The sequence below is a fragment of the Pseudomonas sp. I2 genome, assembly GCF_040984075.1.
Classification (GTDB): Bacteria; Pseudomonadota; Gammaproteobacteria; order Pseudomonadales; family Pseudomonadaceae; genus Aquipseudomonas; species Aquipseudomonas guariconensis_B.
In genome coordinates, this window is record NZ_JBCGFQ010000029.1 from 1 (window position 1) to 53,436 (window position 53,436).

Sequence of the window (53,436 nt, forward strand, 5' to 3'; positions counted from 1 at the left end):
AGACATGCTGGGCTCGTCAGGATCAAACTGCACTATGAGGCGGCGGTTCATACCGCGCCAGGGGAGCGAATGGACAGCGAGGAGCCTCCGAACGTTCGGGTCGCCTGCTCGGGTGATATCGACGAGGTTGTGCGGCTGATGCACGACGCTGCGGCGTGGATGTCCGCCAAGGGAACGCCCGCCTGGGACGTCGCGCGGATCGACCGGACATTCGCGGAGACCTTCGTCCTGAGATCCGAGCTCCTAGTCGCGAGTTGCAGCGACGGCATCCATGTCTCGACGATGCCAGCGGAGTGCTTAAGCTACTCCTAGCGCATTGGGCGCTGGGACGGGGCGGGGGTGCATAGCCATGCACCGGCGGATAAGCGTGCGCGCGGCTCGCTCCACCGATTTGGCTAGGGGAGCGCGGTGCTGCGCCAGCTTTCTAGAATGTCGCTTACTTCGCGGCTGACAATTAACCGCGCCTCGGCGCGAGCCATACCGGAGATCGCCAAAAGTCGATCGTAGTCGGTAAGTTGGTGGCGGGCGAAGGTTGAGGCCACAATGCCGACGACCTTGCCTAGCGAGGCTTCTGTCCACCGTTTGGCCAGAATCCGTTCGATGAGGATCTCGCGGTATTCCGGCGGGCAGCGAGCTTGATGTTTGCGAAAATGTCGCTCGACCGTCCGCCGGGTGAATAATGTGCCTTGCTGCATGCGATGCCTCCAAGGAGACGCTCGCATCGGCCTACGCCAAAAGGGGTCGCATGAGGTGCTTGGGGGCCGCCAAAAGGGTAGCTCAGCGACATGCCTTCCGATGTTGCCGTCAGCTAATCGCCAACCTTGGGGGGCGGCAGTTCGTTCGGCGTTCCCCACGACAATAGCCAGGCTTTCACAGCCTCGTGGCTGATAGTCCGGCCTGCCTCAATGTCGGCAATGCCCTCGGCGGTCGCTTCCTGGTCGTCGTCAAAGTTGTCGGCTTGGGAGTTCACGCAGTCCAACTACCACAACACCCGACCGCCCGGCCACACCGGTCCGACGCCTACGCCTTTACGGCCACACGGTGTAATGGAGGAGAGAGAGCCAACACATGCGCCAGCGCGAATGGCTTGGCGGCGGTCCGCAGGATTTCAGTCGCCGCCTCGTAGGCTTCAGACGGGACCACTCGGTCCGGAGGCGTTGCGGCGGGACCCCTAGTGTGCGCCCTTCACAGACCCTGAGGAGCGCACCGCTCGCCTTCTTGCTGCCCATCGCGATAGCGGGGACATCACAACTGAGCAAACTCAGGGACGCCCAGTGTTGCGGCGGGACATCCACTTCTGCGTTTTTACAGCTGCGCGCCGGCGGGCATCGCAACAGCCATGCGAACGCCGGTGTCGTACCCGCCATCGCTTTCGCGCAGAACAACCGTGGTGAAGTGCGCTTCGAGTCGGGCCATGGCCAGGTGGCTTGCACCGTGCTGTCCAACGGCAAGCCGGGCTACGGCGTGCCGATGGTGGCCTGCGTGTCTCTGCGCGGCCGCGAGCAGGGCCTTGCAGCGGAGCTGGGCGGCAGCGTAGCGGCCACACTGCGTACCAGCGGCGGCGGCGCGGACAAGCCCCATGTGCTGGCCCCCGACTTCGAGGCGCATTTCCGCTACGACTGGAACGACCCCGGCCCCGGCGACTGGTCGCACTGGCGGGTGCGGCGGCTGATGCCGACGGAGTGCGAGCGGCTGCAAGGCATGCCCGATGACTACACGCTGATCCCCTACCGCGGCAAGCCCGCCGCGGATGCGCCGCGCTACAAAGCAATCGGCAACTCCATGGCCGTCCCGTGCATGGCATGGCTGGGCCAGCGCCTGGTGCAGTGCCTGCACAAGACGGGCTCGACCGCTTCGGATTGATCGGCGACGCAGCCTGCGGGCCGCGCCATTCTCCCTCCTGCATTGCCGACGTATCGGCAGCAGCCCGCAGCCAGGGTGTCAAGGCTGCCGTGGGTTCCCCCCGCGCCACCCGCCAGTTCGCCTCGGCATCTCACCGGCGAACGCTGCCCACCGGGGCATCGATGCCTCTTTTCTCCAACCCACGGGATGGCCGCCACGTCCCGTCAGGGGCATGTCGCCACCCGGTCGATTTCAGGACTTCCCATGGACAACATCACCAAGCAAGACCGCATCACGCTGAAGAACCTCAAGGTGGCAGATTTCGCCAGCGAGGAAACGATGTGCTTCAGCGCCACCGTCGTGTTCGACGGCACTCCCATCGCCGAGGCCCGCAACGACGGCCACGGCGGCTCGACGTTCCTGCGTGCGCTCAGCGGCAAGGTGGCGCTGCTGGCGCAGGCCGAAGCCTTCGCCAAGGGCCTGCCGCCTGCGCCGCTCCACCTCGGCCAGGAGGGCGAAGACCCTCACTACATCGACATGACGCTCGACTTCCTGGTCGATGAACTGGCCGATGCCATGCACGCGGAACGCAAGGTGCGAGCCGCGTTCAACCGCGACATCGCCAACAAGGTGCTTTTCATCAAGGACGGCAAACTGCTGTTCATCAAGGGCATCAAGCTCAAGGCCATCGCCGACCGCAAAGCGTACTTCGCTTCGCTGCGCGCCCGGCAGGCCCAGCCCATCGTCATCCTCGCCGAGCTTGCGCCCGAGCAGGCATTCGACCTGTGGAAGCAGCATGTGCTGGGCGACAAGGCCGACTGACCCAGCACCATCGCACCCTCCTGACAGCCCTGCACTCGTGCGGGGCTTTTTCTTTTCCCCGTGCCTATCAATCGGGGCTGGACCGGATGCCGTTTTCCAACTAACGCGACGCGGCCCGCGCACGAAGCTGCCCGCATGTTCGCTGATTCCGGTCAGCACATGCCAGCAGCCAGGGTTCCAGGCTGCCGCGGGTCTCTCCCGCGTTGCCCGCCAGTCCGCATCGCATCAATTCCGCGGACGCGCGTCCTCGTGACGCTGATGCTTTTTATCAACCGCGTGCGGGAGCTGCCATCCCGTGAGGGACGAGGCCCCGCTTTTCCAAGGAGCCCGTCCATGTCCCAGCAAGCCTCTTTCGGCCAAACCTTCGGGCAATTGGCCTCGACCTACTGCGGCAAGTTCCTGCCGCTCGAAGTCCTGCAAAGCGCCGCCGGCCACTACATCGGCACGCGCGATACCGAAGGTCCCGTTTCGCGGGAATCCCGCGAGTACTTCCGCAGCTACGCCGCGGCCCGGCGTGCCCTCGAAAGAGGCGGCTGGTCCCAGCTCGCCATTCCCTGATCCAACTGGAGGAATCACGTCATGAACCAGCTACTGCCGCGGGAAGTCGTCGATCAGATCATGCGGGAAGAACAGCATTTCGCTGCCGCGCCCCAAGCCTTCTTCGAGGCATGGAAGCGCGGCGTCGAGATCGCTGGCCCCGAGTGGTTCGGCGACGGCACCCGTGAAGGTCTGAACCAGGCCACGAGCAAGTGGGATCTGCGTCCCAACATGCTGCGGCTCAACGATGCCCTCGGCGTCCTGAGCAGCGGCGAACGCATGTTCCTGTCCGCTATGGTCAGCTTCTACAACGCGCGCGAGGGCGGTGCCATGCTCAAGCGCTGCCACTTCCACGGGCTGTCGGACTTCGACGGTCTCGACCTGCAACGCCGCAAGGTCCTCGCCGACCTGCTCGTGAACTACAACGGCTGGTGAGCCGGTCTCCGGCACACCACCACGTCTTCGTTCACTCCCCACGAGGGGCACGCGCCCACGAGGCCGTGCCCCTCATTTATTTCCCGTAGTCCAGCGCAGTGCTGACAACGCCATGGTCGGCACTTCCTGACGCTTTTTCCATTTTTCAACCCACCGGGTCCAATTCCCGGTGGCGGGGATTGGCTCCATTATTCAATCTGGAGAGATCCCATGTCCCAGAATCCTAATCCCTTCCTTCGCGGCTACTGGAATCTGAAAATCGTCCGCACGCTGTGCATCAGCTACGACGATGGAAGCCCGCATGTTTGGCGCAACATCCACGCGAGCCAGCAATTCCTTTCCGACGAAGAACTGGTTTCATCGTCCTGCATCGTCACCAACGATTTCGCCGTGATCAGCAATGGCCCTGAACCCTTGAGCGACGAAGTGCTGGCCGAATGCGATGCTGGTGAAGGCGTCAGCGGCGAAGGCGTGATTGGTGCCGTGGTCTATGCCATCCATGGCGAGGACTTCGACGGCCGCCCAGTCCACGTCGGCGATGCCTATTCGGCCGAGGCAGCGCGGGAAGTGGTGCAGCGCCTGAGTTTCGAGACCGGCTACTACAGCCGGTGCTGGGAGATCAGCCGTGAGCACATCACGGTCGATACCTGGCACTACCTCGCCGACCTGGCGGACATCGCTACGCCGGAGGCCATGCTGTTCATCGCCTTCCGTGTGCCGTACAGCCCGGCGATCGGCGTCAAGCTGATCTCCACGCCCTGGACGGATCAGAACCTGGAGCACGCCGAGGGCATCACCGCCGAGCAGCTTCGGCAGGAGCACCGGAACAAGGGCATGCCGGACGACCTGGCAAACATCCTTGAACTGGCCGGCCAAGCCGATGTGCGCATCCTCATCTTCGATGCCGACGCACCCGCGCTGCTGGGCCTGCCGCTGGCCGAGTCCTAGCAGCCGCGCGACACGCCGGCCTTCCTCATTGTTTCTCCATGCCAGCCCGTCTCCCCCAGGAGCCGGGCTGGTCCATTTCATAGGAGCAACCTCATGTTCCCCGACCTCATCTCGCGCGCACCCGACTTCGAGCACCAGCTCGGAGCCTGCGTCAACGCCATGAGCCAGGACGATGCCATCGGCCAGATCCTGGTATTCGAGCGCACGCACGGCACGCTGCACATGCGCCATATCGCCAGCGCCGACTTGGCAGACACCGACATCGACGACTACGAAATGGTCGTGTTCGACGGTGGTAACACCAGCGGCGACACGTGGAAGCATGTCTTCTTCCCGCGTCAGCGCGAGCACTACTTCGTGTACGAAGCCTGACCCAACCAGCCCCTTTCGAGGGGCTTTTTCTTGCCCGCAGCGCCAGAAACCGGGTGCGGCGCGGTGCCGTTTCATGCGGGCGGGTAGCCCGGTCCAGGGCCATCCTTGCCCCATGTTCGTCGGCGTTGCCGGCACATGCCCAGGCAGCCGAGACCTTCAAGGCTGCACGCGCGGGAAACCGTGCTGGTCGTTTCTTCCTACGGACGCGCCGCGTCCATCCACCCACAAGGGACCTCTCCCTTGCGGGCGGGGAATCCCTTGTTCTTCTTCAAGGAGATTCCCATGGATCGCTCTCTCGTCAAAACTCTGATGCCTTCGCTTGTCGCAGGCCATGTGCCCCGCAACGTGCGCACCTACAGCTACCGCGTGTACGACGGCTTGCCGCAACCCTCGTCACTGGGATTTGCGTTCGATCCCCAGCCCTTCGACGGCAAGGTGGTCGCGGCCAACGACGACGCCATCGTCGTCAAGCTCAAGCCCAGCGAGTTCGCGGTGCTCGATCCCCACCTGGTGACTACCGTTCCCAGCGAAGGCGCCAAGGTACATGTCCAACCGTATGCCCGCCGCCGCTTTGACGGCCTGCGCGCGGACACCCCGGAAGTAATCACCGAGAAGACCGCGGACGGTGTTCCCTACACCATCACCAGGCACATCCTCGGCTCCGCGCCCGCCAAGCTGCCCATTCCCGAGCCGCAGTGCATGGAACTGGGGCAGCTCATCCAGCAGTTGGAAGAAATGCCGGCACCCGACGGGTTCCGTCGCATCACCCACATGCTGGTCGATGCGGGCGCCCGCGACTTCACCTGCGTCGATCCCACGCCGTCCAAGATCATCGAAACGCCTCCGGCGATCAGCTTCACGGTCTCGACCGCGAAGTTCGAGGGCCGGGTGACGATCCTGTACGACCGCGCGGGCGACACCTACGTGGTGGAACTACATCACGACGGCGAACTGGTCGATCGGCACGACGAGGTGTATTTCGACATGCTCGGTGAAGTGTTGGAGCGGCTTATCGACGACGGGCGCTGGCGCCTGATCGACGTGAGCGTGATCGATGCCAAGGCTTCCCGGCGCCGTCAGGCAGTTGCAGCATGACGTCCGAGGCAAATGACTGCTGGGTGGTGTATTCGCCCAACGAGTCGGCCACCAGCGACAGCGCCGGTTTCTGGTCCAACGAGTTCGGCTGGGTCCAGTTCGACCAGGCAACGCACTTCTCGCTCGAAGAGGCCTTGGACGCAGAGCTTCCAGTCTCGGTCGGCCGGGATGCACGCTTCGTCACATGGCAGGACGCCCGGCAGCACTACGGCTGAGTCCGCAGCCTACCGGCGACTTGCCCCGCAGGCCTTCCATCCGTTCAGGTGGAGGGCCTTTTTCTTCAGGAGATCAACCATGTCACTGCGATTCAAAGGCTCCGACCTGCGCCCCGTGCTAGCCGAGGCCGTCGCCAACCAATGCCGCGTCGTCCTCGCCAAGGACCAGGGCGTGTACTTCCTCGCCGAGCAGGGAGAGCGCCGTCCAGATGGCCGCGTGAAGCTGCTGGCCTATGCCGTCGGCTGCAACCCGGATACCGACCCGTTCGATGACTGGTGGGAACTGGCGCGCGCCGAGCTGGGCGGCGACGACTTCGGCGAATTCTTCGACCCGAAGGAAGGCGTCTTCGCACGCATCCTGCACGGCACGGACGATCTGATGCTGTCCGCCACCACGACGCACCTGTCGCTGGAGGTGGTGCCATCGGCGTAGCGCGGCTACTCCCGTCCCCTCATGGCCCCCTTCATGGGGGCTTTCTTTTCTCCGCACCGCGGCCATTGCTGCGTGTGCGCGCTCGTCTCCGGCCGCCTTGGCCCGCCTCGTCGGCATGCCCGCCGACATTCCCACGGAGACGACCGCATGCACGACCCGTTCAAGATCACCCAGCCGACCTGCATCAGCTTCTCGGGCGGGCGCACCAGCGCCTACATGCTCTGGCGCGTGTTGCAGGCCAATGGCGGCCTGCCTGCCGACACCGTGGTCTGCTTCGCCAACACCGACAAGGAAGTGGAAGCGACCCTGCGCTTCGTGCGCGACTGCGCCGAGCACTGGCGGGTGCCGATCCACTGGCTGGAATACCTGTCCATCGAGCCGGGTTTCACGCTGGTGGACTTCGACCGGGCCAGCCGCCAGGGCGAGCCGTTCGAGGCGCTGATCCGCAAGCGCCAGTACCTGCCCAATCCCGTCGCGCGCGGCTGCACGACCAGCCTGAAGATTCGCCCGATGCACCGCTACCTGCGGCATCTGGGCTGGACGGACTGGGACCAGATGATCGGCATCCGCGCCGACGAACAGCGCCGCGTCGCCAAGATTCGCGCGCGCGGACACTCCACCGAATCGACCCACGAGACCATGTGCATGCCGCTGGCGGACGCCGGCGTCACCGTGCGCGACGTGGGCGCCTTCTGGCAGGCGCAGCCGTTCGACCTCGACCTGCTGACGGTCAACGGGCGCACGCTCGAAGGCAACTGCGACCTGTGTTTCCTGAAGCCTCGCGGGCAGCGCCTGGCCCTCATTAAGGCGCGGCCCGAGGCCGCCGTGTGGTGGGTTCGCATGGAGTCACTGAACCTGGCGAGCAAGCCCAGCGGCGCCCGGTTCCGCGCCGATGGCCCGAGCTACGCCGACCTGGCGCGCTTCGCTGCCGATCAGGGCGACTTGTTCGATGCAGCCGAGGAGCCGATCGCCTGCTTCTGCGGCGACTGATGCGCATGGGCAAGCCACCGTCCTCGCCATCGCTGCACCTGCTGCCGGTGTCCTTGCGCTGTGCCAATGCCTTCGGAGCACCACCGCCACCACCGGTCGGTTCAAGGGGCGAAGTTCGCCATCGCGGTCGCGCTGCCCGGCAGCGACGGCATCTGCGGCGTGGCCATCGTCGGCCGCCCGGTCGCCCGTCACCTGGACGACGGCTGGACCCTCGAAGTCACCAGGCTCTGCACCAACGGCGCACCGAACGCCTGCAGCAAGCTCTACGGCGCCGCCTGGAAGGCGGCCAAGGCACTGGGCTACACGCGGCTGATCACCTACTCTTGCCCGAGGAAGGCGGTGCCAGCCTGCGCGCCGCCGGCTGGCGGCTGGTCGGCACGCGCGGCGGCGGCGCCTGGAGCCGCCCCAGCCGTCGCCGCGCTGACACCCCCGAGCACCTGCGCGGCCCCAAGTGCCTGTGGCAGGCGCCAGGCGGCGCGGACAAAGGGAAACGCCCGGATGCCGATTGATTGCTGCCGCGCGCGCGAACCCCGCCCATGCTGCCCCCATGCCTCGCTGACAGCCGTCAGCAGCATCCCAGGTAGCCACGATCTTCAAGGCTACGGCGCGGTTCCACCGCGTTGATCACCCAGCTCGCACCGCATCCGTCCGCGAGCGGCCACCAGTCTTGGTGGCGGATGCTTTCGCCTTATCAACCCACCGCGGGGTTACGCACCTTTCCCCGCATGCGTGGGCCGGTGTGTCTCCGCTTCATCCCAATGGAGATTCACCATGAACACCACGTCCAACGAGAAATCGTATTTCGACATCCATACCTCGGGCATCGGATATATCCAGCGTGCCCGCGAGGTTCCCGTTCGGGGCGGCCGCCGCGCACAGCCTTTCATCGCATGCACGATCGCCGCACTGGTCGGTTCCGCCAAGGACCCGACCTACCGCTACTTCGACGTCAAGGTGTCCGGTGCGGATGCCAAGAAGCTGGTCGAGCGCTACATCGGCGTTGACGATCCCAAGCAGCGCCCGCTGGTGCGCTTCCGCCTCGGAGACCTCTGGGGCGATGCGTACATTCGTGACAAGGGCCAGCACGCCGGCAAGCCGGGCGCCAGTCTCAAGGCGCGTCTGCTCAAGGCCGAGCCGCTTGACCGGGCCGAACTGGCTTCGATCAGGCAGCACGAGCTGATCACGCGCGGCATCGGCTACCTCAGCCGTCCGAAAGACATCACCCCCAAGGATGGCGATCCGTTCCTGTCGTGCTGCGTCGCGGCACTGGCCGGGCCTGTCGGTGAACCGGAATATCGGTACTTCGACACCATCGTCACCACCCCCGAGGCCGAGCACCTGGTACGCCGGTGCGTGCAGGCCATCGAAGGGGATCGCAAGGTGCTGATCGGCTTCAAGTTGAACGACATGAAGATCGATCCGTACATCCGCACCAAGGGCGAGCGCGCCGGGGAACCGGGAGCGAGCCTGGAATCGACGCTGATCCACATCGGTCTCATCAAGATCGACGGCAAGACGGTCTATTCGCCGAGCCAGGCGCAAGCCGAGGCGCCGCAGGCCGAGGACGCACCCGCGCCCGAAGCCGAGGTTGCCGCCGACACCGCTGCCGACCAACCTGTCGATCCCGCCGAGCGCGAGCCCGCAGAAGAAGTCGAGGAGCAGGAGCCGGCGATGGCCGAGTCGTTCTGATCCGGCATGGCCCCTCACGGGGCCTTGCTTTTTCCTATTTCCCAAGGAGAACCATCATGGCAGCCACATCGGCACCTGCGAGATCAGTCCTGCCCATCGTCGTCCCGGGTCAGCTCACATTGCGGACCATCCGCGGCAAGAACGGCCCGTTCACGGTCGGTCGCCTGACCACCCCCATCGGCGAGTTCGCCATCAAGGACGCGGAGCTGGAGCAGTACCCCGAAGGCAAGTACGACGGGGAGTTCGTCATCCGCTACATCTTCGCGAAGTCCTATCCGGTCGCGGGTGGCGCACGGTTTGAAGTCCGCGCCAACCTCGATGGCATGACGCTCAACGGCATCGAAAAACTGAGCCGTGACGAGGCCCGCAGCTTCGCCACCCAGGAAATCGATCCGCTCGATGAAGAGCTGGGAGCGCAGCCAGCGGCAACGCCGGCCAAGCCCGCCAGAACGTCCAAACCCGCCAAGCCCGCACCCGTGCAGGCATCCGCGGACCCGCTGGTCGATACCACGCCCTTCGGTGTGGATGCGCCGACGCCCGCTGCGGCTGCTGCCACCGGCAGCGCCGAAGATGGCGACGCCGCACTGTTCGGCATCCTGTGGCCACTGGGCGAATCCGTCCGACTGGATTCGACCATTGACCGGCGCACCTTGCGCGCGCAGGTCGCCCGCCTGGGCCAACTGGGCTACAAGCACCAGTACCAGACGCAGGAGTGGAGCCGTCAGGCCGCACTGGAACCTGCGTGATCGCAAACGCCGCATCTGCGGTGTTCTTCATCCGCCCGCCGGGGTTCCTTCCCCATGCGGGGGAGGCTCCGGCATTTTTCTGGAGGTCTCCATCATGTCCACCATCGCTTGCGATACCCCCCGTTCTACGCTGGACGAACCCGCGTGGCAGGCTGTCTGCAAGACGGCTGCCGAGCACGCCCAGCGTGGTTGCGGCTTGGCCTGGGAACACTGGGTCACGCTTTTCAGTTCCGAGATCGACGCGCAAGTCAGTCGGTTGCCGGAAAGCCAGCGCGCCCATGCCCTGGAAATCGCTACCGAGGAATGGGACTACGCAACACCTGCCGAACGGCAGGAAACCCAAGAGTGGCTCGCCGAAAACGGCTGCTGCTCGCACGGGATCACGCTGGGTTGTTGCCCAGCCGGTTGCGGTTCCTAGTCCGCACCGAAATCCATCGCCGCACGCGCGGCATTCCATCACCCGCTGGGTGTCTTCCCCACGGGGAGGCCTCCGGCTCCACTTTTCAGGAGGCCTCTCATGGGCTGGTATTTCTCTTCCCAATCGCGATCCGACCTGATCGCGGAACTGGTCGCACCCCAGGAGACCGAGCGCGTCAGCGCGAAGGTCATCGCCCACACCCTGCGCGGCAACGTGCTGTGGTCCGTGATCGAAATGACTGCCAAGGTCGAAGGCGTGCATCGTGATCTCTCGCAGGGCCAGTCCCTGCGCTACATCCGCTGCGACCTGCTCGAATGCAGCGGCGGCCAGTGGGGCTACAAGCCGCTGGACGAATCCATGCACCCGTACTACTACTCGTGCCCGCTGTCCTATCTGGATCTCGCACCGGAGCAGTCCGCCGACTGGCGTGCAGGCGTTCGCGCCTACCACGCACGACGGCGTACCCCGACCGCCGCCCTGGCATCCGCTACGGCGCTGACGGCCTGAATCTCTTCCTTCCACCCGCCAGGGCAGCACTTGCCCACGCGGGCGGTGCTGTTCCAGCTCATCCAAGGACACCACCATGAGCCAGCACTACTTCGAGACCCATCACAAGGGACTTCCCATCACGGTCATGCTCGGCTGGGATCGGCCACTGCGCTATTTCTTCATGACGATCCGCAAGCCTGCCGAGCTGATCGACAGCACCATGAAGGTCGAGGACGAGGATTTCCTGTACAGCAACCTGCACGAGGAAGACCCGTTCGGCCACGGCCTGGACTACTACCGTGCGGTCCTGGGCCATTTCCACATCGACGTGCCGAGCAGCATGTTCACCGAAGTCCAGAAGGACTACGCGGGGAACGTCAGCAATCGCGTCGTCAAGCATGAGGCCGATGGTTCGTTCACCGAACTGAGCGCCTGACGTCACCTGCGACGCAGCCGAGGCATTCGCCCTGGCGCTGCGCGTTTTCATCCCTAACGGGGCATTCACTGCCCCTGCGGGCGGTGCGCCCCTCACATCGAGGAAACCACCATGCCTGCAACTTCATCCGACCAGCCCCTGTACCGCATCGACGAATGCAGCGACCTCATGGCCGATGCCTGCGTTTGCGGGAACCAGGGCGACTTGATCTTTCTCTCGGTCTGGGCGCGCGACACCGCCATCCAGCAGTTCATCGGGCGGCTCACCCTGGGCCGCAGCGAGGACGGCCTGGACCAGTTCCACGTCGTCACCGACCAGGGCGGTTCGCTGCCCGTGTTCGTCGGCTCGGTCGAGCGCCTTGAAAAGCGCCTGACCCGCAGCTATCGCCGCACGCTGTTCGGCTCGATGGTCAATCTCTGGCTGTTCGACCGGCGCTGCATCCGGCCCGACAAGAGTTCGGCCAGCGCCTTGGCGCTGTTGCCGCGCTCCGCGGCCGATCCAACGTCACGCCTGTGGCACCTGGTCAAGGACACATGCCCGCTGCCGCTGCTGGACCACTGGCAAACGCCAGTCCTGGCGCTGCTGCGCGAGCGCGAAATGCTGTGCTCCCTGCGCATGGCCCTCGGGCCGCTGCAAGGGTTCCGGCTCGCCATCGACGTGCCCGCGCTCACCGAAGCGCTGGGCGACCTCATCCGCCAGGGCGTGCTCACCGCCTATCCCTATCCGGCCAGGATTTGGACGCCGGAAGTGGAATCGGTTTGACCCAACGCGGAGGCATGCCTTGGCGTGCTTCCGTCCTTCATCCCAACCAGACAGGAGACTTCCCATGGCACTCATGTTCCCCAGGCTCGCTCGGAATTTCGCCAAGAACGGGTACTACCCGACCGACGAAGCCACCCTTGAAAGAACCCTCGGCGCACTGGCATCCGGTGACGGGTCGATGTGCATTCTTGACCCCTGCGCAGGCGAAGGCGTTGCCATCGCCGAAGCCGCCCAGGCCCTCGGGCCTGAGCTGGCCAGCGCCTATGCCGTCGAGTTCGACCAGGAGCGGGCCACCCACGCCCGGCTGCTGGTCGATCACTGCATCCACGGTGACCTGATGGACACCATGATCTCGCGGCAGGCCTTCGGCCTCCTGTGGCTCAACCCGCCGTATGGCGATCTCGCAAGGGACACCAGCGGCAACCTGGGCTACGAAGGCAAGGGCCGCGCCCGGCTGGAAAAGCTCTTCTACCAGCGCACGCTGCCCCTGTTGCAGTACGGCGGCATCCTGGTCTTCATCCTGCCGTCCTACGTGCTGGATCAGGAGATGGTCGGCTGGCTGACACGCCATTTCACGGACCTGTCCGTGTTCCAGGCGGTGGACAAGCAGTTCAAGCAGGTCGTGGTGTTCGGGCGTCGTGTCCGGCAGCGCGACCAGGCGGGCGATGACGTGAAAGCGTCCCGCGCCCGGCTGCTGCAAATCGGCCTGGGCGAACAGGAGGCGGAAGAATTGCCGCCCGAATGGACGCTGCTGCCGTATGTGGTCCCCACGGCCCAGGCCGAGCCGGAGTATTTCTACCGGATCAGCATGGAACCGGAGCAGTTCGCCGACGAAGTGCGGCGCCTCAAAGGCCTGTGGCCTGCGTTCGAGACCCATCTGGGCGCGACCCAGCAGACCTTGCGTGCTCCGGCACGCGCCTTGTCCCAGTGGCACCTGGCACTGGCCCTCGCGGCCGGCGCGATCTCCGGTGTCGTGCAGTCGCCCACCGGCCGCACCCTGGCCGTCAAGGGCGACACGTTCAAGCAGAAGTCTTCCGCCGTGGAATACCGCGAGCGCGACGACGGCTCCTTGGCCGAGACCCGAATCCTGACGGACAAGTTCGTGCCGGTGATTCGGGCCTGGGACCTCACACCCAGCTCTTCCACGCTGGGACAGGTTCTCACCATCCACTGACCCCGCAGGCGGCTTGCCGCCTGTTGTTCATCACCTGTAAGGAGTATCCCCATGCTGTCCATCTTCCAGGGGCGCAAGCCCAAGGTTCCACCACTCTTCGCACCGGGCACGCTCAAGCTGAGTGAGAAGGTGCATTGGCTGGCAAGCAAGAGCCTCATCGACCCTTTGCCTTATGTGCAGCGCCATGTGCGCGGCGACTGGGGCGAGGCCAGTGAGGCCGAGTGCCAGTTGAACGACGTCGCGCTGGAGCAAAGCGCTCCCATGACGTCGCGCTTCCAGATCACACCGAAGCTGTTCCTGCTCGTCATCACCAGTGACGACCAGCGCACCACGGTCGTGCAACTGCCCGAAGAAGGGGCCGTGAACTGATCGTCCAGCGTCCGCAGCCGCGGCGCGTTTTCTTTCCACCCACCGGGGTTTCTCGCCCCGACGGGGCGAGGTGCCTCTTTTCCTGAAGGAGCCATCTCCATGTCCACCGTTGCCCAACACGCTTTTCCCAGGTTCAACCCCGGCCAGGTCGTCATGACCTCGGGCGTCGCCAGCCTGGTTCAACAAGGCCAGCTCAATCCCCGTCCGTACCTGTTGCGGCATCTGTCTGCCGACTGGGGCGACCTCGACGACAGCGACCGGCGCCAGAACGACGCCGCGCTGAAGTCGGGTGAGGCCCGCCTGTTCTCTGCCTATGAGGTCGGCCCGAGCCTGAAGGTCTGGGTCATCACCGAATGGGATCGCAGCGTCACCACGGTGCTGCTGCCCAGCGAGTACTGATCGTCGTCATCACCGGCCAGATCCCGAATCCGGCCGGTCTTTCCTTCCCACCCCTGGGGCATGTCACCGCCCCTTGGGGAGTGGTGCATGCCCCGTTCTTCTTTCGGAGCATCACCATGAACGCACAAGTCATCGACGCGGCCCCGGCCGCTGACCCCTCGTCCGAGATGGACGACCTGCTCGAACAGGAACCGTCCGAACTGTCCATGAGCCTTCAGGACTTCGTTTCCGAGTTCGGGGACGAGCTGCTGGAATCCCTCAATCGGGCGAACCCGCCCGTCTATAGCGGCACACCGCGCCCGCACCGGCAACTGGTGCTGGCCGGGCTGAAACGCCAGTTGTTCCCCGCCCAGGCCGAGGTCGTGCATGCGGCCTCGGAACTGCTCGTCAACCAGGGCGAGCGGGCCGTTTTCGTCAACGGCGAGATGGGCACCGGCAAGACCACGATCGGCATTGCGCTGGCCGCGGTCCTGCATGCCGAAGGCTATCGCCGCACACTCGTCCTGAGCCCGCCGCACCTCGTTTACAAGTGGCGCCGGGAAATCCTCGAAACCGTCGCGGGCGCAAAGGTCTGGGTGCTCAATGGCCCGGACACGCTGCTCAAACTGATCAAGTTGCGCGAGCAGCTTGGCGTGCCTTCGCCGGCGCAGGAGTTTTTCGTTCTCGGTCGTGTCCGCATGAGGATGGGCTTTCACTGGAAGCCCGCCTTCGCGCGCAAGCACACCCGTCACGGCGACGTAGGGGCGTGCCCGCACTGCGGGGAGGTCGTCACCAACCTCGACGGCGAGCCGATCAATGCTCAGGAGCTGGAGGCGGAAGAGTTCCGCCGCAAGTGCAATGGCTGCGGCGGCGCGCTGTGGACGCTGATGCGTCCGCGGTCACTGTCCGGCAGCGACCAGTCCTCGGCTGTGCTGCGTGCCTTGAAGCGTATTCCCACCATCGGCGAAGCCACCGCGCAGAAGCTGATGAAGACCTTCGGGGACAGCTTCCTGGCCTCGATGCTCGGCGACAACCTGCACAACTTCATCAACCTGATGGACGCGAGCGGGAAGTTGGTCTTCAGCGACCGCCAAGCGCACCGCATGGAGCGGGCCATGGCGAACATGGAGTTCGGCTTCGGTGAAGGCGGCTACCAACCCAGCGAATATGTGAAGCGGTATCTGCCGCGCAGCACGTTCGACTTGCTCATCGCAGACGAGGCCCACGAGTACAAGACGGGCGGTTCGGCGCAAGGCCAGGCCATGGGCGTCATCGCGTCCAAGGTCCGCAAGACGGTCTCGCTCACCGGCACGCTGATGGGCGGCTACGCCGACGATCTTTTCCACCTGCTGTTCCGCGCGCTTCCGGGCCGCATGATCGAGGACGGCTACATCCCCGGCCGCAACGGCAGCATGAACGCCGCCGCCATGGCCTTTATGAGGGATCACGGCGTCCTCAAGGACATCTACTCCGAGTCCGACGGTCCGGCGCACAAGACGGCCAAAGGCAGCAAGGTCACGGTCAGAACGGTCAAGGCCCCCGGCTTCGGCCCCAAGGGCGTGCTGCGGTGCATCCTGCCGTACACCATCTTCCTGAAGCTGCGAGACATCGGCGGTGTTCTGCCACCGTATGACGAGGAGTTCCGGGACGTGGCGATGAGCGCCGAGCAAGGCGAGGCGTATCAGAAGCTGGCTTCCAGCCTGACGCAACAGCTCAAGGAGGCCTTGCGCAAGCGGGACACCACTTTGCTGGGCGTGGTTCTCAACACGCTGCTGGCGTGGCCCGACTGCTGCTTCAGGGCAGAGACGGTCCGCCATCCGCGCACGCGCGAGGTGCTGGCATTCACACCGGCTCAGTTCAACGAGCTGGAGGTGATGCCCAAGGAACGCGAACTGATCAACATCTGCCGCGAGGAGAAGGAAGCGGGTCGCAAGACCCTGGTGTATTCGGTCTATACCGGCACGCGGGACACCACGAGCCGGCTGAAGATGCTGCTGGAGCAGGAAGGCTTCAAGGTGGCGGTGCTGCGCGCAAGCGTGGATGCCAGCCAGCGCGAGGACTGGATTGCCGAGCAGATCGACCGGGGCATCGACGTGCTCATCACGAACCCCGAACTCGTCAAGACCGGGTTGGACTTGCTCGAATTCCCCACGATCGTGTTCCTGCAATCGGGGTGGAACGTGTACACGCTGCAGCAGGCCGCGCGCCGCTCGTGGCGGATCGGCCAGAAGCTCGCCGTGAAGGTGATCTACCTGGGGTACGCCGCCTCTTCGCAGATGGCGTGCCTCGCGCTGATGGCCAAGAAGATCCTCGTGTCCCAAAGCACGTCCGGCGATGTACCCGAATCCGGGCTGGATGTGCTCAACCAGGACGGTGATTCCGTCGAGGTCGCACTGGCCCGGCAACTGGTCGCCGCCTGATCCCCACGCCAACGCCGGCCTCGCGCCGCCGGCTTTCCGTTGTTCCCACCTTGCAGCCACGTCCACGGGAACCGTGGGCGTAGCTGCTCTTTTTTCATCCCAAGGAGATTTCCATGAACGCTACTACCCAAGCCACGCCCGAAACCGTCAATGCGCGCCTGACGCTGGACGTGACCTATCTGCTCAACGGCGAGGCCGCGTCGGAATTGCTGGCACGGCTGGAACGCATGTGCGAACTCGCCATCGGCGAGGGTCTGCTGAGCGGCGATACCGCCGCGGAAGTGGACACCTGGTCGATCGATGTGTCCGAGGTGCCCTCGGCGGCCGACCACGAAACACTGGAAGCCGAGATCGCCGCCTTCATGCAGCAGCGCATCGAGGACGGCAACCTCAGTGCAGAGGACATCCCCGTGCGCCTGGCGCGCTATGGCCTGATGGCCCCCGAGGCATTCGCCGACGAAATGCGCGAGCGCATGGGCATGGACGACGACGCCCCCACGGGCCGAGCCGTCATCCCCTCGACCGAACCTGCCGACGGCAGCGAGATCGAGATGCAAATCGCGGTCGCCTGCGTCGATGCCTCCGGTGGTCCCGACATGCCGATCTTCAAGGTCAGGATCACCCAGGAGGAATACGACCTGGGTATCCACTACGACAAGGCCAGGGACTTGGCCGAGGAAGCCCGCTACGAAGGGCCGTTCGTCTGCTTCGACACTGCCGAATACGGCCCCATCCTGTCGGCCGCCCGCGAACTGGGCCTTGTCCCGCAGGTCGTCGTGATCGATATGACCGACGGCCAGATCCACTCCATCCGCTGCGACAGCGGCGAGATCAAGGTCATCTGCTACGACACCAGCGACACCGAAGAGTATTCGGCGGCGGTGGCGAACCGGCCGCTCGGTGAGAACGGCCAGTTCGTGCGCTGCTGGTCGCACACCCAACTGGCACAGGTCGATCCCGGCCTGAAGCTGGCTCGGGATTGATCGGGCGAAGCCCGATGCGTTTTCACTGGCCCCTTCGGGGGCCTTTTTCTTTGGAGGGAGGCTGTCGGGAAATCGGGCGCTGCCTGATTCGCATTGTTTGCTGCCGCTCTTGGCCCGAGGGACGAAGGTGATGGCTCGATGTTTCAGGACGACGCGCCATGTGCCCCTCTCCACCCTGGTTCCACCATCCCGAACGCCGCCTGCTGGCGGGATTTCTCGGCCTGCTTTGGTCGGTGCTGGCTGGCGGCTGCGCGACGACCGCGCCGGTCGCGCCCGACACCATCGAGGAAGTCTCGGCCGCGCCCGCACCCGAGGCGCCCGAGTACATCCCCGTCGTGCGCTACGGCCGCTACACCCTCGTGGAACTGGCACCCACGGCAGCGCAGCGCGACCTGCTGTTGCAGACCATCGATGTCGCCATGCCCGAGGATGCCCGCGCCACGGTCGGCGACGGGCTGCGGCATGTCCTCAAGCGCAGCGGCTACGGCCTGTGCCAGACGGCGCGCGCGGTGATCGAGCTGTACGCACTGCCGCTGCCGGCGGCGCACCTGCATCTCGGCCCCATGACCTTGCGCGATGCGCTGCTCACCTTGGCTGGCCCGGCCTGGGAACTGCACGCGGATGACCGCGCACGGCAAATCTGCTTCGAGCGGCCTGGCGACAGCATGGCCGCCGACAACGCACCCGCACCGCCCGCCACCGAGGCGGTGCAGACGTTCCCGCTGGCGCCCGCGGTATCGGGAGGCCAGCCATGAACGCCCCGCAACCCGCCCAGCGTTCAACCGCCGCCGTGGTGGTGCAGAGCCTGATGTGGCTCTGGCTGTTCGGCCTCAGTGTCTTCGTGGCCCTCGGCTACCAGGCCATGAACGACCAGGCCGACCAGGAGCGCCTCGATTCCCGCCTGCAACGCCTCGAAGCGCAGGCGACGGGCCTGGCCGAGACCGTCGAGGCCATCCAGCAGCGTCCGGCCGTCGCCACGGCGGCAGACCTCAAAGACACCCGTCAAATCCTGGAAGCACGCGCGGCCCAGGTCGAGAAATCGCTGAGCGCCTATGCCGCTGCCGACGACCTTCAGGCACTGCGCGCCGAAGTCGAGCAAGTCAAGGCGCGGCAGACCGCTGCGCGCGCCGCTGCACCCGCCCAGCCGCGCACCAGCAACAAGCCCGCCGCCAAGCCCGAACCGCCGCCGCTCCCGTTCCGCATCGTCGGTGCCGAACTGCGTGCCGGCGAGCGCAGCGTGTCCGTCGCGCCGAGCAGTGGCGACTTCACGCCCGACCAGCTTCAGGTGCTGCTACCCGGCGATGCGGTCGGCCCGTGGCACTTGCAGGCCGTCGAGGGCAACACCGCGGTGTTCCAGGCCGGCGACCAGACCCGCCGCGTGGCGATTCCCTGACCGGAGCAGATCGCATGAAGCCATCGATCATCCTTTCCGCGCTCCTGCTGGCGTCCACCCAGTGGCCCGCCTGGGCGCAGCAGCCCGCCACGGCTCCCGCCCGCAATGCGCAAAGCCAGGAGCGCCCGCTTGTCGCCCGCATTCTGGACGACCGGGTGGCGAGCGACTGGGGCCTGCAACCGCAGGAGTGGGCGCGCTACCGCGAACTGATGGACGGGCCGCTGGGCATCTACTCGCCCAACCTGGACCCGTTGTCGGCCCTGGGCATCGAGGCGCGCACCGACGAGGAACGGCGCCGTTACGCAGAGCTGCAGGTGCAGGTCGAAGCGCGCCGCGTCGAGAAGCTGCTCGCCTACCAGAAGGCATACGACGAGGCCTGGCAGCGTCTGAACCCCGGCATGCAGCGGGTGAACTTGCCCGACGACAAGCCGGTCGCGGGAGCCACGCGCGGCTCCGGCCGCACGGCGGTGTTCGTCAAGGACGGCTGCGAAGCCTGCGGCCAGCTCGTACAGCGCCTGCAATCCTCGGGAACCGAGTTCGACCTGTACATGGTCGGCAGCCGCCAGGACGATGCGCGCATCCGCGACTGGGCCAAACGCGCGAACGTCGATCCGGCGCGCGTGCGCCGCGGCACCATCACGCTCAACCACGACGGCGGCCGCTGGCTGTCGCTGGGCCTGCCCGGCGACTTGCCCGCGGTCGTGCGCGAGGTGAACGGCCAATGGCAGCGCCAGCCGTAGTCGCATCGCTGCGCGCACTGGTGCTTGCCGCTGGCCTGTACGCCGGCGCGGCCCATGCGCAAGAGGTTCCGCCACCGGCCTACCAGCTCGCCGCACAGCGCGCAGGCATCCCCTCGACGGTGCTCTATGCCGTGGCCTTGCAGGAGAGCGGCATCCGGCGCAACGGGCGCATCGTCCCGTGGCCGTGGTCGCTCAACGTCGCCGGCCAATCGCGCCGCTATGCGACCCGTGCCGACGCCTGCGCGAGCTTGCAGCGGGCGATGCGCTCCACGCCGCACACGCGCATCGACGCGGGCCTGGGCCAGATCAACCTCGGCTACCACCAACACCGCTACGCCAGCGCCTGCGACTTGCTCGACCCGTACCGGAACCTCGCCATCGCCGCCGAGATCCTGCGCGAGCAGCACACCCCGGGCGAAGACTGGTTGCTGGCGATCGGCCGCTACCACCGTCCTGCCGGGGGTGAGCCTGCCGCCCGCTACCGGCGCAGCGTATCCCGCCACCTTGCCCGCGTGCAGGGCGCGCGCCCAACCGCCGCGGTCCTCGCCGCGCGCCAGGAGACATCCCCATGACGACATTCCATCTGGCCTTACGGGGCCTGCTCGTGCTGCTGGCGGGTCTGCCGCTGGCCTCGCTTGCCGGCGAGCCACTGATCGTGGTCGAAGACCGTGGCGGCGCATCGGCACTGCCGTATTACGAGGCCCTGAATCTTCAGCCGCGCGCCAACGCGCCGGCCCGGCCGCCGATCCCGACGCCCCAGGTTCCCGCCACGCCGGCGGACGAGGCCGCGATGCTGCCGGTGCACAGCGCCAAGCTCACGCCCGGCACCGTCGCGCGGCGGGTGATCGAGGCTCCGGGCCTGCGGCCTTTCGTGGTCGTCGGTGACGACGAGGCGTCCCATGCCTGGCTTCGCCGCCAGGCGACCGCGCTGCGCGAGCGTGGCGCGGTCGGTCTGGTGGTCAACGTCGAGACCGTGCAGGGCCTGGCGCGGCTGCGCGCCCTGGTGCCCGGCGTACCCCTCGCGCACGTGTCCGGCGACGACCTAGCCGAGCGTCTGGGCCTGCGGCACTACCCGGCGCTGATCACGGCCACCGGCATCGAGCAATGAAGCCATGTCGGGGAAACAGCCGGTCGAGGTATTGCTACGCCCAGCGGTGGAGCTATACACCGTTGCCGCATGCGCGGGCGCCGCGTTTCTGTCCCTGGTGGCCCCATGGTCGCTCGCGCTGAGCCCGTCCATGGGCGTCGGCAGTGCCCTGGCGTTCGGGGCCTACGGCGCGATCCGCTACCGCGATGCCCGCGTCATCCTGCGCTACCGGCGCAACATCCGCCGCCTACCTCGGTACGTGATGACCAGCAAGGACGTGCCGGTCAGCCAGCAGCGGCTGTTCGTGGGGCGCGGCTTCCTGTGGGAGCAGAAGCACACCCATAGGCTGATGCAGACGTACCGGCCGGAGTTCCGCCGCTACGTCGAGCCGACGCCGGCCTACCGGCTGGCGCGTCGCCTGGAAGAGCGGCTGGAGTTCGCGCCGTTCCCGCTGTCCCGGCTGCCTGCGCTCACCGGCTGGGACGTGCCTTTCAACCCGGTGCGGCCGCTGCCGCCGGTTGGGGGCCTGCCGCGCTTGCACGGCATCGAACCCGAGGAGGTGGACGTCAGCCTGCCACTCGGCGAGCGCGTCGGGCACTCCCTGGTGCTGGGCACCACGCGCGTCGGCAAGACCCGCCTGGCCGAGTTGTTCGTGACCCAGGACATCCGGCGCGTGAACGCCGCTGGCGAGCACGAGGTCGTGATCGTCATCGACCCCAAGGGCGACGCCGATCTCCTGAAGCGGATGTACGTCGAGGCCAAGCGCGCGGGCCGCGAAGGCGAGTTCTACGTCTTTCATTTGGGCTGGCCGGACATTTCCGCGCGCTACAACGCCGTGGGCCGCTTCGGCCGGATCAGCGAGGTGGCCACCCGCGTCGCGGGGCAGCTTTCCGGCGAAGGCAACAGCGCGGCGTTCCGCGAGTTCGCCTGGCGCTTCGTCAACATCATTGCGCGCGCGTTGGTGGAACTGGGACAGCGCCCGGACTACATGCTGATCCAGCGGCACGTCATCAACATCGACGCGCTGTTCATCGAGTACGCCCAGCACTACTTCGCCAAGACGGAGCCCAAGGCCTGGGAGGTGATCGTCCAGATTGAGGCCAAGCTCAACGAGAAGAACATCCCGCGCAACATGATCGGGCGCGAGAAGCGCGTGGTGGCGCTGGAGCAGTACCTCTCGCAGGCGCGCAACTACGACCCGGTGCTGGACGGCCTGCGCTCTGCCGTCCGCTACGACAAGACGTACTTCGACAAGATCGTCGCATCGCTGCTGCCGCTGCTGGAGAAGCTCACCAGCGGCAAGATCGCGCAGCTTCTGGCCCCGAACTACTCCGACCTGGCCGACCCGCGCCCGATCTTTGATTGGATGCAGGTCATCCGTAAGAGGGCCATCGTCTATGTGGGCCTGGACGCGCTCTCCGATGCCGAGGTCGCCGCAGCGGTCGGCAACTCGATGTTCAGCGATCTCGTGTCGGTCGCCGGGCACATCTACAAGCACGGGATCGACGATGGACTGCCGGGCGCATCGGCCGGTGCGCGCGTGCCGATCAATGTCCATGCCGACGAATTCAACGAGTTGATGGGTGACGAGTTCATCCCGTTGATCAACAAGGGTGGCGGTGCCGGCCTGCAAGTCACTGCGTACACGCAGACCCTTTCGGACATCGAGGCCCGCATCGGCAACCGCGCGAAGGCGGGCCAGGTGATCGGCAACTTCAACAACTTGTTCATGCTGCGCGTGCGCGAGACAGCGACCGCCGAACTGCTGACCCGGCAATTGCCGAAGGTCGAGGTCTATACGACCACCATCGTCAGCGGTGCGACCGACAGCTCGGACATTCGCGGGGCGACGGATTTCACGTCGAACACGCAGGACCGCATCAGCATGTCCAGCGTGCCGATGATCGAGCCGTCACACGTCGTCGGCCTGCCGAAAGGCCAGTGCTTCGCGCTGCTGCAGGGCGGCCAGCTTTGGAAAGTGCGCATGCCGCTGCCGGCGCCGGACCCGGACGAAGTGATGCCGGCAGACTTGCAGCAACTGGCCGGGTACATGCGCCAGAGCTACAGCGAAGCGACGCAGTGGTGGGAGTTCACCAGTTCCCCCGCCTTGCAGGACACCGGCCTGCCCGACGACCTGCTGGATGACGCCACTGCGGCCGAACCTGCCGTGGTGGCTATTGCCACCGACGAGGACACCGGCAACGAGGCCTCGCCATGAAGGACGCCGCCTCGACTGCGCAACGGGAGCAGAACCAGCGTCAGGGCCTGATCGTCGGCACCATCACCTTGCCGTTCCGGCTGCTCGGGGTGCTGATCGGCTCGCTGCTGTTCTCGATCGTCGTGGAGTGCGTCGGCATGCACCTGTTCTGGAAGGACCAGGGCTGGCGGCACTCGCAGCAGATGTTGCAGTACGAACTGGGGCACCTGTCCAGCCACTTCACGCGCAGCGTGGTCGTGCAGGAGCCGGGGCGCACCGCGCACGAACTGGTGGATACCGGCTACGAATGGGTATTCGTTCGCTCCGGGCTGCTGGAGCGCATGAGCCAGACCGCCGAGCGCGCCCGCGCACCCAGCCACGGGCAGACGCGCAACTTCCGCTACTACATCAGCCAGGTCTATGTCTGGGCCGAGAACTACCTGATCGCTGCGGCCTTCACCACCCTCACGTTCCTGGTGCGCCTGCTGGTTCTGGTGCTCACGTTGCCGCTGATCTTCACTGCGGCATTCGTCGGCCTGATCGACGGTCTTGTGCGCCGGGACGTGCGCCGGTTCGGCGCAGGCCGGGAATCCGGCTTCATCTACCACCGCGCGAAGGCGAGCCTGATGCCGCTGGCCGTGCTGCCGTGGGTCACGTACCTGGCCTTGCCGATCTCGGTGCATCCACTGCTGATCCTGCTGCCCAGCGCCGCCTTGCTGGGACTGGCCGTGAGCCTGACCGCAGGCAGCTTCAAGAAGTACCTCTAGGCCATCAATCCGGGCATGCGCGAGTTCCTATTGTTTGCGGCCTAAAAGCCCCTCGCTGCCCACGATCAAGTCATTGCTGATCACACAGGAATGGCGCGATGTTGGCTCCGATCTGGCAGCGCGCCGCGCATCGCGGCGTGCCCATTTTTCTCGTGACGGCCCTGCTGCTGGGTCAGTCCCTGACGGCGTTGGCCGAGTCCCCGGCACAGCGCCAGGAGCTGGTCGCCGCGCTGCGCCAGCTCGACGCGCTGGAGCGCACCGTCGCCGACAGCGCCGCGCGTGCCCCCATCCAGCCGGGCGAGCGCTACCACTTCGATTACCCGCGGCTGCTGGCTGACCTGGCGCGCGTGCGCGCCGGCATCCAGGCCCATCTCACACCGTCGCGTGCCCAGCCGCGCGACCCCTCCGAGCTGGCCGGCGACTACCGCACCGAGCGATCCGCTTCGCCATCGCCGACGACTACGGAAGCCCAGCAATGAACGGCGCCCAGGTCTCGGCATTTCAAGCCAACAGCGGCATCGCGCCTTCGGCGATGGCGACCGTCCTGGTCGGCGTCGTGTTTGCGGTCCTGCTCGTCTGGGGTGTCTGGGCCATCCGAACGGCCTACGTGGGGTGGGCCGAGAGCCGCCTCAACCAGCGCCAGTTCCTCAGCGTCTGCATCCGCTTCGTCGCGATGTACCTCGTCCTGAGCTTCTTCCTCCTCTCCTGACCTGAAAGGCACGACCATGCAAAACCGCATCCTCCATTCCCGTCTTGCCCAGCGCGCCGCTGTGGCACTGGGCGCCGCTGCGCTGCCCGTGCTGTCGTTCGCACAAGGACTGCCGCAGTTGGAGAACCCGACCCGCGGCACCGGCAACGGCATCATGGAAACGATCAGGAACTACGGCTACGACATCATCATGCTCGTGGCCCTCCTGGTCGTGGCGTCGATGTTCATCGGCGTCTGCTACCACGCCTACGGGACCTACGCGGAAATCCACACCGGCCGCAAGACCTGGGGCCAGTTCGGCCTCACCGTCGCGATCGGTGCCGTGCTGCTCGTGATCGGCATCTGGCTGCTCACCGAAGCCACCGGCATCCTGTAAGGCGAGGCCGGTATGTCCGAGCAGCAGCACGTCCGTGCGGACGGGACGGTCACGTTCCTTCCGCACCGGCTCAACCGCCACCCCGTTGTCGTGCGCGGCCTCACCGCCGACGAGCTGTGGATCTGCTGCGGCCTGTCCGGCGCCGCCGGCCTGCTGGTCGGCGCGCCGCTGTCCTGGGTGTTCCGCACGATCGCCATCGCGCCGACGTTCGTCGTCCTGGGCGTGGCCCTGGGCGTCTTCATCGGCGGCGGCATCCTGCGCCGGCTCAAGCGCGGGCGTCCCGATACCTGGCTGTACAGGCAACTGCAATGGCGCATCGCCACGCGCCATCCGCTGATGGCGGGATGGGTAGGCGGCCACGTGCTGATCTCGCGCTCCGGCTTCTGGACCACCCGAAGGTCTGCCGCAAGGGGGGCACGATGAGCCGCTTCAAGAACGAGATCACCCACCTGCAGGCGCACATCAAGACGCTTCGCCTGGGTGCTGGCGCGCTGGTCATCGTCGCCCTGGTCATGGGCGGTGGCTGGTGGAGCGCGCCGCGCGACCTGACCATCCACGTCCCGCCCGACCTGCGCTCCGGCAGTACCCGCAAGTGGTGGGAAGTGCCGCCCGAATCGGTCTATGCGTTCACGTTCTACGTGTTCCAGACCCTCAACCGCTGGCCGACGAACGGCGAAGAGGACTACCCGCGCAACCTCCATACGCTCTCGCCGTATCTCACCCCGTCCTGCCAAGCCTTCCTGCGCGCGGACTACGACTACCGCCGCAACACGGGCGAACTGCGCCAGCGCGTGCGCGGCATCTACGAAATCCCCGGCCGCGGCTACGGCGACGACCCCACGGCGCGCGTGCGCGTGGTCTCCGACCGCGACTGGGTGGTGACGCTCGACATCACCGCCGACGAGTACTACGGCGCTGAGCAGGTCAAGCGCGCGCTCGTGCGCTACCCGGTGAAAGTCACGCGGGTGGACGTCGATCCCGCCCGCAACCCGTTCGGCCTGGCGCTGGACTGCTACGACGGTGCGCCCCAGCGCATCAGCGCCCCGGAGCCGACGCGCCCGGCGCCTGGCGGCCTGTCTCCGCAAGCGCCCCAAGGAGGAAACACCCCATGAAGCATCCTGTACTCGTGCTGCTGGGGCTGCTGGCCGCGGCCGCGGCACCCGTCTCCCATGCTGTGGAGATTCTGCGCTGGGAACGCATGCCGCTCGCGGTGCCGCTGAAGGTGGGCCAGGAGCGCATCGTGTTCATCGACCGGAACGTCCGCGTGGGCGTGCCTGCGGGCGTGGGCGAACGCCTGCGCGTGCAGAGCGCGGGTGGCGCGGTGTATCTGCGCGCCAACGAACCGATCGAGCCCACGCGGCTGCAACTGCAGGACGCCGATACCGGCGCGCTGATCCTGCTCGACATCGCGGCCGAGCCGCCCAAGGACGGCGAAGCCGAGCTGGAGCCGGTGCGCATCGTAGAGGGCAGCAGCACTCCGGCGCGCTACGGCGATCAGGCACGCGGTGCCGATGCGGCCCCGGCACGCGCCCAGGATCAGCAAGGCGCTCATGCGGCGCGGCGCGATACTCCAATCGCCGTCGTGCTGACGCGCTTCGCTGCGCAGAACCTCTACGCGCCCCTGCGCACCGTGGAGCCGCTGCCGGGCGTCATGCGGGTGAACCTGCGCCGCGACCTCGACCTCGGCACGCTGATGCCGACGCTGCCGGTGCGCGCGGTCGCGCTCGCGTCGTGGCGTCTGGAAGACCAGTGGGTCACTGCCGTACGCCTGACCAACAGCAGCAGCGGCTGGATCACCCTCGACCCGCGTGTGCTGCAAGGCGACTTCCTCACCGCCACCTTTCAGCACGAAGCGCTCGGCCCCCGCGGGATGCCCGAGGACACGACCGTCCTGTACCTGGTGACGCGCGGGCGCGGCCTCGCGCAATCGCTGCTGCCGGCGATCCACCGTTTCGACCCGGCAGTGCATCTGCCGCAGCCGGAAGCCGAAGCCGGCGACGGCGACGGCAAGGAGGCCCGCCATGCGCAGTAACGGCTTGCTCAAGTGGCTGATGATCCCGGTCGCCTTGCTGGTGCTGTTCGTTGCCATCCGGCTCTTCTCGGGTGGAAGCACGTCGGCACCGCCCGCGGCGGATGCCGGCTCCAAGCTCACGCCTGAGGAAATGAAGGCGCTGGGCATCGAGGGCGATACCCCCCGCGATACCGTGGCAACACTCGTCGCCCAGGTGAAGCAGTTGCGCACCGAGCTTCAGACCGCGCTGACCGACAACAAGTCGCAGCGCGAAGAAAACCAGCGCCTGCGCCAGCGCGAAAACTCCATCGACCAGCGCATCAACTCGGCCCTCGAATCCGAGCGCTCCAACCTGCGCCGCGACCAGGAACAGGCGGCCAGCGCGCGCCAGCAGACCGAAGGGCTGCTCGCCGACCTGCAGCGGCGCCTGGACAGCATTGGCGGGCGCGGCGGCAGCCATGCCGATCTGCCCGTGGGCCTGGGGCTGCGCGATGGCGACGAGGCCGGCATGGAAGGCGGCATGCGGTGGGTCGAGCCGGACGACGCGAAGAAGACCGAGGGCCGCAACGGCAGTCGTGGCACGGGCAACGGCATGAGCTTCCCGACGAGCTTCGGCCCCGCGCAAAGCACGCTGGAAACCGCCGCGAAAACCGTGGCGAACGCCGGCGCACGTGCGGCAGGCGTCAAGAGTGCCAAGCCGGTCTATACCGTGCCGACCAACTCGACGCTGATGGGCTCCGTGGCGATGACCGCGCTGATCGGTCGCGTGCCGATCGACGGAACCGTCAACGATCCGTATCCGTTCAAAGTCCTGGTCGGCCCGGACAACCTGACGGCCAATGGCATCGACATTCCCGACGTGGCCGGCGCCGTGTTCAGCGGCACCGCGTCGGGCGACTGGACACTTTCATGCGTGCGCGGCCAGGTGCGCAGCATCACGTTCGTCTTCAACGACGGCACGATTCGCACGATTCCCGAAGACCGCGAAGGCAACCAGCAGAACAACCAGCAGCGCGACGGCCTGGGCTGGATCAGCGATCCGTATGGCATCCCTTGCGTCAGCGGCGAGCGGCGCAGCAACGCCCAGCAATACCTCGGCTCGCAGGCCCTGATCACCGCGGCCGGTGCCGGCGTGGCCTCGCTGATCGACAGCGACAGCGGCCAGATGTCCTACGTCGGCGCCGACGGCTCCATCGGCAGCGTCGGCATCTCGGGCAACGAGGCCGTGGGCCGCATCCTGGCCGGTGGCGTGCGCGACATGGCGGACTGGGTGAACAAGCTGTACGGGCAGGCGTTCGCGGCCGTCTATGTCCAGCCCGGCGCGAAGGTCGCCGTCCACCTCGAAAAGCCGCTCGCCATCGACTTCGATCCCGAAGGCCGCAAGGTCGATCACCGCGCAGGAGAAAGCCATGCTCTCGAACTTGAATAGGGGCCTGGCGCTGGCCCTCGCCGTCGCGGTGCTCGGCGGCTGCGCCACCAGCAAGGAAAAGCTGCTGCCCCACGGCGACAGCACGATGATGGACATCTGGCAGCAGAACGCCGGCGACGGCGGCGGGAGCGCCGGCCAGGCGGCACGCCGGCAGTTGCTCGATGCCCGCCAGAGCCTGCGCCGGCCGCTGACCGAGGCCGACGTGCAGGCCGCGCCCGCCGAGCAGACGCGCTACACGCGCACCGCACGCAACGAGGTCTATCGCCAGTTCCACCGGCTGCCGAATCCCGATCTCGTCATGTACGTGTATCCACACTTGGCGGGCTCGGACCCTGTACCTGTGCCGGGCTACACGACGGTCTTCCCCCTCTATCAGCGCGTGCAGTACGCCATGCCGGGCGAGCGCGTGGAGGACTACTGATGCGCTGGAAACTTCCCTGGCCGAAGCTGGCCGCATCCGGCATCGGCGACGAAGAGAAGCCAGACGGCTGGCAGCTCCATGTCCAGGCCTTGCACCAGGCCGGCATCCCCGAACCCGGCGCAGCGGTCCAGGGCCGCAGGCCGGCGACGGTAGCCGACGAGCAGGCGCTGTACGACGTTGCGCCGTCGTTCGCGGAACTGCTGCCTTGGGTGGAGTTCCTGCCACAGTCAAAGTCCATGCTGCTGGAGGATGGGCAGTCGGTCGCTGCCTTCTACGAGCTGGTGCCGCTGGGCACCGAGGGCCGGGAACCCGGTTGGCTCGCGCATGCCCGCGATGCCTTGGAGAACGCGCTCCAGGACTCTTTCGATGAGCTGGACGAAAACCCCTGGGTACTCCAGCTCTACGCCCAGGACGAGCCCAGCTTCGACCAGTACATGCAGGCCCTGCGCGACTACGTGCAGCCGCGCGCCCGCGATACCGCGTTCACCGAGTTCTACCTGCGCTTCTTCGGCCACCACCTGCGCGCGGTGGCCAAGCCGGGCGGGCTGTTCGAGGACACGGTGGTCACGCGGCTGCGCTGGCGCGGCCAGACGCGGCGCGTGCGCATGGTGGTCTATCGCCGCGTGAGCGGACAAGGACAGGGGCAGGCAAGCCGCCGCGGCCAAACGCCCGAGCAGATGCTGAACATCGTCTGTGACCGCCTGTGCGGCGGCTTGGCCAACGCGGGCATCCAGGCGCGGCGCATGGTCGCGGCCGACGTCCACGACTGGCTGCTGCGGTGGTTCAATCCGCGCCCCGCGATGCTCGGGCCTGGCGCCGAGGATCGGGAGCGCTTCTACGCGCTGGCGCGCTACCCCGACAGCACCGAAGAAAGCGAGGCCGGCGAGATCGAGCTGGCGAGCGGGCGGGATTTCAGCCAGCGGTTGTTCTTCGGTCAGCCACGCTCCGACGTGGAGCACGGCACCTGGTACTTCGACGGCATGCCGCACCGCGTGCTGATCTCCGACCGGCTGCGCATGCCGCCCGGCACCGGACACCTGACCGGCGAGACCCGCAAAGGGGATGCCATCAACACGCTGTTCGACCAGATGCCGGAAGACACCTTGCTTTGTCTCACGATGGTCGCCACGCCGCAGGATGTCCTGGAAGCGGATCTCAACCACCTGGCGAAGAAGGCCGTGGGCGAGACGCTGGCGTCGGAGCAGACGTTGAAGGACGTGCAGGAAGCCCGCTCCCTCATCGGCAGCGCGCACAAGCTCTACCGGGGGACGCTGGCGTTCTACCTGCGCGGACGCGACGAAGCGGAACTGGACCGGCGCGGACTGGACCTGGCGAACGTGATGCTCAATGCCGGCTTGCAGCCGGTGCGCGAGGACGACGAGGTGGCACCCCTCAACAGCTACTTGCGCTGGCTGCCGTGCTGCTACAACCCTGGCCAGGATCGGCGCAAGTGGTACACCCAACTGATGTTCGCCCAGCACGCGGCGAACCTGGCGCCGGTGTGGGGTCGTGCCCAGGGCACGGGGCACCCTGGCATCACGATGTTCAACCGCGGTGGCGGCCCGATCACCTTCGACCCGCTCAACCGCCTGGATCGGCAGATGAATGCCCACCTGTTTCTGTTCGGCCCCACAGGCTCGGGCAAGTCCGCGACGCTCAACAACCTCTTGAACCAGGTCACGGCGATCTACCGGCCACGGTTGTTCATCGTGGAGGCTGGCAACAGCTTCGGTCTGTTCAGCGATTTCGCCAAGCGCCTGGGCCTGACCGTGAACCGGGTCAAGCTGGCCCCTGGCTCGGGCATCAGCCTCGCTCCATTCGCCGACGCGCGCCGGCTGATCGAGACGCCGAGCGACGTGCAGACACTCGATGCCGATGCGCTGGATGAAGACCTGCCCCCGGACGCCTCGGCCATGGAGTCGGACGAGCAGCGCGATGTGCTGGGCGAGTTGGAGATCACGGCCCGCCTGATGATCACGGGCGGCGAGGACAAGGAAGAAGCCCGGATGACGCGGGCCGACCGCTCGCTGATCCGCCAGTGCATCCTCGACGCCGCCGAGCACTGCCACGGCGGGGGTGGTAGCGAGAAGCGCACGGTGCTCACGCGCGACGTGCGCAACGCGCTGCGCACTCGCGGCCAGGACCCGACGCTGCCCGAGATGCGGCGCGTGCGGCTGCTGGAGATGGCGGACGCGATGGATATGTTCTGCCAAGGCACGGACGGCGAGATGTTCGACCGCGACGGCACGCCATGGCCCGAAGCCGACATCACCTTGGTCGATCTGGCGACCTATGCACGGGAGGGCTACAACGCCCAGCTCTCCATCGCCTACATCAGCCTGATCAGCACGGTGAACAACATCGCCGAACGCGACCAGTACCTGGGCCACCCGATCATCAACGTCACCGATGAAGGCCACATCATCACGAAGAACCCGCTGCTCGCGCCCTACGTCGTGAAAATTACAAAAATGTGGAGAAAGTTGGGGGCCTGGTTCTGGCTCGCGACGCAAAACATCGACGACTTGCCGCGCGCCGCGGAGCCCATGCTCAACATGATCGAGTGGTGGATCTGTCTCAGCATGCCGCCCGATGAAGTCGAGAAGATCGCGCGGTTCCGCGAACTCTCGCCCGCGCAGAAGGCGCTGATGCTGTCGGCCCGCAAGGAGGCGGGCAAGTTCACCGAGGGAGTCATCCTCTCCAAGAGCATGGAAGTGCTGTTCCGCGCCGTGCCGCCAAGCCTGTACCTCGCGCTTGCGCAGACCGAACCCGAAGAGAAGGCCGAGCGCTACCAGCTCATGCAGCAATACGGCTGCACCGAACTGGAAGCGGCCTTCAAGGTAGCCGAGAAGATCGACCAGGCCCGTGGCATCGAGTCGCCGGCCCTGGAACTGTCGTAAACCGGAGAACGCCATGGAACAGAAACGTCCTTCCATTCCGATGCAGGTCCAGGCGTTCCGCCGTCGCCGCTGGCGGCCTCGCTGGTCCTGGGTATTGGCTGCTGCGCTGGTCGCACTGGTCCTGATCTGGCGGGTGTCCCGGACGCCCGGTGATTCCTCGCCACAGCCGCCCGCGCCGGCCAGCATCATGCAGCCCTCCGGCCCTCCCTGGCAGATGGGCAACCCGGAGGGCCGCTTCACGCTGACGCTCTATGCCGACCTGGAATGCCCGTTCTGCCGGGAGTACTTCCCCCAGCTAAAGCACTGGGTCGGCAACAACACCGACGTGGCGCTGCAATGGCACCACCAGCCGCTGGCCGCGCACGAGCCGGCCGCGTCGGACGAGGCCCGCCTGGCCGAGTGCGCCGCCGAAGCAGGCGGGCATGCTGCGTTCTGGCAAGCCGTCGAATGGGTCTATGCCCATACGCGCAGCGACGGCCAAGGATTGCCCGACGGGCTTCAGTACCCCGAATCCACGCCAGCCATCAAGCAGTGCATGGCAAGCGAACGTCCCGGCGCCGCCATTCGCGTCCAGGCCTCAGAAGCCACCAAGAGCGGCGTGACCGCCACGCCGTCGCTGCGGCTGCTCGATCGCCAGACGGGCCAGGCCATCCTGCTGCAGGGGCCTATCGAGGGCGATGCCTTGCTGTCGGCCATGGACATGCTGGCGGCTGGGGACATGGCCAGCGACGCGGCGGCTTCGCCCGCCACCCCCACATCCGAAATGCCTGCCGACGTTGTCGGCGACATGCCCAGGTAGTCCTCGGTCTTGAAGGCTACGGCGCGGCTCGCCGCGCTGACCGCTACCCGTTCGCTTTCGCATCCTGGCCGCGAACAATCACCGCCGCGCGGTGATGGATGCACCTTGTTCCGCAGTTTCCATCCCCAGGAGGGCTTGCCCTCCCAGGGTGGCGCCCTCCGCTCACTTTCTGGAGGTCCGCCATGTCTCTCGTCGCCAACGACTCCTGCGTGGAGCCACGTTTTGCCCCCGCGTCCCAATCCGATGACTGGATCATCCGGCAAGGCATCGCGCTGCTGGAGCAGCGGGTCTTCAAGAAGGGGCCATCCCTGGAACGGCCCGCCGCCGTCAAGGACTACCTGCGCCTGAAACTGGCCGCCGAGCCCAATGAAATCTTCGCCATCGTGTTCCTCAACAGCATGCACGAGGTGCTGGCCTACGAGCCGATGTTCAGAGGCACGATCCATTCGACCTCGGTGCATGCGCGTCCGATCGTGCAGCGTGCCTTGGAACTGAATGCGGCAGCGGTCATTTTTTCTCACCAACACCCTTCGGGCTGCACGGAGCCGTCAAGCGCGGACCGCGCGTTGACCCAAACGCTGAGGGCGGCATTGTCGCTGATCGACGTGAAGGTGCTGGATCACCTCATCGTCGGCCAAGGCACGCCGTACTCGTTTGCGGAATCCGGCCTGCTATAGCGACGGCATCGGCTTGCTAATCCACGCGGAGGCTTCGGCCTCCGCTTTTTCATGGGCGCGAGACAAGCAGGTATGCGGGCAGTGCGCGATGCGCATTGTTTGTTGGGGCCGCTTCGGCTTCGCGTTTGACTACTGCTCTGATCAACTTCAAGGGCACGCGACATGCCAGCATCTCTTTCCAGGTTCGCGCCGGGCTGGCGAACCCTCGGCCTGGCCGTGGCGCTGCCGACAGCTCTGGCCGTTTTCAGCCCGGCCACCTTCGCCGCCGACGTGGTGGTCGTCACCGACAGCCGCCACCCGGTCAAGACCATGGGCGGCGAGCGGCTGATCGAGCTGGACGAAGCTCACAGGATTGAAGCGGAGCTTTCAGCGGAACTGCCCACCGATCCCGAACAGGCGACGGCCATCGTCAAGCGTCGGCTCTCAAGCGGCGGCGCCGACCTCCAGCGCCGCATCGCCTCCGCATATCAGGGCGTCACCGACGCCTGGAGCCTGGGCGTCACCAGCCTCCCAGCGGTCGTGGTGGACCAGCGTTACGTGGTCTATGGCGAGCCGGACGTGGCTCGCGCCATCGCGCGCATCGAGCAGCACCGGAGGACCCAGCCGTGACCCGAGCATTCGACCTGATGCGCCGCCTGCGCGCTGGCGTGGCGTCCGTGCTGCTGCTCAGTGCCACCGGCAGCTACGCCCTCAACACCGCCACCATCGTCGGCTCGGTGGCTTCGCCCGATTGCCTCGAATACCGCGTCGTCGGCATCTGCTACTGGCTCTACTGCACCTGGACCGGCTGTACGGTTCGCACGTCGATCAAGGTGCGCCACTACATCCCCGATGCGGTGGTGTCGTCGTACTCGAATACCGGCGAAAACCCCTGGGTCGAAGTCCGGGCGATGAGCACGCCCAACCCGTCCGCCCAGGCGGGCGGCGACGGGACGACGAACGAGGACCACGAAAACAACCTCGCCAAATTCAAGAACGCGGACGTCATCGGCCACCCCGGCGCCGAGGTGTTCAACCAGTTCGTCTCGTCGTCGGGCTACTTCTGCGAGGGCGCGGGCACGGCGTTCATGCCGTACTTGCTCAGCACGCTGGATACGCTGGCCTGGCGCTACAACGTGCCCGAGATGGCCTACCCGGAAGCGCTGATTCCGGGCCGGCGCGAGGTCGGCGCACGCACCACGATGAACCTATGGGGCAACGTGTATCCGCGTGGCGGTTTTCTGCATCAGGCCGACGATCACAAGGCCGGCGCAGTCGTCGCCCAGCGTGCGGGCGATGTTGTCACGCGCCGCGGGCAGATCCACGTCTATCAGCCGCTGCTCGCCAACTCGCGGCCCGGCTACTGGCCCGCCGGTGCGCTGATGGAGGGCGATGCTTCCACCGGCAAGTGGCAGGAACTCACGCCCGTCCTGTCCTCGTCCTGCACGGTCTTCCCACGCAGCGGCTTCCTGACCCAGGCGCAGCAAGGTGATTACGCCTGGGCGTTGTGGCGGCCCTATGCGTGCTGCGAACGCCGGGGCCAGGTGTTCCTCGGCAGCGTCGATTTCTATTGAGGATACGGCGATGAAGCGTCCTGAACTGATGAACCTCTCCACCCAGGCGCGTCGCCTGCTGCGTCCCACGGCGCTGGCCGGGGCGCTCGCCCTGGGCTGCGGCCTCGCGTGGGCGCAGGCTGGATACCAGACCAGCGGCCCCATCCTCGGCGACGAGGTGATGTATTCGATCGGCGGCGGCAGCGCCGTGTCGATGGGCCGTGCGGCCGGCATGCGCTCGATCGGCGTGGGCGTGGGCTGGAACAGCAACCTGATCTGCGGCGACATGAGCATCCAGACCACGCTGCGCAACCAGCTCAACGGCATCACCAACGGCTTTCAGCAGATCATGAGCAATGTGATTCAGAGCGCCACGAGCGCCGTGGCGTCCCTGCCTGCGCTGATCATCCAACGCGCCGATCCCGGCCTCTACAACCTGCTCACCAATGGCGTGCTGCAGGCGCGGCTGGACTTTGATCGCTCCAAGCTGACGTGCCGTGCCATGGCCGAGAAGATGGCCGACATGGCGGGCGGTCAGCTCGGCTGGAGCCAAATGGCCGAAGGCATGGCGCTGCGCGATGCCGTGTCGAGCACCGATGCCGTTTCGGCGATCGAGCAGGCCGAGACGAGGCGCGGCAACGACGGCGTGCCCTGGGTGGGCGGCAGCAATGCCGGCGGCGCGGGCCAGCGTGCAATCCGGGTGGTCGGCGACGTGACCCGTGCGGGCTACAACCTGGTCAACGGCCGCGGCGTGACCGACACGTCGTCCATCGCGCCCGCGAGTTGCGCAAGCCTGTCCTGCCAGACCTGGACCTCGCCGCAGCAAGCGGTCGAATGGGCGACGCGGGTGCTCGGGGAGCAGGAGCAGCGCACTTGCGATTCCTGCACCAAGACCGAGACCGTGCCCGGCGTCGGGTTGACGCCGCTAATCCAGGAGGAATACGAGACGAAGCTGGAAGCCCTGCAGGAGCTGATCTCGGGGACGCGCAACACCACGTTCGAGAACCTGCGCGCGGCCGGCAGCACGTCGCTGCCCATCACGCGCGGCGTCATCGAGGCGCTGCGCGACGAACCTGATCAGGACCTGCTGGCACGCCGCCTGGCCTCGGAGGTCGCGCTGTCGTCCGTCTTGGAGAAGGCATTGCTGCTCCAGCGGACCCTGTTGACCGGGAAGAAAGAGCCCAACGTGGCGGCGAACCAGTTGGCGGTCGAGGCCGTGAACCACGAAAGCGACACGCTCGACCAGGAGATCCGCAATCTCAAGACCGAACTGGAGCTGCGTCGCGAGTTGGCCAACAACTCGCCCATGGCCATCATCCAGCGCCACGGCACGCGCGCGGCTGGCTCGCGTGGCATCTACGAGGGTGATCCTGTTCCCGATCGCCTCGACCGGCTCCAGAGGGGCACTCCGGGAGGCAACCCATGAACCCAATCCGCGCCGGATGGCTGCGCCCGCGCTGGCTGTTCAGCCGGCGCGCGGCGAAGGTGCTGCTGTGGACGGTGGTGCTCGTCGTCGCCGCCGTGGGTGCCAACATCCTCGGCATCTACCTCGTCGGCAGCGTGGCCGGCTGGGAGCGGTGGCTGGCGGCTGCTTCGGGCTACTTCCTGGTATGGCGGCTGTGCGTGTACGCGGCAACGGCCTATGGATGGTTCTGGATGCGCCGCCGGGTGCTGGCCCGCGAAGACCAAACCGGGACGGATGGGCAGGCGCGGCGCCGGCTGATCCGCACCGAGGTCGCCGGCGTCGTCGCCATCGTCGCGCTGGAAACCAGCCTGTTGATGCAGGCCGCTTGAGGGGAGATCGGGGCCATGACGCTCTTCACGACCGACTATCTGGAGTACTACCTCACCCTCGTGTCCTGGATCGTCAACAACGGCATCTGGGCGGTGCTGGTGTCCAGCGGGGTATTCGCGCTGCCTTTCGTCGCCATCATCGTGCAGGAGTGGCTGAAGGCCCGAGCGGAAGGCGCCGACGAGGGCAACAAAGGCCTGCTCTCGGCTGCACGCATCGAGAACCGGGTATTCGTCGCCATCGTGGTGGTGATGTTCGCGGGCATTCCGTTCATCGACGTGGACCTCAACACCATCCAGTACGACAGCTCGCGCTCGGCCCAGTGCCAAGTCAGCGTGCCTCAGCCCACGGATACCGGCTGGTCGCAGTCCTTCAGCACCATCAACAACCAGTCGGCGAAAGTGCCGGTCTGGTGGGCCTTCATGCACGCGCTCTCGCGCGCCGTGACGAGCGCCTCGGTGGCGGCGATCCCATGTGGCACGGACCTTCGGCAAATGCGCATGGAGATCGACGCCACGCGCATTGACGATCCCGTGCTGGCCCAGGAAGTGGCGGATTTCTCGCGGGACTGCTACGGGCCTGCACGGGCCAAATTGTTCATGCAGCGCCCTCAGCTCGATGAGCAGCAGATGCACGACGTGACCTGGATCGGATCGAGGTTCTTCACCGACACCAACGGCTACTACGACACGTACCGTTCAAGCACGCCGCGCGACGACTGGCCTTACGACAGCAACCGCGATGCCGGGCTTGCGCAGGTGGCCAGCGGCGGCGGCTATCCGACCTGCAGGCAGTGGTGGGCCGATGGCAGCAACAGCCTGCGGACACGCCTGCTGGGTCAGGTGGACCCGAGCCTGCTCAATCGCCTCGCAGGCTGGGCCGGGTTTCTGAGCAGGGCCGAGGTGGACGACTCGGTGATCCGCGCCATTGCCTCCCCGCGGCAGCAGAAGTTGAACCAGGGCAGTGTCTATACAGACTACGGCGGCCAGATCGACAAGACCCTGCCGAACATCGTGACGCGCGCCACGGGCGACGTCGGCATGGCAGTCGGCGCGATTGCCGCGTTTCCCGCCATGGACGTCGTGAGACAGTCTCTGCCCATGGTCCTCGCCTTGCTCAAGATGGCACTGGTCATCTGCATTCCGCTCGTGCTGGTCATCGGCACCTATGACCTGAAGACGGTCGTCACCGTCAGCGTCGTGCAGTTCGCGCTGTTCTTCGTGGACTTCTGGTTCCAGCTCGCCCGCTGGATCGACAGCACCATCCTCGATGCGCTTTACGGCTGGGGCTTCGGGTGGAATCGGCCGCACACAAACTTCGACCCGCTGGTGGGATTGAACAATGCCTTTGGAGACATGCTTCTGATGTTCATCATGGGCACCATGTTCATCGTCCTGCCTACGTTCTGGATTGGCGCACTCACCTGGGTCGGTGTACGTGCCGGTGCGATCGCCAACACGTTCGCCACTGCCACAAAGGATGCAGGAAGCGCTGGTGGCAAAGGAGCAGGTGCTGTCTCAGGCGGCAAGCTCAAATGATCGAATGACCTTCGGCGTCAGTCGTCTTGGTACATCTCGTGGGATGTATCGTTGTACAGGTTGGGATCGTAGCCGGGCGTGGCCCGCAGTTCCTCAATGGTTGGGTACTGCAGTTCAAACCCTTCTTCATCGGGATGGTGCTGATTCATAGCCCATCCTGCCACCACCACGCCCAGCAGCACGAGTGCGAACCAGAAAGCAACGTAGAGCAGCACCCCGAGCACAACCAGCTTGAAGACCCACACAAGTGCGGTAGCACCAGCTCGCGGCACCCCCCTGAATACCAGCCAATTCGACGCCCGCCGTTCGCCACGCGCATAGGCACGCCATCCGCGGCCAAAGGCGCGGCCGAGGCGTTCTGCGGTGCTGGTGCGGGTCGTCGTGTTCATGGTCGTCTCCTGCTGCTGAGGAATACCTATTTCAGTTTGCTCCAATTCATTCGGTTTGAGGCCTCAATGCGCTTTCTTGCTGCTTCAGGACGCTTCGTCCTCCGGCTCCACCGGGCCGGGATCGGGTTCCACGCCGATGCGGTAGATGGCAACGAACCGCGGCCAGTCCACATGGTCAACCAGGTCGATGTCCTCGATGACGCTGACCTTCGCTCCGGCACGCTCGAACAGGGCGATGCTCGCGGCGGGATAGTTGTTGCGAGAGGGGTAGAGCACCCCGTCGAACAACGGCTCGCCGTCGTCCCCGAGCATTGCATGCACCTGTGCGGACACCTGCTGCGTGTGCATGTAGTCGCGGCTGGCCAACTGCTCCAGATTCAGGCCGAAGTAGCCCGCCATGACGCCCGGCGCCGTGAGGTCGGCCAGAAGAACGTCGTCCAGTACGCCTACTGCGCGAACCATCCGGGCCTGAACTTCCTTCAAGGCGATGGAGCGATTCGTGTCTTCAAGCCACTGGTGCTTGTGAAACACCGACTCCATCAGCGCTGTGGGTAGGTCGCGCCCCAGGTAGAGCACGCCGTAGGCCCCCGTCGGGCCATCGTAGCGATTCGTGCTGCTGCGGCCATAGTACAGCGGGCTGCCCCGATAGACGACGCGGCTCACGTGCTGGAGCAATTCACCGGCATCGATCAGAAACGAAGGCAGCTTGCGGCTCATGGTGGTCTCGCCTCAATGCACCTGCACGCCCAGCACGTTGAACACGGCCTCCGCCACGTCGTCGATCGTGCCATGCGTGACCGCATCCACCGGCGAGCGACCGCCCAGGCCTTCGAGCGGTTCGGACAGCGCGCGGTAGATCGTCCAGTGGTCGATGCCCTCGACCTCCTGAAGCACGGTTTGGGTCAACTGCTGCTTCACCGGGTCGAGCTGCCAGTCGGGCAGCTTCTGGCCGCGCGGCCCCACGTTCAGTGCCAGCAGCCGACGGGCGAGGATGTCCTTGTAGATTTGCTGGCGCGACTTGTCCGCCAGCTTGGCGAACTCGGCAGGCGGCAGATTGTCCGGCTGGTTGAAGGCTTCCAGCAGCACGGCGCGGCCTCGCTGGACATCGGTTTCATTCGGTGCCCAGCGCGTGTCGGAGCGCAACGCGGCCGCCTTGCGCTGCAAGGCCTGCACCACCGTTTCGCCTTCGAGGTTGGCGGGCAGCTTCACCGCTTCCACGCGCTCATGAATGAACGCCTGCAACTCGGCCGCGAAAGCCGGGGCATTGCGGATTTCGACGGTATCCGCGAAACGGCGCACATCCTCCACGGTGACGCGCGGCAGACGGTCGGCAATGAATTCGATCGCAGTGGGCATGGTCAGCTCCCAAGTAGGTTTGAGACAGGGTTCACTTTAGTCGCCTTTGTCGCATTTGTCAACTTAGTCGCCTGAGCGGAAGCCTACCTGGCGGTGTAGCGTCCCGGCAGCATAGGCCGGGGCCAGCGCCAGGTCGCCGTCCAATCCATTCGTGCGAGTTCCACATTGACGCTGGAGCCGCAGTCCAGGCCCCGCTATACCGAAACGGTTAAAGGCCAAAGGGTCGAAACGGCAAGGGAATGGGGTGCAAGGGGAAAGGCCCTACCTCGAAAAGGCAAAAAAGCCTCCCGCCCGGCCCGCCATCAGGACACCGACATGCTCTCCCTGTTCCAGCGAAAACGGCCCCCGGTCACTGCCGCGCCGTCGCCAGCCCCCGCCACCGACCTCCCGAAAGGGTTGATGCGGCCGGAATCGGCCGCATCGCTGCTGGCCACGCCGCGCCGGCAGAAGCTGCTGGAACACATCTGGCAGCGCACCTCGCTCTCGCGCAGGCAGTTCGCCACCCTGTACCGCACGCCACTGGAGCGCTACGCCGAGCTGGTCCAGGCTTTCCCGGCCTCCGAAGCACACCACCACGCATACCTCGGCGGCATGCTCGACCATGGTCTGGAAATCGTCGCCTACAGCCTGAAGCTGCGGCAGTCCCATCTGCTACCCATCGGTGCCAATCCCGAAGATCAGGCCGCACAGTCCGAAGCCTGGACCGCCGCCGTCGCTTACGCCGCGCTACTCCACGACGTCGGCAAGATCGCCGTTGATCTGCACATCGAGCTGGCCGACGGCAGTACCTGGCACCCGTGGCATGGCTCGCTGCGTCAGCCATACCGCTTCCGCTACCGCGACGATCGCGAGTACCGCCTGCACAGCGCCGCGACAGGCTTGCTCTACCGCCAGTTGCTCGACCGCGATGCCTTGGACTGGCTCAGTGGCTATCCGTCCTTGTGGGCATCCTTGCTTTACGTCCTGGCCGGGCAGTACGAGCACGCCGGGGTGCTGGGCGAACTGATCGTGCAGGCCGACCGCGCCTCAGTGGCCCAGGAACTCGGCGGTGATCCGGCGCGCGCGATGGCCGCGCCCAAGCACACACTACAACGCAAGCTGGTCAACGGGCTGCGCTACCTGCTCAAGGAGGACCTGAAACTGAACCAGCCCGAGGCCTCCGATGGCTGGCTCACCGACGACGCGCTCTGGCTGGTGAGCAAAACCGTTTCCGACAAGCTCCGCGCGCACCTGCTGTCCCAGGGCATCGATGGCATTCCCGCGAACAACACCGCAGTGTTCAACGTACTGCAAGACCACGGCATGTTGCAGCCGACGCCCGACGGCAAGGCGATCTGGCGGGCAATCGTGACCAGTTCGACCGGCTGGTCCCACTCGTTCACCCTGTTGCGGCTGGCACCTGCGCTGATTTGGGAGCCCGGCGAACGGCCAGCGCCGTTCGCGGGGACGGTGGCGATCGATACGACAGCGGCCGACAAAGATGCCGATGCCTCGGTGCAATCGGCGGCAATCGCGGCAACGCCTCCTGCCGAAGAGGAGCAGTCCGCTCCGTGGACGGACGCTGGCGGCGCCGCTGCCCCGGTTCACCCGTCCGCTGCCCGGGCCGTGCCCGATGTCATGGAAGACATGCTCGCGATGGTGGGAATGGGTGATTTGCCTGGCATCCGGCAGGATGCAGAAGCCGTCTCGGTCGAAGCGCCTGCCGCAGTCCCCGAAATGCCTGCATCGTCCGTGGCGAAGCCACTGCCTCCAGCGCCCGCGTCCACGGCCGCGCAGCCATCCGGCGAGCACTTCATGGCATGGCTGCAACAGGGCGTCGCCTCGCGGCGGCTCATCATCAACGACGCCAAGGCGCTCGTGCATACCGTGGGCGACACCGCCTACCTGGTCAGCCCCGGCGTCTTCCAGCGTTACGCGCAGGAGCACCCGCAAGTTGGCACGCTGGCGAAGCAGGAAAGCCAGCAGGATTGGCAATGGGTACAGAAGCGCTTCGAGCGGCTGCAATACCACCGCAAGCATCCCAACGGCCTGAATATTTGGACTTGTGAAGTAACCGGACCTCGCAAGTCTCGTCGGCTGCATGGCTATCTATTGATAGAACCTGCCCATGTGCTTGCCGAGTGTCCTCCAAATAATCCATATCTCTCGCTTTTGCGAGCAGATTCTGCCGTGTAAGCCATGTATTCGCCCGCCGACACGCCTCTTTGACCCATATCGGATCGATCCTGATCTTGCTGGTGCGCAGGCCCCCAAGGCCGAAGGCGTCAGGGGGCAAAGCCGGATGGCCGCAATTCGGCACGAAGCGCGGGGCCGTAGCCCGCGAACCCGACGGCGGCACGCCGGGACGCTATGCGGTTTCGCACTGACTCTTGCCAAACAATTCAATAAATGTTGTATTATCGAACAATGAACGAAGATCAAACTGTCTCTGCCCTGAGTGCTCTGGCTCACACGCAACGACTGCGCGTATTTCGTGCCTTGGTCGTTGCCGGCCCCGAAGGGCAAACCCCCAGCGTCTTGGCCGACCAGCTCGACGTCGCCCGTAACACCTTGTCCTTCCACCTGAAAGAGTTGGCCCACGCGGGTCTAGTCACGATCGAGCAAAAGGGCCGCAACCTGATCTACCGCGCCGACTTCGCCCATATGAACGGGCTACTCAGCTATCTGACCGAGCACTGCTGCCAGGGCAACGTGTGCGAAGTCACCAATCCCCCCCACTGTGACTGCTGATGCCATGACCGACACCACATACAACGCACTGTTCATCTGCACGGGTAACTCCGCACGCTCCATCCTCGCCGAAGGTATCCTCAACGAGTTGGGCAAGGGGCGCTTCCGAGCCTACTCAGCCGGCAGCCAGCCCAAGGGTGAAGTGCATCCGCTGGCACTTGCCACGCTGGAGCGGCTGCATATGCCGACGACCGGCTACCGCAGCAAAAGCTGGGACGAATTCGTGGCGCCAGGGGCACCAGTGTTCGACTTCATCTTCACCGTCTGCGACAACGCCGCCGGCGAGGCATGCCCGTTTTGGCCAGGGAAGCCGGTATCGGCGCACTGGGGCGTGCCCGATCCCGCAGCCATCGAAGGCAGCGAAGAACAACAACTCAAGGCATTCAAGGATGCCGCGCTGACCTTGCGCCGCCGCATCGAGTTGTTTCTGTCGCTGCCACTGCAACGCCTGGACGCGATGTCGCTGCAACGCGAGTTGCGAAACATCGGCCAAGAGTAAAGAGCGTTGCTTCGTTAACAACCAGATTTGAAAGGACACCCCATGCCAAACATCCAGATTTTCGACCCGGCGCTGTGTTGCAGCACCGGCGTATGGGCACCTCTAAAAACCCCCGTCCTACCCTGACCTACCGCCCAAACAGTTAGACAATCCTCCGATGAGCACACCTCCCGACCGCAGCGCCGTCAAGTTCGACCTGTTTGCCGATGCCGCGCGCAAGCGCAAGATCGAAGCGCTGGGCGATCCGCTGCAGCTCATTGCCCGGCACATTGACTTTGACCACCTCACGCAGGTCATCGATGACCTGCTGCCCCGGGGAGACGGACGCAAGGGCGGACGCCCGCCGTACCCCACATCCGTCATGGTGCGCATCCTGGTCTTGAAGTACCTGAACCAACTGAGCGACGAGCAGGTGGAATACCAACTACTCGACCGCATGAGCTACCAGCGCTTTTGCTTGCTGGAGGACAGCGCCACCATCCCCGACCGCAATACCGTCTGGCATTACCAGCAGCGCCTGGGCGCCGATGGTGTGACGGCCTTGTTCCAGGCGGTCGATGGCCAGTTGCTGGGCCACGGGTTCATTGCACGCTGCGGGCAGATCATCGACGCCACCCTGGTGCCCGCGCCCATCCAGCACTTCACCAAGGATGAGAAAGAGCAGTTGGCCCAGGGCAAGACCCCCGAGGACTGGAGCGATGCCAAGCGCCGGCAAAAAGACCTGGACGCCACCCATACCAAGAAACACGGCAAGAGTTACCACGGCTACAAGCTGAGCATCAATGTAGACGTCAAGCACAAGTTCATCCGCAAGATCGCCACCGGCACGGCCAGCGAGCACGACAGCAGGCACTTCGATGAGGTGCTCGACGAGCACAACACCAGCCGGGATGTCTATGCCGACAAGGGCTACCCGAGCGCACGGCGCAGCGAAATGCTCCAGGTGCTGGGCTGGCGGGAGCATATCCAGCGCAAGGCCCAGAAGAGCAAGCCCCTGAGCGCATGCCAGAAGAAGCGCAACACGCGCATTGCCAGGATCCGTGCCCGAGTGGAGCACCCCTTTGCCCAAATGCGCCACATGGGCGGCAAGCTCATTCGCACCATCGGCCAGGTGCGCGCTGCGGTGGCCATGACCATGATGGCGGCCTGCTACAACCTCAAGCGCCTGGCCAGGTTCCTCGAAGATGGGGTGGATGCGTTCTACAAGGGCGGGCCATCAAAGAGCGAGGTGCGCCTGCAGGGGATCAATGCGTGAGAAATGGGGCGGAAAACGCCCTGGAACATGCCATATTTGCTTAAAAAATGGGCAGAACTGAAATGCTCGGTCTGCCTCAGTCGGCACGCTGCTGAAAACGGCGGTTTTTAGAGGTGCCCGTATGTGGCGTTGAAGTAGATCAAAACTTGGTGAATTTCGCTGCCGATGTGGATTGGGCCAAGCAAAACGGCGCCCAGGTCGAACGCTTCAACCTAGGGAAGGTCTGAACAACTCCCCCGTTCTTGGCGACAATAGCGCACCGCGATTGGGACGATGATCGATGCAACTGACGTTCGGTGACGCCGAGGACCTGGGCCAACGCAAGCGCACGCGCCGGGAAGTGTTCCTGGCCGAGATGGATCAGGTCGTGCCGTGGACGGCGTTGCTGGCGCTGATTGAGCCGCACTACCCCAAGTTGGGGCTTCCGGGCCGGCAGCCATACCCGCTGGCGACGATGCTGAGGATCCACTTCCTGCAGCAGTGGTATGCGCTCAGCGATCCGGCGATGGAAGAGGCCTTGTACGACACCGCAGTGATGCGCCGGTTCGCGCAGTTGGGCGGTCTTGATACGGTTCCCGACGAGACCACAATCCTCAATTTTCGCCGGCTGCTGGAGCAGCGCGGCCTGGCTGCGAAGATGCTGGCGAAGGTCAACGCGCACCTGTCGCGCAAGGGCTTGAGCTTGCGCAGCGGCACGATCGTCGATGCCACGATCATCGCGGCACCAAGTTCGACGAAGAACAAGGATGGCCAGCGAGATCCTGCGATGCACCAGACGAAGAAGGGCAACCAATGGCACTTCGGGATGAAGGCGCACATCGGCGTCGATGAAGCGTCAGGGCTGGTGCACCACGTTGCGTGCACGGCGGCCAACGAAGCCGACGTGACGCAGGTGCACAAGCTGCTGCACGGCAAGGAAGACACGATCTACGGCGATAGCGGCTACACCGGCGCGGACAAGCGCGACGAGTTGCAGGGCGTGAACGCCGGCTTCCTGATCGCGGAAAAGCCGTCGAAGCTGCGCACGATCAAGAACAAGCGCGAGCGTCACTATGCAAAGCGCTGGGAACATTACAAGGCGAGTGTGCGCGCCAAGGTCGAGCACCCGTTCCGGGTGATCAAGCGGCAGTTTGGCTACGTCAAGGTGCGCTACCGCGGCTTGGCGAAGAACACGGCACAGGTGTTGACGCTGTTCGCCCTGTCGAACGTGTGGATGGCGCGACGGCATTTGCTGTCATCGACGGGATCAATCCGCCTGTAGTAAGGGAATTGGCGTCATTTCTCGCCTTGAATGGCACACAAAGCAGTCGAGATGAAGCGTTCCGAGCGCTCCGATGCTGAAATCCAGCTGTCAAAGCAAGTTGTTCAGACCTTCCCTAGCTCAACAACCCCTTGCTTTCGCCGAAAACCCAACCGTGAAGGGCTTTTTGGAACGCTCAGGCCAAGAGTCGCTGCCCTTGATTCTGGTTGATGGAGAGGTGGCCTTGGCCGGCCGCTACCCCAGCCGAAGCGAATTGACCCGCTGGGCTGGCATCGAGTCGCTCGAAGCCTCTTCAGCAAAAGACACTTGTTGCTCTGGTGGCCGCTGCTGCTGAACAAGGAGATTCCATGCACTTTCTGACCCAGCCACCCCGTTTTCTTTTCTTTACCGGCAAGGGGGGCGTCGGCAAGACCTCCATCGCCTGTGCAGCGGCCGTGCAACTGGCAGCCCAGGGCAAGCGCGTGCTGCTCGTCAGCACCGACCCAGCGTCCAACGTGGGGCAGGTTTTCGGTGAGCGCATCGGCAACCGCATCACGGCGATTGCCGCCGTGCCGAACCTGTGGGCACTGGAAATCGACCCGCAGGCGGCCGCACAAGCGTACCGTGACCGCATTGTCGGCCCGGTGCGAGGCGTGTTGCCCGATACGGTCGTGGATGGCATCGAAGAATCCCTGTCGGGTGCCTGCACCACGGAAATTGCCGCCTTCGACGAGTTCACGGCCTTGCTGACCGATACGGCGTTAACGCAGGACTACGAACATGTCATCTTCGACACGGCTCCTACCGGGCACACCATCCGCCTGCTGCAACTGCCGGGCGCATGGAGCGGCTTTCTGGAAGCAGGCAAAGGCGATGCGTCGTGCCTGGGGCCGCTGGCGGGACTGGAAAAGCAGCGCAGCCAATACAAGGCAGCAGTAGAAGCGTTGGCCAACCCCTTACGCACCCGTCTGGTGCTGGTTGCTCGCGCGCAGCGCACCACGCTGCGCGAGGCGGCACGCACCCATGAAGAACTGGCCGCAATTGGCCTGTCGCAGCAACATCTGGTCATCAACGGCGTATTCCCTGCCAGCGAGGCCAAGAACGATACGCTTGCCGCTGCCATCCATGAAAGAGAGCGGGCTACGCTGGCCGCCATTCCGTCGGCACTCCAGGCGTTGCCTCGGGATCAGATCGCGCTCAAGCCGTTCAACCTCGTCGGCCTCGAAGCCCTGCGCCACCTGCTGGTTGATACCGACGCTACGCATAGTGCCGATGCCATCGAACTGCCCGAGCAGATCAATGCGCCGGACTTGTCTGCGCTGGTCGATGAGATCGCCGCTGATGGGCACGGACTGATCATGGTGATGGGCAAAGGCGGCGTGGGCAAGACCACGCTGGCCGCCGCCATCGCGGTGGAATTGGCGGGCCGGGGGCTGCCCGTGCAGCTGACCACCTCTGACCCGGCTGCGCATCTGGCCGATACGCTGGAAGGTTCGCTGCCCAGCCTGGCACTCAGCCGCATCGACCCCCAGGAGGCCACTGCGCGCTACCGCCAGCATGTGATGGACACCAAGGGCGCAGCGCTCGATGCGGAAGGCCGGGCGCTGCTGGAAGAAGATCTGCGTTCACCGTGCACCGAGGAGATCGCGGTGTTCCAGGCGTTCTCCCGCGCCATCCGCGAAGGGGGACGGAAGTTCGTGGTCATGGATACGGCCCCGACCGGCCATACCTTGTTGCTGCTGGATGCCACCGGCGCCTACCACCGCGACATCGTCCGGCAGATGGGCGAGACGGACGTTCACTTCACGACGCCGATGATGCAGTTGCAAGACCCGAAGCAGACCAAGGTACTCATCGTCACCCTGGCCGAAACCACACCCGTGCTGGAAGCGGCCAATCTGCAAGACGACCTGCGCCGCGCGGGCATAGAACCGTGGGCCTGGGTCGTCAACAACAGCGTTGCGGCCGCGCACCCGCATTCTCCGCTGCTGCGCCAGCGCGCACGCAACGAATTGCGGGAAATCGACGCTGTGGCCACGCGGCACGCTCAACGCTATGCCGTAGTGCCTCTTCTGACCGAGGAGCCGGTAGGGGTAGAGCGCCTACGGGCTTTGGCAAACTGGAAAATGTCATGAATCAAGGTAATTCTCAAAGCGGACATTCGCTGCCGAATCCTCCCGCTCGCCTGTCCTTCCTGGATCGCTACCTCACCGTCTGGATTTTCGCTGCAATGGCACTGGGCGTTGCCCTGGGCACGCTGTTCGACGGTTTGCCCGATGCGCTCAATGCACTCTCGGTCGGTACGACCAACGTCCCTATCGCCATCGGTCTGATCCTGATGATGTACCCGCCGCTGGCCAAGGTGCGCTACGAGACGCTGCATGAAGTCTTCGCCGACAGGCGCGTGCTCCTGCTGTCTCTGGTGCAGAACTGGATCATCGGGCCGGTGCTGATGTTCGTGCTGGCGGTGATCTTCCTGCGTGACCAGCCGGAATACATGACCGGCCTGATCCTGATCGGGCTGGCACGCTGCATCGCTATGGTGCTGGTGTGGAACCAGTTAGCGCGTGGCGACAACCAGTACGTCGCGGGGTTGGTCGCCTTCAACTCGATTTTCCAGATCCTGTTCTTCTCGACCTACGCCTGGTTCTTCCTGTCGGTGCTACCGCCTGTATTCGGCTTACAAGGCAGTGTCATCGACGTGGGCTTCTGGACGATCACCGAAGCGGTGCTGATCTACCTGGGCATCCCGTTCCTGGCCGGCTTCCTGACCCGGCGCACACTGATCCGGCGCAAGGGACAGGACTGGTACGAGCACACCTTCCTGCCCCGGATCAGCCCCATCACCCTGGTGGCGCTGCTGTTCACCATCGTGGCGATGTTCAGCCTCAAGGGCGCCGACGTGGTGCGCTTGCCGCTGGACGCGCTGAAGATCGCCGTGCCGCTGACGCTCTACTTCGTGATCCAGTTTCTCATCAGCTTCTTCATGGGCCGGCTGATCCAGGCCGACTATCCGCGCACCACCGCCATCGCTTTCACCGCCGCGGGCAACAACTTCGAGCTGGCCATTGCCGTGGCCATCGCAGCATTCGGCCTGGCCTCACCCGTCGCCTTCACCACTGTGATCGGGCCGCTGGTAGAGGTGCCGGTGCTCATCCTGTTAGTGCATGTTGCCTTGCGGCTGGGCCGCCGGTGGCGGTTCACTGGAGCCAGCATGTATTCCACCAACCCCACGAATCTCTGAATCGAAGCAAGGGTATGAGCCAAATTACCATCTATCACAACCCCGCCTGCGGCACATCGCGCAACACGCTGGGCCTGATCCGCAACAGTGGCGAAGAGCCGACGGTCATCGAATACCTCAAGACGCCGCCTTCACACGCAACGCTGGTCAAGCTGCTGGCCGATGCCGGCTTGAGCGTGCGCGACGTGCTGCGCGAAAAAGGCACGCCCTATGCAGAGTTGGGCCTGGCCGATCCGAAATGGACGGATGACCAGTTGCTCGATTTCATCGGGCAACATCCCATCCTGATGAACCGGCCCATCGTGGTCACACCGCTGGGCACGAAGCTGTGCCGCCCTTCGGAAACCGTGCTGGACATTCTGCCGCAGCCGCAGCGCGGCGCATTCAACAAGGAAGACGGCGAGCCAGTCATCAATGCGGAAGGTCGCCGTGTCTGAAGCGCGCCTTGACCTCCCCAATATCGACGCAGCGCTATTTCAGCCACCGGACGCGGCGCGATTGCTGGCGCCCGAACGTGCAGGCCACGCGCCGCGCTTTCTTCTGCTCTATGGCTCGCTGCGGGAGCGCTCGTACAGCCGTTTCGCCACCGAAGAGGCCGCACGCATCCTGCGTGCGCTCGGTGGCGAGACACGCATGTTCAATCCATCTGGCCTGCCGCTGGTGGACGATGCGCCTAGCGATCACCCGAAGGTGCAGGAGTTGCATGCGCTGACGCAATGGGCCGAAGCGATGGTTTGGTGCTCGCCCGAGCGCCACGGCGCGATGACCGGTCTCATGAAAACCCAGATCGACTGGATTCCGCTGTCGGTCGGCGCGGTGCGCCCGACCCAGGGCAAGACGCTGGCGGTGATGCAGGTATCGGGCGGCTCACAGTCGTTCAACGCGGTCAACCAGATGCGCGTGCTGGGCCGCTGGATGCGCATGCTGACTATCCCCAATCAGTCCTCGGTCGCCAAGGCGTATCAGGAGTTCGACGACGCTGGTCGCATGAAGCCTTCGGCCTACTACGACCGCATCGTGGACGTGATGGAAGAACTGATGAAGTTCACGCTGCTCACGCGCGACGCGGCGCCGTACCTGGTGGATCGCTACAGTGAACGCAGGGAATGTGCCGAGGCATTGAGCATTCGAGTTAAACAGGCTGCGATCTGATTCGTCTCAGAGACTCATGAGTACAGCTCAAGGCGCCGCAAAAGACAAACTACAAGGCAACGCGCCTGGGAGCGGTGTTCATTTCTGGCAAAGAGTAATGTCAAAGCATCATGAGTACGAGAAAAATCACACCAACCCTGTCTCTCAATAACACAGGTTTTGATTGTGTCTCGCGTGCATGGCGAGCACACGAAAAAGAGCTGCGTGCTTTTCTGATTCACCGTGCGGACGACCGGGATATGGCGGAAGACCTACTGCAGGAGGTCTTCCTGAAGTCGATGCGTCAGGGGCTGCGCTTTTGTGAGCTGACCAATCCGCGTGCCTGGTTGTTCGAGGTGGCGCGCAACGCATTGATTGATTCGGTAAGCTTAAACAAACCGTTTGAAGAGCTGCCCGAACATCTGGAGGCCGAGCTGGGAAGCGAGCGCGCGCCCATCGATGAATTAGATATTTGCATTGAGCGCATCTTGTCGGAACTGGCGGCAGAAGATCGTTCCATCATCCAGAGCTGCGATCTTCAGGGAAAAACTGTGCGTTCATACGCTCAAGACTACAGACTCACACTGGCTGCCGCCAAGTCTCGCATCCTCAGGGCCAGAAAGCGACTGCGTGACAGTCTTGTTGAGCGCTGCCAAGTGGGCTTTGATGAGACAGGGCGGGTTTGCTGTCATGTGCCACGCACGCTGAGCTGAATCCTTTTGCGTTCTTGTTCGTCTCCTCAATGAGCGTGTCGCATCGTGCGGCATGGCCAGATAAACATAGAGAGAGCAAGAACATGACTGTCCCGCCTAACGCCCAAGGGGGCTGCTGCAGCCAGCCAAGACCTGTTGCAGCAGCCCCAAGCCCTGATTCAAAATCGTGGAATCGCAGGTATTTTTTCAGCATCGCGGCTCTGGCAGCACTTTGGTGGGCGGCTTATTCCTACATCCTCCCTGCCTCAAACTGGATCGCATTTGATTTGCTTGGGGTTTCTGCTGATTCGCACGCAGGCGCTTCGCTGGAGTTCTTCATTTATGACACAGTGAAGATTCTTTTGCTTTTGACGATGCTGATTTACGTCATCGCCTGGCTTCGCGCTTCCATGAATACAGAGCGGGTGCGAGATTATCTCGTCGGTAAGCGGCGCGGACTTGGCTATCTTTTAGGGGCATCATTCGGCGCAGCAACGCCTTTTTGTTCCTGCTCCAGCATCCCGCTGTTTTTGGGGTTCACCACGGCTCGCATCCCCATTGGCATTACCATGTCGTTTTTGATCACCTCCCCGCTCATTAACGAAATTGCGGTTGTGTTGCTGTGGGGGTTGCTTGGCTGGAAATTCACGCTCATTTATCTGGCAGTTGGCATGGGGGCAGGCATCCTGGGCGGGTTCTTGATGGACAGTCTAAAAGCGGAGCGCTGGTTGCAACCATTTGTGATCGATGCTATGGGAAAATCGCCGAATGCCATGCAGCACACCAACGGCATGGGCAAGGCTGAAAAACTCTCGGTACGACAACGGCATGATTTTGCTTATGCGGAAATGATCTCCATTTTCAAGAAAGTCTGGAAGTGGGTCGTCATTGGCGTCGGTATCGGTGCCGCATTGCATGGTTTTGTGCCTGACAACTGGTTTGCTGACAACCTAGGGAAGGTCTGATCAAAAGCCGAGATTCACGGAAATCATGTATTTGAACCCAGCTTCAAATAGAATGAGTCTCAAATGGCCATCCAAACGGCCATTTATGCCTTGATTTGTGCCTGCAGCACGCCTTTTCGCGTGCTGCAGGCACACCTATCCTGCGGCAAGCAGTTGCTTTCTGGCCATCCACAGGTTGGCCAAGGCAAACAGCGTGACCATTTGCCCATGATTCTTGGCCAAGCCGCGGTAACGAGCCTTGGTGTGACCGAACTGTCGCTTGACTACCCGAAAGGGGTGTTCGACCGCGGCACGTATCGATGCTTTCAGATGCTCGATGCGCTCGGTGATCTCTCGCAACTTGGCATCGGCGATGGCTTTGACCTTGCTGCGCTGCTCGGCGATGTAGAAATGTCGGCCGCGTTTGGGTTTCACGCGCTTGGCGGCACCGCGATAGCCGGAGTCACCGTAGACCGCTTTTTCCCTGCCGTGCAGCAAGTTGGCGATTTCGGTGACATCGCCGACGTTGGCTGCCGTGGTGGTTACGGTGTGCACCAATCCGGTTCGTTCATCGACGCCGATGTGCGCCTTCATGCCGAAGTACCACTGGTTGCCCTTGCGGGTTTGGTGCATGTCCGGGTCGCGCTTGTGATCCTTGTTCTTCGTCGACGGTGCCGCATGAATGATCGTCGCGTCCACGATCGTGCCTTCGGAGAGCTTCATTCCGTGTTCGCCCAGGTACGTCGTGATCACGTCAAACAGCGGCTGTGCCAGCTGATGCTTTTCCAGCAGGTGCCGAAACTTGCAAATGGTGGTCTCGTCGGGTGCGCCTTCGCGCCCCAGGTCGATGCCGACAAATCGGCGCATGGCTTGCGAGTCGTACAGCGCCTCTTCGGCCGCCGGATCCGACAGTGCGTACCACTGCTGCAGCAGGTGAATCCGCAGCATCCGTTCCAACCCAATCGGTTGACGACCGCCGCGTTCGGGCGTCTTCGGATAGTGCGGTTCCACCACCGCGCACAACCGATCCCACGGCACCACCTTGTCCATTTCGGCCAGAAACACATCACGGCGAGTCGCCTTGCGATGGCGTTCGAAGCCGGCGTCCGATTCCGTGGCAAGCGTCATCTGTTTGGGTCGGGTCACAGTGTCGTTCCTGATGGGTTGAAGGTTCGACCGCAGAGCAAAATCAGAGTTTCCCTAGGCACCGGCCAATGGTGGACTGTGCCTTCAGCGGTATTGGTGGGCATACCCTTATATTCCAACGTCACTGGCATTATCCCGATCATGGAGAGCCTGCTTCTGAAAGGCCTGCCTATCGGCACCACACTGGCTTTCTGCATGAGTTCTGTGGCTGCCAGCATTCCTGAATTCATGATGCTGCGTCAGATCATGACCATCAAACTGCAAGCGACCTTTATTCTCTATCTATGGGTGGTCTTCACCCTGGTTGGGTGGCTACTCAATGCGATGTAGCTACTTATATTTATTGTGAATTTCAATACTCAATCAAAACGCCAGTTTTTATCAAAGGAGAAAATCATGGATATCAAAGTGCTCGGCACAGGCTGTGCCAATTGCAAGGCCACCATCGCACTGATCATTCAGGTTACCCAAGACAAAGGCCTGCAAGCCGAAGTAAGCAAGGTTGAGGACCTACGTGAGATCATGTCTTACGGCGTGATGAGCACGCCAGGCGTTGTGATCAATGGGAAAGTCGTGCATGCCGGCGGCGTGCCACCACGCAACATGATTGAGCAGTGGCTGGGCGCATAGGTGTCGCACACCGGCACAAATCCACATCCGACGAATCGAATTTACTGGCCACGGCCTTCTGATCATCATTTTGTTACATCTCGCGGCTGACAGGTTTATACATCGGTCGGGCCGCCACGCGGAGTTATCACGACCATGAATCGCCATACCACGCGGCAGGATCTACCGCGTGCCTAGCTTCTGGCCGAACGCGCCTTCGCCACCCTCGAACGCTTCCTGCATATCGAAGCCGCCAAGCATCGTGCTGTTGATAGCCGCT

The 53,436-nt window shown here is 64.7% G+C and carries 63 protein-coding genes and 4 pseudogenes (1 of these 67 only partly in view); 62 read left to right on the top strand and 5 right to left on the bottom strand.

The features are described from left to right. Window positions 1-69: 69 nt before the first annotated feature. Window positions 70-270, top strand: a pseudogene (locus WCE05_RS15860) (GNAT family N-acetyltransferase); the annotation flags it as partial. Between the two features lie 125 nt (window positions 271-395). On the opposite strand, the gene WCE05_RS15865 reads toward WCE05_RS15860, so the two are convergent. Next, window positions 396-695, bottom strand: coding sequence for a DUF2293 domain-containing protein (locus tag WCE05_RS15865; RefSeq protein WP_001183923.1), 300 nt, complete (start codon window positions 693-695; stop codon window positions 396-398). 616 nt (window positions 696-1,311) lie between these two features. Between WCE05_RS15865 and WCE05_RS15870 the strand changes: the two are divergent. The 45 genes and pseudogenes from WCE05_RS15870 to WCE05_RS16090 all read left to right on the top strand — a co-directional run. Then, window positions 1,312-1,863 (top strand): annotated as a pseudogene (locus WCE05_RS15870) (DNA cytosine methyltransferase); the annotation flags it as partial. 243 nt (window positions 1,864-2,106) lie between these two features. After that, on the top strand, window positions 2,107-2,664 hold the full coding sequence (locus tag WCE05_RS15875) for a hypothetical protein (RefSeq protein WP_021264245.1): 558 nt from the start codon (window positions 2,107-2,109) through the stop codon (window positions 2,662-2,664). Between the two features lie 333 nt (window positions 2,665-2,997). Continuing rightward, window positions 2,998-3,222, top strand: coding sequence for a hypothetical protein (locus WCE05_RS15880; protein WP_021264244.1), 225 nt, complete (start codon window positions 2,998-3,000; stop codon window positions 3,220-3,222). A gap of 21 nt (window positions 3,223-3,243) precedes the next feature. After that, a complete protein-coding gene (locus WCE05_RS15885; RefSeq protein ID WP_021264243.1) occupies window positions 3,244-3,636 on the top strand; it encodes a hypothetical protein in 393 nt (130 codons plus the stop codon). Window positions 3,637-3,846: 210 nt separating this feature from the next. Next, window positions 3,847-4,584, top strand: coding sequence for a hypothetical protein (locus WCE05_RS15890; protein ID WP_021264242.1), 738 nt, complete (start codon window positions 3,847-3,849; stop codon window positions 4,582-4,584). 93 nt (window positions 4,585-4,677) lie between these two features. Then, a complete protein-coding gene (locus WCE05_RS15895; RefSeq protein WP_021264241.1) occupies window positions 4,678-4,956 on the top strand; it encodes a hypothetical protein in 279 nt (92 codons plus the stop codon). A 282-nt stretch (window positions 4,957-5,238) separates the two neighbouring features. After that, window positions 5,239-6,051, top strand: coding sequence for a hypothetical protein (locus WCE05_RS15900; protein WP_021264240.1), 813 nt, complete (start codon window positions 5,239-5,241; stop codon window positions 6,049-6,051). Further along, window positions 6,048-6,266: a hypothetical protein gene (locus WCE05_RS15905; RefSeq protein ID WP_021264239.1), complete on the top strand. Its 219-nt coding sequence runs from the start codon at window positions 6,048-6,050 to the stop codon at window positions 6,264-6,266. The genes WCE05_RS15900 and WCE05_RS15905 overlap by 4 nt, the downstream gene beginning before the upstream one ends. Before the next feature lie 79 nt (window positions 6,267-6,345). After that, the gene (locus WCE05_RS15910; RefSeq protein WP_021264238.1) at window positions 6,346-6,699 is read left to right on the top strand and encodes a DUF3085 domain-containing protein; all 354 of its coding nucleotides are present in this window, start codon (window positions 6,346-6,348) and stop codon (window positions 6,697-6,699) included. Window positions 6,700-6,846: 147 nt separating this feature from the next. After that, the gene (locus WCE05_RS15915; RefSeq protein WP_021264237.1) at window positions 6,847-7,689 is read left to right on the top strand and encodes a phosphoadenosine phosphosulfate reductase family protein; all 843 of its coding nucleotides are present in this window, start codon (window positions 6,847-6,849) and stop codon (window positions 7,687-7,689) included. Between the two features lie 66 nt (window positions 7,690-7,755). Beyond that, window positions 7,756-8,313: an XF1762 family protein gene (locus WCE05_RS15920; protein WP_349814390.1), complete on the top strand. Its 558-nt coding sequence runs from the start codon at window positions 7,756-7,758 to the stop codon at window positions 8,311-8,313. Between the two features lie 147 nt (window positions 8,314-8,460). Then, window positions 8,461-9,378: a DUF3577 domain-containing protein gene (locus tag WCE05_RS15925; protein WP_022580324.1), complete on the top strand. Its 918-nt coding sequence runs from the start codon at window positions 8,461-8,463 to the stop codon at window positions 9,376-9,378. A gap of 56 nt (window positions 9,379-9,434) precedes the next feature. Continuing rightward, on the top strand, window positions 9,435-10,124 hold the full coding sequence (locus tag WCE05_RS15930; RefSeq protein ID WP_023434798.1) for a DUF3275 family protein: 690 nt from the start codon (window positions 9,435-9,437) through the stop codon (window positions 10,122-10,124). A gap of 94 nt (window positions 10,125-10,218) precedes the next feature. Next, window positions 10,219-10,542 carry a hypothetical protein gene (locus WCE05_RS15935; RefSeq protein WP_021264234.1) on the top strand — a complete coding sequence of 108 codons (324 nt, stop codon included), beginning with the start codon at window positions 10,219-10,221 and terminating at the stop codon, window positions 10,540-10,542. 99 nt (window positions 10,543-10,641) lie between these two features. Continuing rightward, complete coding sequence (locus WCE05_RS15940; RefSeq protein WP_021264233.1) at window positions 10,642-11,049, top strand: hypothetical protein; 408 nt, start codon at window positions 10,642-10,644, stop codon at window positions 11,047-11,049. A 76-nt stretch (window positions 11,050-11,125) separates the two neighbouring features. Then, window positions 11,126-11,467: a hypothetical protein gene (locus tag WCE05_RS15945; protein ID WP_021264232.1), complete on the top strand. Its 342-nt coding sequence runs from the start codon at window positions 11,126-11,128 to the stop codon at window positions 11,465-11,467. A 111-nt stretch (window positions 11,468-11,578) separates the two neighbouring features. Then, window positions 11,579-12,229 carry a hypothetical protein gene (locus tag WCE05_RS15950; protein WP_021264231.1) on the top strand — a complete coding sequence of 217 codons (651 nt, stop codon included), beginning with the start codon at window positions 11,579-11,581 and terminating at the stop codon, window positions 12,227-12,229. Window positions 12,230-12,293: 64 nt separating this feature from the next. Then, window positions 12,294-13,403, top strand: coding sequence for a DUF6094 domain-containing protein (locus tag WCE05_RS15955; RefSeq protein ID WP_021264230.1), 1,110 nt, complete (start codon window positions 12,294-12,296; stop codon window positions 13,401-13,403). A gap of 51 nt (window positions 13,404-13,454) precedes the next feature. Next, window positions 13,455-13,772, top strand: a complete 318-nt coding sequence (locus WCE05_RS15960; protein WP_021264229.1) for a hypothetical protein — start codon at window positions 13,455-13,457, stop codon at window positions 13,770-13,772. A gap of 99 nt (window positions 13,773-13,871) precedes the next feature. Further along, on the top strand, window positions 13,872-14,171 hold the full coding sequence (locus WCE05_RS15965; protein ID WP_021264228.1) for a hypothetical protein: 300 nt from the start codon (window positions 13,872-13,874) through the stop codon (window positions 14,169-14,171). Window positions 14,172-14,287: 116 nt separating this feature from the next. After that, complete coding sequence (locus WCE05_RS15970) at window positions 14,288-16,570, top strand: helicase-related protein (RefSeq protein WP_021264227.1); 2,283 nt, start codon at window positions 14,288-14,290, stop codon at window positions 16,568-16,570. A gap of 113 nt (window positions 16,571-16,683) precedes the next feature. Further along, a complete protein-coding gene (locus WCE05_RS15975) occupies window positions 16,684-17,553 on the top strand; it encodes a hypothetical protein (RefSeq protein WP_021264226.1) in 870 nt (289 codons plus the stop codon). A gap of 158 nt (window positions 17,554-17,711) precedes the next feature. Continuing rightward, on the top strand, window positions 17,712-18,308 hold the full coding sequence (locus WCE05_RS15980; RefSeq protein ID WP_021264225.1) for a PilL N-terminal domain-containing protein: 597 nt from the start codon (window positions 17,712-17,714) through the stop codon (window positions 18,306-18,308). After that, a complete protein-coding gene (locus WCE05_RS15985) occupies window positions 18,305-18,946 on the top strand; it encodes a hypothetical protein (RefSeq protein WP_022580325.1) in 642 nt (213 codons plus the stop codon). Before WCE05_RS15980 ends, WCE05_RS15985 begins: the two co-directional genes overlap by 4 nt. Window positions 18,947-18,960: 14 nt before the next feature. Further along, window positions 18,961-19,686: a TIGR03759 family integrating conjugative element protein gene (locus WCE05_RS15990; RefSeq protein WP_022580326.1), complete on the top strand. Its 726-nt coding sequence runs from the start codon at window positions 18,961-18,963 to the stop codon at window positions 19,684-19,686. Beyond that, a complete protein-coding gene (locus WCE05_RS15995) occupies window positions 19,668-20,258 on the top strand; it encodes a transglycosylase SLT domain-containing protein (RefSeq protein WP_022580327.1) in 591 nt (196 codons plus the stop codon). The genes WCE05_RS15990 and WCE05_RS15995 overlap by 19 nt, the downstream gene beginning before the upstream one ends. Beyond that, a complete protein-coding gene (locus tag WCE05_RS16000; RefSeq protein ID WP_022580328.1) occupies window positions 20,255-20,794 on the top strand; it encodes an integrating conjugative element protein in 540 nt (179 codons plus the stop codon). The genes WCE05_RS15995 and WCE05_RS16000 overlap by 4 nt, the downstream gene beginning before the upstream one ends. A gap of 4 nt (window positions 20,795-20,798) precedes the next feature. Then, a complete protein-coding gene (traD, locus tag WCE05_RS16005) occupies window positions 20,799-22,991 on the top strand; it encodes a type IV conjugative transfer system coupling protein TraD (protein ID WP_023435213.1) in 2,193 nt (730 codons plus the stop codon). Further along, entirely contained in the window at window positions 22,988-23,737 is a 750-nt protein-coding gene (locus tag WCE05_RS16010; RefSeq protein WP_021264221.1) for a TIGR03747 family integrating conjugative element membrane protein, read from the top strand. The genes traD and WCE05_RS16010 overlap by 4 nt, the downstream gene beginning before the upstream one ends. Before the next feature lie 98 nt (window positions 23,738-23,835). After that, window positions 23,836-24,216, top strand: a complete 381-nt coding sequence (locus WCE05_RS16015) for an RAQPRD family integrative conjugative element protein (RefSeq protein WP_022580329.1) — start codon at window positions 23,836-23,838, stop codon at window positions 24,214-24,216. Beyond that, entirely contained in the window at window positions 24,213-24,446 is a 234-nt protein-coding gene (locus WCE05_RS16020; protein WP_021264220.1) for a TIGR03758 family integrating conjugative element protein, read from the top strand. The genes WCE05_RS16015 and WCE05_RS16020 overlap by 4 nt, the downstream gene beginning before the upstream one ends. 16 nt (window positions 24,447-24,462) lie before the next feature. Next, a complete protein-coding gene (locus WCE05_RS16025) occupies window positions 24,463-24,822 on the top strand; it encodes a TIGR03745 family integrating conjugative element membrane protein (RefSeq protein WP_021264219.1) in 360 nt (119 codons plus the stop codon). Between the two features lie 12 nt (window positions 24,823-24,834). After that, window positions 24,835-25,245 (top strand): TIGR03750 family conjugal transfer protein, encoded by a 411-nt coding sequence (locus tag WCE05_RS16030; protein WP_021264218.1) that lies wholly within the window; start codon window positions 24,835-24,837, stop codon window positions 25,243-25,245. Then, window positions 25,242-25,934, top strand: coding sequence for a PFL_4703 family integrating conjugative element protein (locus tag WCE05_RS16035; RefSeq protein ID WP_021264217.1), 693 nt, complete (start codon window positions 25,242-25,244; stop codon window positions 25,932-25,934). The genes WCE05_RS16030 and WCE05_RS16035 overlap by 4 nt, the downstream gene beginning before the upstream one ends. After that, entirely contained in the window at window positions 25,931-26,854 is a 924-nt protein-coding gene (locus WCE05_RS16040; protein WP_022580330.1) for a TIGR03749 family integrating conjugative element protein, read from the top strand. The genes WCE05_RS16035 and WCE05_RS16040 overlap by 4 nt, the downstream gene beginning before the upstream one ends. After that, the gene (locus tag WCE05_RS16045; RefSeq protein WP_022580331.1) at window positions 26,844-28,262 is read left to right on the top strand and encodes a TIGR03752 family integrating conjugative element protein; all 1,419 of its coding nucleotides are present in this window, start codon (window positions 26,844-26,846) and stop codon (window positions 28,260-28,262) included. The genes WCE05_RS16040 and WCE05_RS16045 overlap by 11 nt, the downstream gene beginning before the upstream one ends. After that, entirely contained in the window at window positions 28,243-28,683 is a 441-nt protein-coding gene (locus WCE05_RS16050) for a TIGR03751 family conjugal transfer lipoprotein (protein WP_023435212.1), read from the top strand. Before WCE05_RS16045 ends, WCE05_RS16050 begins: the two co-directional genes overlap by 20 nt. Then, the gene (locus tag WCE05_RS16055; protein ID WP_023435211.1) at window positions 28,683-31,583 is read left to right on the top strand and encodes a conjugative transfer ATPase; all 2,901 of its coding nucleotides are present in this window, start codon (window positions 28,683-28,685) and stop codon (window positions 31,581-31,583) included. The genes WCE05_RS16050 and WCE05_RS16055 overlap by 1 nt, the downstream gene beginning before the upstream one ends. Window positions 31,584-31,596: 13 nt before the next feature. Further along, window positions 31,597-32,382, top strand: coding sequence for a DsbA family protein (locus WCE05_RS16060; RefSeq protein ID WP_022580333.1), 786 nt, complete (start codon window positions 31,597-31,599; stop codon window positions 32,380-32,382). Window positions 32,383-32,564: 182 nt separating this feature from the next. After that, entirely contained in the window at window positions 32,565-33,059 is a 495-nt protein-coding gene (locus WCE05_RS16065) for a RadC family protein (RefSeq protein ID WP_023435210.1), read from the top strand. A gap of 162 nt (window positions 33,060-33,221) precedes the next feature. Next, window positions 33,222-33,668 (top strand): TIGR03757 family integrating conjugative element protein, encoded by a 447-nt coding sequence (locus WCE05_RS16070; protein ID WP_022581019.1) that lies wholly within the window; start codon window positions 33,222-33,224, stop codon window positions 33,666-33,668. Next, window positions 33,665-34,612, top strand: a complete 948-nt coding sequence (locus tag WCE05_RS16075) for a TIGR03756 family integrating conjugative element protein (RefSeq protein WP_022581020.1) — start codon at window positions 33,665-33,667, stop codon at window positions 34,610-34,612. The genes WCE05_RS16070 and WCE05_RS16075 overlap by 4 nt, the downstream gene beginning before the upstream one ends. A gap of 10 nt (window positions 34,613-34,622) precedes the next feature. Continuing rightward, on the top strand, window positions 34,623-36,017 hold the full coding sequence (locus tag WCE05_RS16080; protein WP_022581021.1) for an integrating conjugative element protein: 1,395 nt from the start codon (window positions 34,623-34,625) through the stop codon (window positions 36,015-36,017). After that, window positions 36,014-36,385 (top strand): hypothetical protein, encoded by a 372-nt coding sequence (locus tag WCE05_RS16085; protein ID WP_022581022.1) that lies wholly within the window; start codon window positions 36,014-36,016, stop codon window positions 36,383-36,385. Before WCE05_RS16080 ends, WCE05_RS16085 begins: the two co-directional genes overlap by 4 nt. Window positions 36,386-36,400: 15 nt before the next feature. Beyond that, entirely contained in the window at window positions 36,401-37,921 is a 1,521-nt protein-coding gene (locus WCE05_RS16090) for a conjugal transfer protein TraG N-terminal domain-containing protein (RefSeq protein WP_022581023.1), read from the top strand. A gap of 17 nt (window positions 37,922-37,938) precedes the next feature. On the opposite strand, the gene WCE05_RS16095 is transcribed toward WCE05_RS16090, so the two are convergent. From WCE05_RS16095 to WCE05_RS16105, 3 genes are all read right to left on the bottom strand, one after another. Further along, complete coding sequence (locus tag WCE05_RS16095) at window positions 37,939-38,310, bottom strand: DUF3742 family protein (protein ID WP_022581024.1); 372 nt, start codon at window positions 38,308-38,310, stop codon at window positions 37,939-37,941. Window positions 38,311-38,394: 84 nt separating this feature from the next. Next, window positions 38,395-39,027, bottom strand: coding sequence for an RES family NAD+ phosphorylase (locus tag WCE05_RS16100; protein WP_368816163.1), 633 nt, complete (start codon window positions 39,025-39,027; stop codon window positions 38,395-38,397). Between the two features lie 12 nt (window positions 39,028-39,039). Beyond that, entirely contained in the window at window positions 39,040-39,666 is a 627-nt protein-coding gene (locus WCE05_RS16105) for an integrase (protein WP_022581026.1), read from the bottom strand. Between the two features lie 315 nt (window positions 39,667-39,981). Here WCE05_RS16105 and mobH point away from each other — a divergent pair, with 315 nt between their 5' ends. The 13 genes and pseudogenes from mobH (at window position 39,982) to WCE05_RS16170 (ending at window position 51,422) form a co-directional block, all read left to right on the top strand. Beyond that, window positions 39,982-41,841 carry a MobH family relaxase gene (gene mobH, locus WCE05_RS16110; RefSeq protein WP_023912032.1) on the top strand — a complete coding sequence of 620 codons (1,860 nt, stop codon included), beginning with the start codon at window positions 39,982-39,984 and terminating at the stop codon, window positions 41,839-41,841. A gap of 231 nt (window positions 41,842-42,072) precedes the next feature. After that, window positions 42,073-42,396 carry a helix-turn-helix transcriptional regulator gene (locus WCE05_RS16115; protein WP_023912031.1) on the top strand — a complete coding sequence of 108 codons (324 nt, stop codon included), beginning with the start codon at window positions 42,073-42,075 and terminating at the stop codon, window positions 42,394-42,396. A 4-nt stretch (window positions 42,397-42,400) separates the two neighbouring features. Continuing rightward, window positions 42,401-42,895, top strand: a complete 495-nt coding sequence (locus WCE05_RS16120; RefSeq protein WP_022580391.1) for an arsenate reductase ArsC — start codon at window positions 42,401-42,403, stop codon at window positions 42,893-42,895. 157 nt (window positions 42,896-43,052) lie between these two features. After that, window positions 43,053-44,150, top strand: coding sequence for an IS5-like element ISPa100 family transposase (locus WCE05_RS16125; RefSeq protein WP_022580390.1), 1,098 nt, complete (start codon window positions 43,053-43,055; stop codon window positions 44,148-44,150). Between the two features lie 113 nt (window positions 44,151-44,263). Next, window positions 44,264-44,371: pseudogene (locus tag WCE05_RS16130) on the top strand (arsenic metallochaperone ArsD family protein); the annotation flags it as partial. Between the two features lie 59 nt (window positions 44,372-44,430). Continuing rightward, window positions 44,431-45,411: an IS5 family transposase gene (locus WCE05_RS16135; protein ID WP_155712835.1), complete on the top strand. Its 981-nt coding sequence runs from the start codon at window positions 44,431-44,433 to the stop codon at window positions 45,409-45,411. 73 nt (window positions 45,412-45,484) lie between these two features. Beyond that, window positions 45,485-45,745: an arsenic metallochaperone ArsD family protein gene (locus WCE05_RS16140; protein ID WP_155712836.1), complete on the top strand. Its 261-nt coding sequence runs from the start codon at window positions 45,485-45,487 to the stop codon at window positions 45,743-45,745. Between the two features lie 13 nt (window positions 45,746-45,758). Then, window positions 45,759-47,525, top strand: a complete 1,767-nt coding sequence (arsA, locus tag WCE05_RS16145; RefSeq protein ID WP_023912030.1) for an arsenical pump-driving ATPase — start codon at window positions 45,759-45,761, stop codon at window positions 47,523-47,525. Next, window positions 47,522-48,634, top strand: coding sequence for an ACR3 family arsenite efflux transporter (gene arsB / locus WCE05_RS16150; RefSeq protein WP_023912029.1), 1,113 nt, complete (start codon window positions 47,522-47,524; stop codon window positions 48,632-48,634). Before arsA ends, arsB begins: the two co-directional genes overlap by 4 nt. Window positions 48,635-48,648: 14 nt before the next feature. Continuing rightward, window positions 48,649-49,071 carry an arsenate reductase (glutaredoxin) gene (arsC, locus tag WCE05_RS16155; RefSeq protein ID WP_022580387.1) on the top strand — a complete coding sequence of 141 codons (423 nt, stop codon included), beginning with the start codon at window positions 48,649-48,651 and terminating at the stop codon, window positions 49,069-49,071. Then, complete coding sequence (gene arsH / locus WCE05_RS16160) at window positions 49,064-49,786, top strand: arsenical resistance protein ArsH (protein ID WP_031275831.1); 723 nt, start codon at window positions 49,064-49,066, stop codon at window positions 49,784-49,786. Before arsC ends, arsH begins: the two co-directional genes overlap by 8 nt. Before the next feature lie 110 nt (window positions 49,787-49,896). Then, entirely contained in the window at window positions 49,897-50,478 is a 582-nt protein-coding gene (locus WCE05_RS16165; RefSeq protein ID WP_023912027.1) for a sigma-70 family RNA polymerase sigma factor, read from the top strand. 83 nt (window positions 50,479-50,561) lie between these two features. Further along, window positions 50,562-51,422 (top strand): permease, encoded by an 861-nt coding sequence (locus WCE05_RS16170; protein WP_023912026.1) that lies wholly within the window; start codon window positions 50,562-50,564, stop codon window positions 51,420-51,422. 135 nt (window positions 51,423-51,557) lie between these two features. Here WCE05_RS16170 and WCE05_RS16175 read toward each other — a convergent pair whose 3' ends face one another. Next, window positions 51,558-52,529, bottom strand: a complete 972-nt coding sequence (locus WCE05_RS16175) for an IS5 family transposase (RefSeq protein WP_022580383.1) — start codon at window positions 52,527-52,529, stop codon at window positions 51,558-51,560. Here WCE05_RS16175 and WCE05_RS16180 point away from each other — a divergent pair. The 3 genes and pseudogenes from WCE05_RS16180 to WCE05_RS16190 form a co-directional block, all read left to right on the top strand. Next, window positions 52,488-52,877, top strand: a complete 390-nt coding sequence (locus WCE05_RS16180; RefSeq protein ID WP_071557724.1) for a permease — start codon at window positions 52,488-52,490, stop codon at window positions 52,875-52,877. The genes WCE05_RS16175 and WCE05_RS16180 overlap by 42 nt on opposite strands. Before the next feature lie 66 nt (window positions 52,878-52,943). Next, a complete protein-coding gene (locus WCE05_RS16185; protein WP_022580381.1) occupies window positions 52,944-53,177 on the top strand; it encodes a thioredoxin family protein in 234 nt (77 codons plus the stop codon). Between the two features lie 180 nt (window positions 53,178-53,357). Further along, a pseudogene (locus WCE05_RS16190) lies at window positions 53,358-53,436 on the top strand (Na+/H+ antiporter NhaA) (its annotated part continues 246 nt past the right edge of the window); the annotation flags it as partial.

What these genes read in the sequence shown, in the direction of transcription:
- WCE05_RS15970 (WP_021264227.1), top strand. Translation starts at nt 14,288, where the DNA reads ATGAACGCACAAGTCATCGACGCGGCCCCGGCCGCTGACCCCTCGTCC.
- WCE05_RS15975 (WP_021264226.1), top strand. Translation starts at nt 16,684, where the DNA reads ATGAACGCTACTACCCAAGCCACGCCCGAAACCGTCAATGCGCGCCTG.
- WCE05_RS15945 (WP_021264232.1), top strand. Translation starts at nt 11,126, where the DNA reads ATGAGCCAGCACTACTTCGAGACCCATCACAAGGGACTTCCCATCACG.
- mobH (WP_023912032.1), top strand. Translation starts at nt 39,982, where the DNA reads ATGCTCTCCCTGTTCCAGCGAAAACGGCCCCCGGTCACTGCCGCGCCG.
- WCE05_RS16045 (WP_022580331.1), top strand. Translation starts at nt 26,844, where the DNA reads ATGCGCAGTAACGGCTTGCTCAAGTGGCTGATGATCCCGGTCGCCTTG.
- WCE05_RS16090 (WP_022581023.1), top strand. Translation starts at nt 36,401, where the DNA reads ATGACGCTCTTCACGACCGACTATCTGGAGTACTACCTCACCCTCGTG.
- WCE05_RS15920 (WP_349814390.1), top strand. Translation starts at nt 7,756, where the DNA reads ATGCCTTCGGAGCACCACCGCCACCACCGGTCGGTTCAAGGGGCGAAG.
- WCE05_RS15995 (WP_022580327.1), top strand. Translation starts at nt 19,668, where the DNA reads ATGGCAGCGCCAGCCGTAGTCGCATCGCTGCGCGCACTGGTGCTTGCC.
- WCE05_RS16035 (WP_021264217.1), top strand. Translation starts at nt 25,242, where the DNA reads ATGAGCCGCTTCAAGAACGAGATCACCCACCTGCAGGCGCACATCAAG.
- WCE05_RS16135 (WP_155712835.1), top strand. Translation starts at nt 44,431, where the DNA reads ATGCAACTGACGTTCGGTGACGCCGAGGACCTGGGCCAACGCAAGCGC.
- WCE05_RS16085 (WP_022581022.1), top strand. Translation starts at nt 36,014, where the DNA reads ATGAACCCAATCCGCGCCGGATGGCTGCGCCCGCGCTGGCTGTTCAGC.
- WCE05_RS16115 (WP_023912031.1), top strand. Translation starts at nt 42,073, where the DNA reads ATGAACGAAGATCAAACTGTCTCTGCCCTGAGTGCTCTGGCTCACACG.
- WCE05_RS15880 (WP_021264244.1), top strand. Translation starts at nt 2,998, where the DNA reads ATGTCCCAGCAAGCCTCTTTCGGCCAAACCTTCGGGCAATTGGCCTCG.
- WCE05_RS16060 (WP_022580333.1), top strand. Translation starts at nt 31,597, where the DNA reads ATGGAACAGAAACGTCCTTCCATTCCGATGCAGGTCCAGGCGTTCCGC.
- WCE05_RS16080 (WP_022581021.1), top strand. Translation starts at nt 34,623, where the DNA reads ATGAAGCGTCCTGAACTGATGAACCTCTCCACCCAGGCGCGTCGCCTG.
- WCE05_RS15960 (WP_021264229.1), top strand. Translation starts at nt 13,455, where the DNA reads ATGCTGTCCATCTTCCAGGGGCGCAAGCCCAAGGTTCCACCACTCTTC.
- arsB (WP_023912029.1), top strand. Translation starts at nt 47,522, where the DNA reads ATGAATCAAGGTAATTCTCAAAGCGGACATTCGCTGCCGAATCCTCCC.
- WCE05_RS16165 (WP_023912027.1), top strand. Translation starts at nt 49,897, where the DNA reads ATGAGTACGAGAAAAATCACACCAACCCTGTCTCTCAATAACACAGGT.
- WCE05_RS15905 (WP_021264239.1), top strand. Translation starts at nt 6,048, where the DNA reads ATGACGTCCGAGGCAAATGACTGCTGGGTGGTGTATTCGCCCAACGAG.
- WCE05_RS16050 (WP_023435212.1), top strand. Translation starts at nt 28,243, where the DNA reads ATGCTCTCGAACTTGAATAGGGGCCTGGCGCTGGCCCTCGCCGTCGCG.
- WCE05_RS16180 (WP_071557724.1), top strand. Translation starts at nt 52,488, where the DNA reads ATGGCGTTCGAAGCCGGCGTCCGATTCCGTGGCAAGCGTCATCTGTTT.
- WCE05_RS15940 (WP_021264233.1), top strand. Translation starts at nt 10,642, where the DNA reads ATGGGCTGGTATTTCTCTTCCCAATCGCGATCCGACCTGATCGCGGAA.
- WCE05_RS16100 (WP_368816163.1), bottom strand. Translation starts at nt 39,027, where the DNA reads ATGAGCCGCAAGCTGCCTTCGTTTCTGATCGATGCCGGTGAATTGCTC.
- WCE05_RS16020 (WP_021264220.1), top strand. Translation starts at nt 24,213, where the DNA reads ATGAACGGCGCCCAGGTCTCGGCATTTCAAGCCAACAGCGGCATCGCG.
- WCE05_RS16105 (WP_022581026.1), bottom strand. Translation starts at nt 39,666, where the DNA reads ATGCCCACTGCGATCGAATTCATTGCCGACCGTCTGCCGCGCGTCACC.
- WCE05_RS15980 (WP_021264225.1), top strand. Translation starts at nt 17,712, where the DNA reads ATGTGCCCCTCTCCACCCTGGTTCCACCATCCCGAACGCCGCCTGCTG.
- WCE05_RS15950 (WP_021264231.1), top strand. Translation starts at nt 11,579, where the DNA reads ATGCCTGCAACTTCATCCGACCAGCCCCTGTACCGCATCGACGAATGC.
- WCE05_RS15900 (WP_021264240.1), top strand. Translation starts at nt 5,239, where the DNA reads ATGGATCGCTCTCTCGTCAAAACTCTGATGCCTTCGCTTGTCGCAGGC.
- WCE05_RS16185 (WP_022580381.1), top strand. Translation starts at nt 52,944, where the DNA reads ATGGATATCAAAGTGCTCGGCACAGGCTGTGCCAATTGCAAGGCCACC.
- WCE05_RS15955 (WP_021264230.1), top strand. Translation starts at nt 12,294, where the DNA reads ATGGCACTCATGTTCCCCAGGCTCGCTCGGAATTTCGCCAAGAACGGG.
- WCE05_RS15925 (WP_022580324.1), top strand. Translation starts at nt 8,461, where the DNA reads ATGAACACCACGTCCAACGAGAAATCGTATTTCGACATCCATACCTCG.
- WCE05_RS16055 (WP_023435211.1), top strand. Translation starts at nt 28,683, where the DNA reads ATGCGCTGGAAACTTCCCTGGCCGAAGCTGGCCGCATCCGGCATCGGC.
- WCE05_RS15890 (WP_021264242.1), top strand. Translation starts at nt 3,847, where the DNA reads ATGTCCCAGAATCCTAATCCCTTCCTTCGCGGCTACTGGAATCTGAAA.
- WCE05_RS16095 (WP_022581024.1), bottom strand. Translation starts at nt 38,310, where the DNA reads ATGAACACGACGACCCGCACCAGCACCGCAGAACGCCTCGGCCGCGCC.
- WCE05_RS16125 (WP_022580390.1), top strand. Translation starts at nt 43,053, where the DNA reads ATGAGCACACCTCCCGACCGCAGCGCCGTCAAGTTCGACCTGTTTGCC.
- WCE05_RS15910 (WP_021264238.1), top strand. Translation starts at nt 6,346, where the DNA reads ATGTCACTGCGATTCAAAGGCTCCGACCTGCGCCCCGTGCTAGCCGAG.
- WCE05_RS16070 (WP_022581019.1), top strand. Translation starts at nt 33,222, where the DNA reads ATGCCAGCATCTCTTTCCAGGTTCGCGCCGGGCTGGCGAACCCTCGGC.
- WCE05_RS16015 (WP_022580329.1), top strand. Translation starts at nt 23,836, where the DNA reads ATGTTGGCTCCGATCTGGCAGCGCGCCGCGCATCGCGGCGTGCCCATT.
- WCE05_RS15985 (WP_022580325.1), top strand. Translation starts at nt 18,305, where the DNA reads ATGAACGCCCCGCAACCCGCCCAGCGTTCAACCGCCGCCGTGGTGGTG.
- WCE05_RS16040 (WP_022580330.1), top strand. Translation starts at nt 25,931, where the DNA reads ATGAAGCATCCTGTACTCGTGCTGCTGGGGCTGCTGGCCGCGGCCGCG.
- traD (WP_023435213.1), top strand. Translation starts at nt 20,799, where the DNA reads ATGTCGGGGAAACAGCCGGTCGAGGTATTGCTACGCCCAGCGGTGGAG.
- arsA (WP_023912030.1), top strand. Translation starts at nt 45,759, where the DNA reads ATGCACTTTCTGACCCAGCCACCCCGTTTTCTTTTCTTTACCGGCAAG.
- WCE05_RS15885 (WP_021264243.1), top strand. Translation starts at nt 3,244, where the DNA reads ATGAACCAGCTACTGCCGCGGGAAGTCGTCGATCAGATCATGCGGGAA.
- WCE05_RS16000 (WP_022580328.1), top strand. Translation starts at nt 20,255, where the DNA reads ATGACGACATTCCATCTGGCCTTACGGGGCCTGCTCGTGCTGCTGGCG.
- WCE05_RS15865 (WP_001183923.1), bottom strand. Translation starts at nt 695, where the DNA reads ATGCAGCAAGGCACATTATTCACCCGGCGGACGGTCGAGCGACATTTT.
- arsC (WP_022580387.1), top strand. Translation starts at nt 48,649, where the DNA reads ATGAGCCAAATTACCATCTATCACAACCCCGCCTGCGGCACATCGCGC.
- WCE05_RS15875 (WP_021264245.1), top strand. Translation starts at nt 2,107, where the DNA reads ATGGACAACATCACCAAGCAAGACCGCATCACGCTGAAGAACCTCAAG.
- WCE05_RS15935 (WP_021264234.1), top strand. Translation starts at nt 10,219, where the DNA reads ATGTCCACCATCGCTTGCGATACCCCCCGTTCTACGCTGGACGAACCC.
- WCE05_RS16025 (WP_021264219.1), top strand. Translation starts at nt 24,463, where the DNA reads ATGCAAAACCGCATCCTCCATTCCCGTCTTGCCCAGCGCGCCGCTGTG.
- WCE05_RS15895 (WP_021264241.1), top strand. Translation starts at nt 4,678, where the DNA reads ATGTTCCCCGACCTCATCTCGCGCGCACCCGACTTCGAGCACCAGCTC.
- WCE05_RS15915 (WP_021264237.1), top strand. Translation starts at nt 6,847, where the DNA reads ATGCACGACCCGTTCAAGATCACCCAGCCGACCTGCATCAGCTTCTCG.
- WCE05_RS16120 (WP_022580391.1), top strand. Translation starts at nt 42,401, where the DNA reads ATGACCGACACCACATACAACGCACTGTTCATCTGCACGGGTAACTCC.
- WCE05_RS16140 (WP_155712836.1), top strand. Translation starts at nt 45,485, where the DNA reads ATGCTGAAATCCAGCTGTCAAAGCAAGTTGTTCAGACCTTCCCTAGCT.
- WCE05_RS15965 (WP_021264228.1), top strand. Translation starts at nt 13,872, where the DNA reads ATGTCCACCGTTGCCCAACACGCTTTTCCCAGGTTCAACCCCGGCCAG.
- WCE05_RS16030 (WP_021264218.1), top strand. Translation starts at nt 24,835, where the DNA reads ATGTCCGAGCAGCAGCACGTCCGTGCGGACGGGACGGTCACGTTCCTT.
- WCE05_RS15990 (WP_022580326.1), top strand. Translation starts at nt 18,961, where the DNA reads ATGAAGCCATCGATCATCCTTTCCGCGCTCCTGCTGGCGTCCACCCAG.
- WCE05_RS16175 (WP_022580383.1), bottom strand. Translation starts at nt 52,529, where the DNA reads ATGACGCTTGCCACGGAATCGGACGCCGGCTTCGAACGCCATCGCAAG.
- WCE05_RS16170 (WP_023912026.1), top strand. Translation starts at nt 50,562, where the DNA reads ATGACTGTCCCGCCTAACGCCCAAGGGGGCTGCTGCAGCCAGCCAAGA.
- WCE05_RS15930 (WP_023434798.1), top strand. Translation starts at nt 9,435, where the DNA reads ATGGCAGCCACATCGGCACCTGCGAGATCAGTCCTGCCCATCGTCGTC.
- WCE05_RS16010 (WP_021264221.1), top strand. Translation starts at nt 22,988, where the DNA reads ATGAAGGACGCCGCCTCGACTGCGCAACGGGAGCAGAACCAGCGTCAG.
- WCE05_RS16065 (WP_023435210.1), top strand. Translation starts at nt 32,565, where the DNA reads ATGTCTCTCGTCGCCAACGACTCCTGCGTGGAGCCACGTTTTGCCCCC.